Raw genomic sequence first — 57,671 nt, 5'->3', positions numbered from 1 at the left:
CGCGCAGAGCTGCGCAAGCTGGCAAAGAAACACCCCTCGATCGGGGATATTCGCGGCAAGGGCATGTTCAACGGCATCGAACTGGTCAAGAACCGCGACACTCGCGAACCGCTGGTGCCATTTGCCGCCAAAGGCGAAGACGCCAGACCCATGAGCGAGATGATGAGCTTTGCGATGAACGAAGGCCTCTACCTGTCATTCTTCTCGAACGTGATCCGCCTGACCCCACCGCTCAACATCAGTGAAGACGACCTGATTACAGGGCTGGCGATTCTGGACCGCACCCTCGACATCGCCGACCGGGAGTGTCTCTGAGAACTAGTCGGCGCGAACGCTCGCATCTCGGAAATCCAAAGCCATCACATAGCCCTACGCCGCAGCCTCCGCTCGTTGCGAGTGCAATCACAAAATGAACGCTCTGGTCAGACCCTTCTACGCGTTGCTAACCAAGAAGGCCTGTGCGGCCTTCTAGAAGGAAGGCCAGGCAATCACGGCAGCATATCGGATATTCTGCTAAATCCCGCCAGATCGAAACCAAAGGAAATCGGATCGCCGACCCGGTTTACGCTTTCAATACTCAACAGATTGCCAGCGCGCATCTTTGACATCCAGTCCTGAGAAACAGGAGAACGGGCAAAACAACCCTGTGCTTCGCAGGTTAGAAAATCCAGCCGCGCGATCTCGGCATCATCCACTTTAGCAATCAGCCCTTCAGAGAACAGCAGGCCAAATGGCAGTGTCAGCACCGCTTCGATCTCGTCTCTGCCGGCAGGTTTGACGAACGCAATCGAGGCAAGCCTTTGATTGTTCTCGGTTAAGATAATGGTCTGGGTCATTTCACAAATCAATTCAGTTCCGTTGACCTGATTGCTGCAGTTGACCGACCACAATGGCGCTTCGTTTTCCTGTGCGCCAAGTTGAGTTGTCAAACCGAACGACGCCACCAAAGCGTAGATCCAAGTTTTCATACTGCTGTTCCTCATAAACTAGAATTGTATCCCAAGGCCAATGCCAACCTGCAGGGCTTCGGTTGAGTCTCCAAACATATGGTCCAGGCTCAGGTTGATAAAGCTGCTGTCATCCAAAGCAAACAATCCCAACCGCGCGGACACGACGCCGTGGGCGTCACCGATATAGCTGGTATTCACGAACCCTCCGTCGGCGGCGCTGGCCCCACTGAAGCCAGCGGTTACCGACACCGTGTCGTCAGACGAGAGGATGGCACCGGCGCGCAGGCTCGCACGCAGTTTCTGCGAGGCGCTCAGGATCTGCTCGGTCCCGATCTCAATCGACGGCGTCAGCGAATAGATCATCTCGTTGTCGTCCTGCAAGACGATACCTGACAAAGTGGCATCGCCATTGCTTTCCGTCGCCAACCGCGTCGCATCGATGGCCAGTTCGGGGCGCAGGTACGCTCCACCAGCGCCAAGTCTTTGATCATACGCCAGGCTGAGCCGCAGGTTCTGGTGGTTCATCTTGTGCTTGATCTCGCTGACACCAACGGTGTCCACAATTGTGCCATTGGGCAAAACGCCCCGGATCCCACCTGCACGGCTTGTATCGTAGTTTGACCAACCTGCCGACAGCATGGCCGCAAACTCCCACGCGCCTGTGTATTTGGTCAGCGATGCACCCAGATTGAACCGATCGCCAGATGCATTGTATTGCGATCCGTTCTGCAGGCTGATCTGGTCGTAGCCCAGGGCAAACCCTGCATACAACTCATCCCCCACCGGCAGACGGACACCCGCCGACCAATTGGTGTTATTAACGTTCAGATCGTTGTAAATCCCGGTCTGCTCGCGGTCGAAGAAATAGCGGCCGCCGGTAAACCAGATACAGTTACGCGGATCATCCCCGGCTTGATAATTGGTGTAGCGTTCGCAGTTTTGCAGCGTATCCGCGAATACCCGCGTGCCAAAATACGCATCCACCGCATCTGCGGCGTAGTCCGCTGTCGACAAGCTCTCAATGGCCGCGATCACATCGGCCTCGGACTGCATGTTCCCGATCAGCGCCAAAAGCTCGCCCTGGTCGGACGTTCCCCGCCCGTTCAGGACATCATTGATATAGTCACCGATCGCGGTCTGGTTGGAGTTCATCCTAGGCGTCGAATAGTCTGGTGTGATCACCAGATCGATCGAACTGCCGTCCGACGTCGCCCCGCTCAAACCAATGGAGTAATCAAGAACCACAGTGTCCTGGATGGTCGTGCCAGCATCTGCGGCCGTTCCATCGGGATTGATGATGACAAGCGGCAATGCGCGTTCGAGCGTGTTCAACCGCGGCACCAATGTACCACCAATGGTGGCATCCCCGGTGACATTGATCAGATCGCTGTCTCCACCCGATATGCCAGTGGTTCGGAAATACACGTCGAACGTTGAAGTCGCAGTGCCGCCAAAGGCCAGACTTCCGGTCACGTTCGTGGTCTGGCTGACATTTTCGGTGAAGGAAAAATCATCCGCTTGAACAGCAGCCGTCAGGCCTCCGTCGACGCCCCAATTTGCGCCCAGAACCAAGTTGCCATCCACCTGCATGAGCCCGGCGTCGCCCAGATTCACGGTATCCAATGCATAGAAGGTTGCACCATCTTCCACGGTCAGGCCATTCGTCCCGTAACCAAGGTTCAGGTTCCCAAGCGCGCGTCCGGACAGCGTGATTTGTTCATTGCCATCGCCGCCGTTCACCAGTTGGTTATTGCCCGCGATCAGCACCGCGTCTTCTGATAGGGTCAGCGTGTTGTCGGTACCTCCTTCGACAATGATCGAGGCAACCGAGTTCGCTTGCCCGGTGCCGCCCATGACAACACCATCGAACCCAAGCATAATGGCGTCTGCACCGTCACGGCCTTCGGATTGTGCAAAGACGCCAATGCCACCGTCGCCGACCGACAAGACATTGCCGGTCAGGGTCATGTCGATAGCACCGCCCGACCCGGCGCCACCTGCGGCACCCCGGAATATGGAATCGACGATGCCGCCACCACCACCCAACGACTGCGCGGCGACACCGATCGCGTTCTCTCCGCTGGTGACCGTGTTACCAGTTTGCGAGAACAGAATGTCCCCGCCGTCCCCGCCATTTGCAGCTGACAGATTTACGGTCACCTGGCTGGGGTCCAGGTCTGTCGTGACAAGACCACCGCCGCCACCGATGCTCTGGATCACGAACGCATGCGATCCGGTACCACTTGTGTTTACGTCACCGGTATTGGTGAAATCGACGTTGCCGCCATCTCCAGTTGAATCGTCCTGCGCCCCGAGGGTCACATCGACGCCTCCAAGACCAGCAACGACAGCTTCACCACCGCCCGCGCCGATGCTTTGAACGCTTTGGCCAAAGGACCGGTCACCGCTAGTGAAGACATCTCCATTCAGATCAAGATCGATATCACCGCCGTTGTTGCGGAAGCTTGGATCGGACCCCAGGATTACCGAAGCAAACCTATTGGTATCAGCCGTGCCCGTGCTGTTGAGCACCAGCTTACCGCCGCCGCCGCCAATAGATTGCGCCGTACCTGCCGAGGAAAACGCACCATCTGTGCCGACATCGCCCGTCCGGCTGCCGAACACATCGCCACCTGCTGCATCATTCGTATCAATCGCGCCCAGACGCGCATCAATCTCGATACCGTCGCCATCCTGAAGGCTGATGTTGTTGGCCGATGTGCCACCACCGCCGCCAACACTCTGCAGCATCAGACCTGTCGAGCGGTCGCTGGTGGTCGCTATGTTACCGACGTGCGACTGGGCAACCTGGCTGCCCGCCGTGCCCGAAACATCATCACCGCCCAGCGAGATGTCACTGATATAAACAGTGCCGGTTCCACCCGCGCTTGCCGTCGCAGTCGTAAAGTCGACCGATGTTTCGGAGTTGCCGCCGCCGCCGTTAACGGATTGTGCGAAGATGGCCTCGCTACCAGCACCATTCACCAGAATGTCACCGGTTGAATTGACAGTCGCGGTTCCCACCGATCCGGTAGTCCCTTCTCGCGCGCCCAACACATGAGAGATCGTGTAATCCAGCGCCGAGACCAAGGGCGACGATACCGAATATCCCGCATTACCGCCGCCGCCACCAACGGATTGGGCATAGATACCGAACCCGTTTTCAGCGTTCACGACAATCGTACCGGTATGGTTGACCGTGACATCTCCACCATCCGCCCCGTCGCCACCAGAACCGCCAATGGCGATCTTCGAGTATGACTTGCCGGTCATTGTGTTTTTGAGGTCATTCACATCCATCGCAACGGCCAATCCACCATTGCCACCACCGCCACCAACGGATTGTGCGAAGATACCGTAGGCACCTTCGCCATCAACGCGGATGTCGCCGGTATTGGTGACAACCGAGTTTCCGGCAGCATTGCCACTGCCACCCGAACCACCGATGTTCAACTGCGCGGTCGGAGAGCTGTTGTCCCCCGTCTTCAGCCGCAGCGTCCCAGTAATCGAACTCCCACCATTGCCGCCGCCGCCACCAACGGATTGAGCAAAGATGCCATGCGCACCTGCACCAATGGTGATGATCGTACCCGCATTTGTGACGGCCACGTTGCCTCCGGTTCCACCGGAACCACCCGAGCCACCCAGGCCAAACTGCAACGCCCGCCGAGTGCTCGCCTCGGCCCCGCCATAGCGACCATCAACCGAGATTGTCGATCCGCCATTGCCGCCGCCACCGCCGACAGACTGCGCGAAGATACCGTGGCTTTCGGCTCCGCTGGTCACGATCGTACCATCGGCTTCGTTCACAACAGTGGTTGTACTGCCAGAACCACCGGTGCCGCCGGTGCCACCAATAAGGATCGCGTTTGTCGTAGACCCGTCCGAGGACCGGCCCAGAATAATGTTTCGAACCTGCTGTGCATCACCGCCGCCACCGCCGACCGATTGCGCGTAGATACCAACCGACTTGTCGCCCGTGGTCAGGATCACGTCCCGGTTGGTCACAGATACCGCCGCCGACATCGCACCCGAGCCGCCGTTGCCGCCGATGGACAAGGTCGCGGTGTTTCCAATCTCTTTACGCAGGCTGATGATGCGGTTTTCCACGATACCACCCATGCCGCCGCCGCCTCCGACGGACTGCGCAAAGATACCATGGGCCATGGTGCCTGCTGTGCTGATTATTCCGTCGCTCACTACGGTCACGATGTCCGAGGTCATACCGTCCCCACCGGTACCGCCTATGTTGATCGATGCTGTGGTGCCGACTGTGGACGGGTTGACCACAGCTTTGATGGTATCGAGGTTCGATTGTCCGGCCTGTACCATGCCGCCAGTTCCGCCTGCGCCACCGATGGATTGCGCCATCAGCCCAATCGAGCGATCTCCTAACGTTGCGATCTGGGCAGTGTTGGTCACGTCCACCGTGCCACCAACGCCTCCGGTGCCGCCGGTACCACCGATGGACAAGGCAATTGAAGTGCCCTTGCCAGCCGAGTTGCTGGCCTTGCCACCATTGCCGCCGCCGCCGCCAACGGACTGGGCAAATACGCCATGTGCGTCATCGCCCTGCGTGACAACAGTGCCCGCCACCACAGATGTCACATCGCCTGCTGCACCACCCGTACCGCCTTCAAGCCCGACTGACAGGTTGGCTTTGTTGCCTTTGCTGTCGCCGGATTTCGGGGTGCCGATGCTGACCGAAGTTGATGACGAGTTACCCCCGCCATTGCCGATGGACTGTGCAAAGAAGCCATAAGACCGGTTGCCCGTCGTGCTGATCGCGCCGTTCGAGCTGGCATAGACGTCCCCGCCGCTGCCCCCGGTTCCACCCGTGCGGCCGATCTGGATGTTTACATTGCCGCCATCAACCGACGTCGATGCCGAATTGTAGCCAGCATTGCCGCCGCCGCCGCCAACTGACTGCGCAAACAGACCATGGGAATCTGCGCCCGAGGTCGCGATGTCGCCTGTATTGCGCACATCCACCGAACCACCGATGCCGCCCTCACCCGTGCCGCCGCCAATAGCCAAGCCAAAGCCTTTGTTGGTCGCGTCGGAGGCAAGCTCATAGGTCATGCCGAGGTTCAAGGCGGCGTTGCCGCCGCCACCGCCGATGGATTGCCCAAACACACCGTGGCTGCCATCTTGCAAGGTGACGATATCACCATAGTGATCAACATCGACCTCGCCACCGTCCCCTGCCGTACCTGCATCGCCACCGATGGCAACCACCGCCGACACTCCGGTTTTGTTGCCCGAGGAATCTGCAGGGTTCACCTTGCCTTCAAGCTCATCCAAAACCGCGTTGTAGTTGGCGATGACCGAGTCATCGACGCCGGTATTGGTCGGTGTCTTGCGATCCGTGGAATCGCCGGTGCCGCCGTTACTTTGATTGCCGGTGGTCTTGCTGATACCCACAACTGCGTTGATCCCGGCATCGCCGCCGCCGCCGCCAATGCTCGACGCCTCGATACCGTGCGATCCAACGCCATCGGTCGTGATTGTCCCCGCAGCAAGGGCCGCTGTGCCACGCGCGACGGTCACGTCACCCGCATCGCCGCCACCGCCGCCAAAGCCGCCGATCCCCATCGCGATCGGTGAGCTGTCCTTAGTACCAACAAAGGTTGCATTGATGCCGCCAGTGCCACCGCCGCCGCCGATGCTCTGGGCAAAGATTCCGCGCGCGTGATAGCCATTTGTTGCGATGTTGCCGGTCTGAGTGACCGACACGTCACCCGCATCCGCACCAGTACCTCCGTGGCCGCCAAGGCCGCCCACAATGCTCAGATCCGTTTTGCCGTCCGAGTTGTTGGAGTCGCCATAGTTCAGCTGCCCGGTCACGTTCAAAGCACCGTTGCCACCGCCGCCTGCGATCGACTGGGCCAAAACTCCATGTTTCCAGTTGCCGGCGACTGACACAGTTCCCGCGTGATTGACGCCCACATTGCCCGAGACATTGCCGTCACCGCCAAAGCCTCCGACGCCAAACGTAACCGAAGGGATCTTGCCATCTTTGCTGAGCGCGATTCCACCCGAGACATTCAGACCGCCATTGCCGCCGCCGCCGCCGATGGACTGCGCCAGTAGACCCGCCGAACCGTCAGTATCCGGCTTTTCTTCGTTGAAGACACCCATGTCGATGAACAGGCGTTCCAACCCGAAGTTCGACGCCAATTCCTCGGTCTCATCTACGATCGAGTCGCCCAGGAAATCACGCAGTTTGTCTTCGAACGTCGTTGTGTTGGGGATCGATATATCGTCCGGGTTCGTTGTAACCGTAATATCCGCTTGCGAGGTAACCGTGACGTCTCCGGCCTGGCCGCCATCGCCTGCGAAACCACCGACGCCCACGATCAGAGAGCTGTCGGATACGATCCCGCCTGACACGTTCAGACCACCGTTGCCACCGCCGCCGCCGACGGATTGGGCCAGCAGGCCGGATTGGCCAGTGCCGTGAGCTGTGATCGTACTGCCTGCGCCAATGTTCACATCGACATTTCCGGCGTCTCCACCGCCGCCACCAAAGCCCCCGACGCCCACGACAACCGCGTAGGATTTGCTGCTATCTGTCTGGCCTGCGCCGGGTTTGCCGCTGATCGCGAGGCCACCCGAGACGTTCGTGCCGCCGTCACCGCCGCCGCCGCCAAGCGACTGAGCAATGATGCCACTGGCTCCTTTGCTTTCATCAACAGCGAATGTTCCATCCGGTTGCTCGACCATCGGAACGGCCTGCACATTGCCGGTATAGTCCAGATCGACGTCACTTGCGTCACCGCCAGCCCCGCCAAAGCCGCCAACACCCGCTGAAACCGAAAAGATCGTGTCCGACCCCGATGGTTTAGTCAGCGCCAGAGTGCCCGAAATATTCACGCCCCCGGTGCCGCCACCGCCACCAAGGCTTTGCGCAAACAGACCATGCGATCCGTCGCCCGCCGTCACTACATCGCTTTGAACATCCAACGTGACCGCATCGGCATTGCCACCACCGCCACCAAAGCCACCAAGTCCCAGGGCAACCGCTGCACCGGATTTGCCGGTGAGATTGACAGCGCCAGAAACGTTCAGACCGCCGTTACCGCCGCCGCCGCCGACCGACTGGGCCATGACACCAATACTGTCTACGCCAGTGGTTACCACCGAAGTTGTGCCACTGCTGTCCGTTCTTGAGCGCAATGTGCTGTTCACTTCACCAGCGTTACCCGCCCCGCCACCGAAGCCGCCAACGCCCAGACTGACCGAGCCGCCATTTTCCTGGCTGATACCCAACGAGGCCGAGATATTAGTGCCGCCGTTGCCACCACCGCCGCCAAGGCTCTGTGTCAGGATCCCGGTGCTGCGATCACCTGTTGTGGTTACTCCCCCGGTGATTGTCGATTGCACCAAAGCTCCGGCATCAGCGCCGCCGCCGCCAAAACCGCCCACACCGATGCCGACCGCCGCATTGGCTGATCGGGACAGAGACAACGCTGCCGAGATGTTGGTGCCGCCGTTGCCACCACCGCCGCCGAGGCTTTGCGTCAGAATGCCGACCGAGTCATCACCGGTTGTCATGACATCTCCGGTGACCCGCTGCGTGACGTTATCTGCCGCACCACCGTCCCCGCCAAAGCCGCCGACGCCGATCCCCAAACCGCCGGAATAGTTGCTGGCTACAGAAATGGCCCCGGAAATGTTTGTGGCGCCATTGCCGCCACCTCCGCCAAGGCTTTGTGCGATAATACCTGCCGACCGCGGACCCGAGGTGCTCACATTGCCCGAGAACGTGTTGTCAACTACCCCGCTGGTCCCGCCACTGCCGCCGAAGCCGCCCACGCCGATACCTGCCGCACCCGATCCAGTGCGTGCGATGCTCAGAGCGCCCGAGATGTTGACGCCGCCATTACCACCGCCGCCGCCAACGGATTGGACCAGAACGCCCGCCGCGTTCTCACCACTTGTAGTGACATCGCCGGTGACCGACCCCGTCGCCGCGCTCGCAGCACCGCCATCGCCACCCGAGCCACCGATGCCAACCCCAACGGCGCCGCCTCCGGTGCCCGAGATGTTCACGGCGGCTGATACATTCAGCCCACCATTGCCACCGCCGCCTGCAGCAGATTGCACCAAAACGCCGCCTGAATTGTCTCCTGAAGTGGTGACATTGCCCACGACCGTGCCTTCGGCCGTATCCGCATCGCCACCGTCGCCACCGCTGCCGCCAAGACCGACAGACGCACCGCCGCTGCCGGTTCCGGCAACAGTGACTGTGGCGGAAACATTCATGCCTCCATTGCCACCACCGCCGCCAAGGCTCTGCACGATCACCCCGCCGGATTCATCGCCTTGTGTCGAAACGTTGCCGTTCAATGTGGCTTCAACTGTGCCTCCGTTGCCACCGGTGCCGGACGCGCCGCCAAGGCCTACTGACGCGCCACCTGATCCGGTGCCCGCCGCGGCCACTGCGACCGAGACGTTCATGCCACCATTACCGCCGCCACCGCCGACAGATTGTGCCAAGAGACCGCTGGAGGTTTCACCTTGCGTGATCAGATTCCCGGTTACATTCGCCGTGACCGCCGAGGCGTCACCGCCGCCAGTTCCACGACCGCCCAAGCCAACTGCCGCAGCGCCAGAACCCGTACCTGCGCCACCGATGGAAGCAGAAACGTTGAACCCGCCATTGCCGCCGCCGCCGCCGATTGATTGCGCCACAACTGCGCTGGATTGCGCACCTTCGGTTTGAACACTATTGGCAACCGTCAGGCCAACAACACCCCCCGTGCCGCCACTGCCACCGGACCCACCCAGGCCAACGCTGATCGCGCCCGATCCGGTGCCGGCCCCAGCCAAAGCCGGTGAGACATTGAAGCCACCATTACCACCGCCGCCACCAACGGACTGCGCGAGTATACCCACCGAAGCATCCCCTCGGGTCACCACGTTAGCTGTTGTGCTGGCCGTCACCAAACTGCCGTCACCCCCGGCGGACCCTGAGCCGCCCAGACCAACCGAAACCGATCCCGCACCCGTTCCAGCCCCGGACACGGTGGGCGAGACATTGAACCCGCCGTTACCACCGCCACCGCCAAGCGACTGCGCAACAAACCCGCTTGAGGCGGAGCCATCCGTCAGGATGGTGCCATTCGAGGTCAGCGTGACAATGCCGCCATTGCCGCCGGTATCACCTGAACCACCCAGTCCTACACTCACCGCACCACTGGCTGTACCTGCACCCGACAGAACCGGGGCTACGTTGAACCCACCATTGCCGCCTCCGCCACCGATGGATTGCGCTACGACGCCCGAGGACTGATCCCCCTGCGTTTCAACCGCATTGTTCGATGTGGCATCGACCGTGCTGCCATCGCCTCCACCGCCGCCGTTGCCACCCAATCCGACCGAGACGCCAGCCCCTGCAGTGCCCGATCCCTGAACCGATGCGCTGACGTTAAACCCGCCGTTACCTCCGCCACCGCCGATGGACTGCGCGAGGAATGCTGTCGCCGAGTCGCCTTGCGTCAGAATTGTCCCACTGGATCTTAGCGTAACCGACCCGCCATTACCGCCACCTGCGCCCGTTCCACCAAGCCCGACGCTGACCGCACCGCTTGCAGTACCTGCACCGGCCCCGGTCCCCGAGATATTAAACCCACCATTGCCGCCACCACCGCCGATGGATTGGGCGACGACGCCTGAAGAACGGTCCCCGACAGTTACAATCGTATTTGTAGTCGTCAGATTGACTGTGCCACCCGTCGAGCCCGTACCTCCGTCGCCGCCAAGACCAACTGAAACTGCACCGCTCGCAACCCCAGCCCCTGCAAGTGACGCGCTAACATTAAAAGCACCATTGCCACCGCCGCCGCCAACGGACTGTGCCAGAACGGCAGCTGAGTCCGCGCCACCGGTGCTTACGGTGCCTGTGACTCGACCGGTCACCGATTGACCGATTCCACCTCCTGAGCCGTCGCCACCAAGGCCTACGGTGACGGCACCGCCACCTGCCCCCGCACCAGCAACACCGGCCGTCACGTTGAAGCCACCATTGCCACCACCGCCGCCGATGGATTGGAAAACTACGCCGCCTGAACCTTCGGACACTGTTGTGACGTTTCCTGCAACCTGGCCTTCAACCACGCCGCCATTGCCGCCTGTATCGCCGTTGCCGCCGAGCCCGACGCCAATTGACCCAGCACCGGCTCCTGCCGCTGCCACTCCGGCGGTGACATTGAAACCACCATTACCACCGCCACCGCCGATGGATTGAATAACGACAGCCGTCGAGCGTGCACCTTCGGTCCGAACGTCGCCGTTGACGCGCACGCCGGTTACCGTACCGCCTATGCCGCCGCTGCCTCCGTCGCCGCCAAGTCCGACTCCAATCGTTCCGGCACCGCCACCGCCGGCCGCCAAGCCAGCAGCGACGCTGAAGCCGCCATTGCCACCGCCACCGCCGATGGATTGCACCACGACCGCACCGGCATCATCCCCACGGGTGATGACATCCGCATCAACTTGGGCCGTCACTGTACCGCCCGCACCTCCACCGCCAGCTTTACCGCCGAGGCCTACACTGATGGACCCGGCAGCGCCGCCCGCAATATCGGCACTGGCACCGATGGCATAACCACCATTACCACCGCCGCCGCCAACGGATTGCGCAACGACACCGCTGGAGAATGCGCCACTGGTTTCGATTGAGGTCCCACCGGCACGCAAAGTGACGTTGCCACCGATACCGGCACCACCACCATCTCCGCCGACACCGACGTTGATCCCGACCGCAGCGCCTCCGCTTGCGCTGATACCGGCCGCGATGCTTCCACCACCATTACCGCCACCGCCACCCACGGATTGCGCGATGATCGCGCTGGAGCTTGTGCCAGTCGTGGTCACGTCAGCATTGGTATAGACCTGAACAAGTCCACCATTGCCCGCACTGCCGGCCTTGCCGCCAATTCCAACTGATACGTTGCCCGAAAATAGTGCCGAGGCGCCACCGGTCGCGGCGACCGCCAATCCACCATTGCCACCACCACCGCCGACGGACTGAAACAGCATACCTGTCGACCGGTTTCCGGTCGTGACGACAGTGCCTTCAAACCCAGCTGCTGTTGCGACGCCACTACCATCGAACTGGCCAACCGTGACCGGACCACCCGTGCCGCCCGTACCACCGTCACCGCCAACCCCAACAGCCAGCGAACCCGATACCGGACCTCCAGAGGCTGCGACAGATACGGCATAGCCACCATTGCCCCCGCCACCGCCAACAGATTGCAGCATCACCCCAACCGAGTCGTCGCCACCGGTTTGTACAGAAGCTGAACCGCTGCCGCTAAGCGTGACCGTCCCACCGTTGCCACCATTGCCAGCGGACCCACCAACCGAGACCGATGCCGCGCCAAATGCGCCAACCGCAACCGAGACCGCTCCGCCACCGTTGCCGCCACCGCCGCCGACGGATTGTGCAAATACACCTGCCGAGCGCGCGCCCGAAGTCCGGATAGCCGACGGCTGGCTGCCATCGGTGTTGGATAAGGTTACGTTGACATTGCCACCGGTCCCTCCGGCCCCGCCATCACCACCGATGGCTACCCCGACAAACGCACCTACCGAACCGGACGAACCACCATTGCCGCCACCGCCACCAATCGACTGGGCCAGAATACCCATCGCATCATCACCCGAAGTGGTGATGATCCCGTCATTCACGATCGTCACAGTGGACCCGCTGCCACCGCCGCTGCCATTGCCACCGACCGAGACCATTCCGCCGGACGAGCCGCCGTCACCGCCACCGCCGCCGATGGATTGCGCGATAATCCCGCGGGCGTTGTCGTCTTCGGTTACAATACGCCCGTAGTTGCTGACGCTCACCGCAGCGCCCGTTCCACCCCGAGACCCTGTGCCACCAATCGCAACAAGCCCATATGAATTTGCACCGGTTCCGCCGCTGCCGCCGATGGATTGCGCCATGACACCGTCAGCCCCAATGCCCGAAGTCAGGATGCTTCCCGAACCTTGCACAGTGACATTCACCGCGTCCCCGCTACCGCCGTTCGAGCCCACACCACCAAGAGAAAGTGATACCAGGCCGCCTGCAGTTCCGCCCGAACCACCGCCGCCGCCGATGGACTGGGCAACAATACCGCGCGCGAAATCACCTTGTGTTTCAATCGCGCCACCATGCGAGACGTTAACCCTGCCTCCATTTCCGCCATTATCGGCCCCGCCAATGAGCGAAACCAACAAGTTGCCACTTGTCCCCGCTGACCCCCCCGAACCGCCGATGGATTGGGCGTAAATACCGTTCGCATAGTCGCCGGTCGTCAAGATGCTACCGCTTGAGGTCGTGTTTACCGTTACGGTGCCACCGCTACCGCCATAGCCTCCGTTACCGGACGAGCCAACCAGCCCCCATTGTGACCCACCATTACCGCCGTTGTTCGAAACGCTCAGCGCATAGATGCCATCAGCCGAGTCGCCGGACGTAGAAATGTCACCCCGCTGCGTAACGGTTACATCGCCACCATCTGCCGAGTGGCCACCGGTGCCCCCACCCGGAGCCGCGAAGCCGCTGCCACCATCACCAGCCTCGCCGCTGCGGCTGAACGCAAATATACCGTCATAGCCGTCGCCCGATGTCTGGATCGTGCTGCTGGAGGATTGTGTTGCGTTTACCGTGCCGCCCTCCCCGCCGTCGCCGCCATCGCGCCCGTCCCAAAAGCTCAGATACGAGTCGCCGCCCTGACCACCGTCACCGCCAACGCTACCCACTTGCCAACCGACATTGCTGGTTGCGTTGACATTCCCGCTCAGGGTTTGAGTCTGGGTTGGGCCATCGGCACCGTTTCCACCTGAACTTGGTGGCACAACAAGCGCACCATCGCGCCCATTGCTGCCATCTCGCCCGTAAACGACCTGGCTCACACCGTTAGGTCCGGAGACGTTCACCGGCGGGGTGACAGAGCCAGGAGTACCCGAACTGTTGAAGTTGCTGTTGTACTGAGACAGGGTCAGCTGAGTGGACAAGCTGGCCGTTCCGGTCGCACCAGAATTACTGATCTGAGCCGTTGTTCCCGTTATCGATACAATCTCAAATGCCAGCGGGGGATTGTCGGAGTTGTAAATTGTATCGCCGGCATCTTTGACGAGAAACACATAGCCATCCGCCGTCTCAACAAAAGCCGTCGTCCCGGCTGTAGGTGTTGAAGCGGGATCCACAATCAGTGCAGTGACTGTCGTATCCAGACCAGTCACAGGGTTGTTAACAGTGTCTCCAACAATTGAATCTGCAGTCGGCGCGGCAAGCAAAGGTGTTGAATTAAATAGAAAAATAGAAAGCGCAAACAGCAGGTTTGAAAACTTTGACACCTTGAGACCCTACAACCCAATTCACCAGCACAGAAGGCAAAGAAGAGCTGCACCCAAAAGCAACACATTGCTTTTGGGAATTTCCCCATCACCACCTAAAGAAAGATATGCGCAAGTTTAAGGAGAGTGGATTTCTTAAATTTGTCTAAAACTGGATTTGGTTAAAATAGTGCTAAAATGCCACAACCTGGGTTCATCCCTAAGGCTGGATCAGTTCGGCTGAGTTGGTTTAGGTTCACACAACTTTTCGAAAAAATGAAAGAGCACACTATGAAGGCTGTCCTGTTCGAGAAGTTCCGACAAACCCCCAAGGTTGTCACAGTCGACGACCCTGCACCCGATACTCATGGCGTTGTTCTGAAGGTCGAAGCCACTGGCGTTTGTCGCAGCGATTGGCACGGGTGGATGGGGCATGACAGTGATATCGAGCTGCCTCACATACCCGGTCATGAGTTGGCTGGCGTGGTCGAAGCCGTCGGACGGGATGTAAAGAACTGGAAAGTTGGCGACAAGGTATCCGTGCCTTTCATCTGCGGCTGCGGAACGTGCAGCGAATGTCACGCAGGGCATCAGCAAGTCTGTCTGTATCAAGAGCAACCCGGCTTTACCCATTGGGGCAGTTTCGCGGAATATGTGCCAATTCATCAGGCTGACCTTAATTTGGTCGCGCTGCCTGAAACCATGGAATTTGCAACCGCCGCCAGCCTTGGCTGCAGGTTTGCCACTTCATTCCGCGCGATCGTCGATCAAGGAAGGGTCTCGGCCGGTCAATGGGTTGCCGTACATGGCTGCGGTGGGGTCGGTCTGTCAGCCGTTATGATTGCTGCCGCCGTCGGGGCCAATGTCATCGGGGTTGATCTAGACGAAGCCAGACTCGAACTTGCGCAAGAACTGGGTGCAGTTGCGACCATTAACGGTACAGATGCTGATGTTCCCGAAGCGATCCGCGAAATCACCAAAGGCGGCTCCCATGTGTCAATCGACGCTTTGGGTCATCCCGTCACTATGACCAACTCAATCCTCTGCCTGCGTCCGCGCGGCAAGCACATTCAGGTCGGTCTGATGCTGGGTGATCACGCTTCGCCAGCAGTACCCATGCCAAAGATCGTAGGACAAGAGATCGAACTGCTTGGTTCGCACGGGATGCAGGCGCATCGCTATGGCGCGATGCTCGACATGATTGAAAATGGCAAGTTGGATCCGGCCCGGTTGGTGGGGGAAAAAATCAGCCTGGAAGACGCGCCCAAGGCCTTGATAGGGATGGATAAGTTTACCTCAATCGGTGCGACGGTCATCACAAGGTTCTGAGTCACAAACAGGATCCGCCCCGTGCGAAAATGGCGCCACTAAACGGCGATTTCAAAATGCATCACTCAATTGGCAAGTTCTGTTGGTATCGCAGAAAAATGGGCATCGCCTGATCCCAAAAGGTACTTTCGGACCGCCAGGTCGATTGATTTACTCTGTTCTGAATAGACACCGCAGGCAGTGAGCGCTTCACGGGCGGTAATGCGCTCATCAAGCCGTTTCCAGATTGTTTTCGCCGCATAAGGGTGTGGAAACGGCCGCCAAGCCACACCCATTGTCATGCCACGCAAGTATTTTAGCTGTTGGCGATGCGCGGAATAAAGGATGGTCTGCGCAATGCTTCCTTCCTTGCCGCATTCATGTTCCGTGGCGAAGATCCTGTTACCGCGCAGGGCAACCAGCCCTTCGTAGCGCGAAATCTGCCGAACGCTTTTGTCCGGGGACGTGGCGTTTTCGTGCGAGCGGATCGTCACCACGCCATCCACCTCCTTAAGTCGGATCAGAGAACAAAAAATGCGCCCCTGCCAAGACGGGGTGCAAAAGAAAGAATGATAGAAGCCCACATAGCGTCTGAGATTCTTCACCTGATCACTGTACGGCTTAACAAACAAGCTGGCAGGAGTTTCTTTCCGACGGACGATCGAGTCTTTCAATGTTTCTTCGAAATCCGCCCGAGGCGCAAAAAGCTGCGCCTCAGGCAGATCGAAATACCGAGCGATACGGCGTAGGTTGTGGGCTGATGGCAAGCTTTCGCCGTTGAGGTAGCGATTAAACTGCTGCCTGTTCAGGCCGATTTCTCGACAGACTTGCGAGATATTGCCTCGCTCGGCGCACAAAGACCGTAAATTTGCGGAAAAACTTTCGGACATAAGTGTCATTTCTTTCGCGTTTTGACGCTATAATGCTAAAGATTGAATAAAAGCGCGTAAAGTAGCTCAGTTCAATAATTTTCGGAATGCGGGTTGGCTGTACCAAACGCAACAACGGGACCTCGCTCCGAATGTCCACAAAAATCATCGAAAACACCTGGATCCCCCTGCCGGATGGTCGGAAACTGGCTGCACGAATTTGGTTGCCCGAAACCGGGCCGTCACCCGCCATTCTGGAATACCTCCCCTATCGCAAGCGGGATGGAACTGCGCCGCGAGATGCAACCACTCATCCAGTATTTGCCGAGGCAGGATACGCCTGCATCCGCGTCGACATTGCCGGAACCGGTGATAGCGAGGGGCAGTTCGACGACGAGTATTCGGAACAGGAACTCTGCGATGGTGAAGCCGTTCTGAGTTGGATCGCCGCACAAAACTGGTGCGACGGAAACATTGGGATGATCGGTATCTCCTGGGGAGGGTTCAATGGGCTGCAGCTGGCCTTTCGCCATCCGCCCGAGCTCAAGGCGGTGGTCAGTGTTGCCTCGACCGTGGATCGGTACGCCGATGACATACACTTCATGGGCGGCTGCCTGTTAAGCGACAATATCAACTGGGGCAGTCAGATGTTCGCCTATTTGACACGGCCCGCAGACCCCGAGCTGCGATCTGATTGGCGAGAAGACTGGCTTGCCCGACTTGAGAATGTACCATTCTCAGCAGCCGATTGGCTGCGTCATCCAACGCGCAGCGCGTTCTGGAAACATGGCTCGGTTTGCGAGGATTGGTCGGCGATTCAAGCTCCGGTTCTTGCGATAACGGGTTGGTCGGATGCATATGTCAACGCTCCGCCAGCGCTGGCAGCAAATCTGGCCGTGCCGTCAAAAGCGCTGATCGGACCGTGGGAGCACCGCTATCCGCATATCTCGAAACTAGAGGCTGGGGATTTCCACTCCGAGGTGATCGGCTGGTTTGATCGCTGGCTGAAGGGGCAGCAGAATGGCGCCGAAGACCTGCCCGCCTACCGAACCTATATGCAGGATCATTTTGGCCCGAGCAAAAAGAACAAACCCAGGCAGGGCCGCTGGATCGCCGAGACAGAATGGCCGTCGCCCAATGTCAGCGATGAAGTCTGGCATTTGGGATTGGGTGGGTTTTCCGACGTCGCCATTACGGCCGAGACAACCGTATCGAATCCTGCCCATATCGGACAGGCTGGCGGGTATTTCTGCCCGGGCATGCGGATCGACAATGAGTTGGCCGAAGATCAGGCAGCCGACGACGCACTGTCGCTTTGTTTCGATACGGCACCGCTGGACAAGCCGCTTGAACTGCTTGGACGGGCGCGACTGAAACTGTCCTTCACCGTGGACAGACCGGTAGTCCAACTGATAGCGCGGTTGTGTGATGTCGCCCCGGATGGGGTTTCTCAGCGGATCACCTATCGGGCGCTGAACCTGACGCACTACAAGAGCCACGAGACCCCTGAAGCGTTGGTTCCCGGTCAGGTCTACAGTGCGGAAATCGCACTAAATGAGTGCGCGCATCGCGTGAAACCCGGTCATATCCTGCGTCTTGCGCTGTCTACCGCTTACTGGCCTATCGTTTGGCCCGCGCCAGAAGCGGCAGAGGTGACGTTACAACTGCAAGGTTCGGCGCTGTATTTGCCGGTTCGGACGATGTCTGAGGAAGCTGATCCTGCACATCCCGGACCAGCGCAGGATTATCCGACGTTGCAAAGCACCGAGCTGCGCGCGCCGTCGGGCCGATCCGAACGGCGCATCGAAGCGGACGGAACCGTCGTACTTGAGACATTCGACGACTACGGCAAAGCACAGGACCCCGGCCACGGCCTGATCGTCGGAAGCCACGTCGCCATGCGCTATGCGATCCATCCCGATGACCCAGCGACCGCGCAATTCAAGGCGGGCTGGCGTTTCACGTTCGAGAGGGACGAATGGCAGGTCGAGATCAGCACCGAAAACGCGATGACCTGTGACGTCGAGAATTTCTATCTGCATCGAAAACTGCGCGCCACCGAAGGCGCGGACAAAACAGAAGTTCTGACAAAGGAATGGAACAAAACCATCCCGCGCAGGCTTCTGTAAACGATCTGACCCAAGGGAGAACATCATGAAAATCGAATGGACAAAAGCAAATGTCGGGCGCAGGGGCTTCTTGAAAGGGGCAACTGCGCTTGGGGCGGCATCCGCGCTGCCTGCAAGCTGGGCCAATCGCGCCTTCGCCGCTGATGACGGGGTGTTGCGGGTGCGCGCCTACGGTGATGCCCAGAACATGGACCCCGCACATTCCGTCGGTGTTGTCGAAGAAGAAGTGCATGCCTCGATTTACAACAAGTTGATCCAATACAAGCCCGGCGAGGAATGGGGTTGGCAGCTGGATGCGGCGGCGATGATCGAGCAGGTTGACCCGACCCATATCAAGTTCGCCCTACGCGATGATATCGGTTTCACCAATGGCTTCGGTGCGATGACCGCTGAAGACGTGAAATTCAGCATGGAGCGCATCGTGGACGATGCGACCGAAAGCCCGAACAAGCCCGATTTGGGTCCGTTCAGCCATGTCGAAGTGAGCAGCGAACGCGAAGGTACCATCGTTCTGAACGAGCCGTTTGCTCCGATTTGGTCGATCGCCCTGCCCTACATAACCGGCAACATCGTCTCGAAAGCTGCGGTCGAGGCCGCAGGGGGCCGCATCGGGGCTGATCCGGTCGCTGAATCCGGCCCTTATCTGCGGGACAGCTGGTCACCCAAAGAAAAAACCGTGCTTAAGCGCAACCCGGATTGGAAGGGTGACGCACCAACATGGGACACAATCGAAATCCTGCCGATCGACGACGAAAACACCGCCGAGATCGCCTTTGAGGCGGGCGAACTGGACATGACTCGGGTTTCGCTGGGATCGGTCGAACGCTATCGGGCCGGTGTTCCGAACGGCGGATCTTTGGTCGAGAAACCCTCACTGTTCTATGTCTGGTTGGGCATGAATCTGGATCACCCCAAGCTTCAGAACCCAAAACTGCGTCAGGCGATTCAACATGCAGTCGACGTACCAAGCATCCTAGAGGCGGCCTATTTTGGAGCCGCTGAACCCTCGACAGGCATCATCGCACCTGGCCTTGCGGGCCACCGCCCGCAATCTCTGGTCCCTCCGGCGGCAAACTTCGAGAAAGCGGCGCAATTGCTGGCGGAATCTGGCGAGACCAATGTGACGCTTACGCTGGACACGCTGAACAAGACCACTTTCACAACGACGGCTCAGATCATTCAGGCAACTCTGGCGCAGATCGGGATCACGGTCGAAGTCAACGTACTGGAATCCGGTGCATTCTGGGCAAGCGGAGACAACGAGAACCTGCAACTGGTTCTGAACCGCTTCTCGATGACCCCCGATCCATATTATGCGACGGCCTGGTTCACCACCGAACAGGTCGGCATCTGGAACTGGGAGCGGTTCAGCAACGCTGAATTTGACGAAATTCACAACTCGGCATTCAAGGAAGCGGATGTGGCCAAACGCGCTGAGATGTATCAGCGGGCGCAGGATCTGATGGAAGAAAGTGGTGCCTACCGCTTTATCACCCACGAGGCGACACCGGTGATTCATTCGGCGCGTGTCACCCCCGCGCTAAGACCCGACGGTCTGGCACTGCTGCGGTACTTCGGCAAGGCGACCTGACCTCCCCAAGGTCGGTTATGTCCGGCGGGGTTTGACGCCCGCCGGACAAAACAGCTCGCCACCCATCCAAAAGGAGCCAGCTTTTCATGTTGAAGTTTGCAACCCGCCGCTTCGGGCTAGCGCTGCTTATCCTGTTCGTGGCGGTTACCGTCATGTTCCTGATGATCCGCGCCGTCCCCGGGGACCCGGTCCAGATCATGTTGGGGCCACGCGCAACACCTGAGCTTCAGGCCCAGCTCACCGCTGCGTTGGCGCTGGATCAACCAATCTGGAAACAGCTGGTCATATTCTATGGAAACCTGGCCCGTGGCGATCTGGGAATCGACGTATTCTCGGGCCGGTCAGTGACAGATATCGTGTTCCAGCAGCTACCCTACACTCTGGAACTGATCTTTGCGTCGATCCTGTGGTCCGCCACTTTGGGAATTGCACTTGGGGCATATGCCGCTGCCCATCCAAACACTCTGATCGATCGCATTGCGGCGGCGATTTCGGTCAGTTTTGTTGCAGCACCCGCCTTTGTCGTAGCACTTCTGTCGCTATTGGTCTTTGCCGTGCATCTTCAGTGGTTTCCAGCCATCGGCGCGGGCGAAGGCTTCTGGGGTCGCATTGATCACCTCGTTTTGCCCGCCTTTGCCATCGGGCTAAGCTGGGTGGGCTACATCGCGCGGTTGGTGCGCGCCTCGATGTTGGAAGTCTTAGGCGAAAACCACGTTCGGACCGCACGTGCCTTCGGTATCGCAGAGCGCCGCGTGGTGATGGTTTATGCCTTGCGTATCGCCATTCTTCCGGTTGTCACGGTGATCGGCGTCGGCATGGGTTTCCTGCTGAGCTCGGCCGTATTCGCCGAAATAGTGTTCGCGCGCCCGGGTCTGGGGAAGCTGGTGATCGACAGCATAACCACCCGCAATTACCCGATTGTCATGGGCTCGGTTCTGATCTCAACCGGTTTGTTCGTCGTGTCGACCGCACTGGCGGATCTGATCAATGCGTGGCTCGACCCACGCGCTAGACAAGCGCATTGAGGAAAGCCGAAATGGAAAAATCTCGTTCTGAACTTGGTCAGATCATTGTCGGCGTCGCCCGCGACCCTCTGGGTCTGATTGGTTTGGTCATTGTCGGCACCATCGTCTTCTGTGCGATTTTCGCCTATTGGATTGTGCCCTATGATCCTGTGGCCATGGATATCAAAGCCCGGTTGCAAGGCCCGTCTGCCGAGCACCTTCTGGGTACGGACCAACTTGGCCGCGATACGTTTTCCCGCGTGATTGCCGGCGGTCAGGTTGCGTTGAAAGTCGCCTTGCCTGCGGTCTTTGGTGCGATGGTAATTGGCCTAACCTTGGGAATGATTGCGGGGTATGGGCCAAAATGGCTCGACAACCTGTTGATGTTGTTCTTTGACACCATCCGATCCTTCCCAACCGTGATGTTCGCGCTGGCCGTTGTGGCCCTGGTCGGTCCCAGTTTGCAAACGGTTGTGTTCGTGGTGATGGCGACTTCGATCCCAACCTATGGCCGTGTGGCGCGAACGCAAACCCTGACGTTGCGCAACTCCGAGTTCATTCTGGCCGAGCGGTCGATGGGGGCCAGCATGGCCCGCATCTTGGGTGTGCACATGCTACCAAATATCGTGGGGGTTTTGGCCGTCCTGGCTGCTATGGACATCCCGACGGTAATCGCGCTTGAGGCGGGGCTGTCCTTTCTCGGGCTTGGCGTGAAGCCCCCAACCCCCAGTTGGGGCGCACTTCTGAAGGACGGGTATTCCCTGATCCGACAGACACCTTGGCTGGTGGTGGGCGGCGGTCTGCCGATCATTCTGGCAACCCTGGGCTTTACGTTTTTAGGGGAATCGCTGCGCGACGTGGTTGATCCCAAACTGAGGAAACAGCGATGACCGAAACTCTTCTGGAAATCGAGAACCTCAGCGTCGATTATGAAACGGCACGCGGAGATCTCAAGGCATTGCGGGATCTCACCTTTGACATCCGCAAAGGTGAGATCGTGGGTATTGTCGGTGAGTCTGGTTGCGGAAAGTCAACCTTGATCTCGTCGATCCTGCGGCTGACCGCACCGAACACGCGGTTCCGGCAAGGCGAAATACGCTTTAAGGGGCAGGATCTGTTGCAAGTGCCTGAACGCAGGATGCGTGATCTGCGCGGGGCCGATATCTCAATCATCTTTCAGGACCCGATGCAGACCCACAATCCGGTTCTAACCATTGGCCAGCAGATGGTCGATATTCAGCATCGATCAAAGACAAGCAGGCAGGTAAAACTGGCCAATGCGGCAAAGATGCTGGGGGCTGTTGGAATTCCGGACCCTGAAGCGCGCTTAAAGCAGTTTCCGCACGAGTTTTCTGGCGGAATGCGACAGCGGATCGCCATTGCCATGGCGTTGATTTCAGAACCCGACCTGCTGATCGCGGATGAGCCGACCACCGCGCTGGACGCCACGCTTGAGGTGCAAATCATTGAGCGCTTGCAAGAGCTGCAGCGCGAGTTCGATTGCGCCATCCTGTTCATCTCGCACCATCTGGGTGTGATCGCGGAACTCTGTGATCGCGTAGTGGTAATGTACGCAGGCGCCGTGGTCGAAAGCGGCGAGGTGCGCGAGATTTTTCACAATCCCAAGCACCCTTACACACGCCGTCTGATTGATTGCGATCCCGGCCATATCAAGGAACGCGCGCGGGTTCTGCCAACTATTCCGGGCGAAGTGCCCGATCTGGCCAACCTGCCCGGCGGCTGTATTTTCCGCGACCGCTGCGATCAGGCGATGCCACGCTGCGCAACGGACGTTCCGCCCTTGGATCGTCTGAAAGAAGGGCATCACGCCGCCTGCTGGCTGAACCATGAGGAGGCCGTGACATGAGCCTGCTGAATGTCCAAGACCTGCAAACCAGCTATGGCCCGGTCAACGTGCTGGCGGGCGTCAGCTTTGAGGTCGAAGCTGGCGAAACCTATGCGCTTGTCGGCGAAAGCGGTTCGGGCAAGACAACTGTCATCCGTGCGATTGCGGGCCTGGCCCCGGCGCAGGCCGGTTCGGTCGTGTTTGACACGCAAGAGATACGAGGCGCGCCGGAACGGGTAATGCGTCCGCTGCGCAAGGACATGGCGATGATGTTTCAGGACCCTGTGGGCAGCTTGTCACCACGCCTGACAATTCGAAGCCTGATCACGGAACCCTATCGCATTCAGGGCATGAAAGATCGCGATCTGGATGCCGAAGCCAAGCGTCTGCTGGAAATGGTGAACCTGCCGGTGCATTTCGCGGACCGCTACCCCTATCAATTGTCCGGTGGCCAGGCACGACGGGTTGGTGTTGCCCGCGCTTTGGCGCTGGAGCCGAAACTGATCCTGGCGGATGAACCAACGGCGGGGCTGGATGTCTCGGTACAGGGTGAGCTACTGAACCTGCTCAATGACCTGCGGGAACGCCTGGGCCTGGCGATGGTGATCATCACCCACAACCTGAACGTGGTGCGCCACGTGGCAGACCGCATGGGCATTATGTATCTGGGTCGACTGGTCGAGGAAGGCACGACAGAGGCGATCTTCGACGATCCGCGCCACCCCTATACCCGCTGCCTGCTCAGCGCCAACCCCGAGCCGGACCCCGATGCGCGCCTTGAACGGATCGCGCTCAAAGGTGAGCCGCCCAGCCTCTTGCAACGCCCGTCGGGCTGTGAGTTCCGCGAAAGATGCCCGTTTGCCAAAGACATCTGCACACAGACACCGCAATGGGAGGTTGCGGCGGGCCACGGGCTGCGCTGTCTCGCACCCTTGTCGGGTGCGCCTGCTCCGGGTCACTAAAGGATGAGGGAAACACTCTATTTCGGCGGTCCCATCCTGACGATGGACGCCGACAATTCCCGACCCGAGGCGGTGTTGGTGCGGGACGATGTCATCAATGCGGTGGGGGACGAAGCAACGCTGCGGCGGCAGATGTCATCCGATGCGGGTGTATATGACCTAGCTGGCCAGACCCTGATCCCAGCCTTCTTCGACTCGCACGGCCACTTCCCAGATCCCGGCTTCATCCAGCTGTTTCGGGTTGATCTTGCATCACCTCCGCGCGGCGCGTGTATGGATATGGCGCAAGCTTTGGAAAAGCTGCGCTGCCGGGCCGAAGAGACGCCTGAGGGCGATTGGGTGATGGGCGTTTTGTTCGACAACACCGCCATTTCAGAAGGCCGCATGCCTACCCGGGCCGAACTGGATGATGTCTCAACGGCGCATCCAATCTGGGTTCTGCATGCTTCGGGTCACAATGGCGTGGCCAATTCGATGGCGCTGAAGCTGCATGGCGTCAATCGCGACACCCCGGACCCGACCGGAGGGCGTTATGGCCGCGACCCCGATACCGGCGCCCTGACGGGGCTGGTCGAAGGGCTGTTGGCCATGGGCGAAATGGGCGACACTGATTTTCTGATCGACCGGGACAGGTTCTGGCAAGGGTTCAACGCCTGCCGTGATGAGTATTTGTCCCACGGAGTAACTTATGCACAGAACGCTTGGGCATCGCAGGTTATGCTCGACCACTTTGCCAGCCTTCCTGCCGATCAGGATCCCGGCATTGATTTGGAATTGTTGCCAATTGCCGATCTGGAACCGGCTCTGAGCCAGGGCTGGATCGACAATAACTGGCCCGGCAACCCACATTTTACGCTGGGTGCGCGCAAGCTGTTTACCGATGGTGCATTCCAGTTACAGACTGCCTATCTGTCTGCGCCCTACCACAAGTCGCTGGACCCCGATCACCCCTGTGGCATGATCTATGCCACGCAGGTCGACATGGATTCCGAGGTTCTCCGCCTACACGCTATGGGGTTTCAGATCCATTGCCATTGCAACGGGGATGCCGGGGCCGAGATGTTCATCGATGCGGTGGACAAGGCCTTGCTAGCGCATCCGCGAGACGATCACCGCCATACAATCATTCACGGCCAGGTTCTGCGCGACGATCAACTGGACCGCATGGCGCGGCTTGGAATAACTGTCAGCTTCTTTTCAGCACATGTGCATTTCTGGGGGGACCGACATTACGATACCTTCCTCGGCCCGGAACGCGCTGAACGGATTTCGCCAGCCGCAACTGCGGAACGATACGGTGTACGCTATACTATCCACAATGACGCGTCGGTTACGCCAACGCGGCCAATCCATCTGGCGCATTGCGCGGTGAATCGACTGACTGCATCCGGCCGGCAACTGGGTGAAAAGGAAAAGGTCAGCGTACTGTCTGCGCTACGGGCACAAACCATCGATGCGGCGTGGCAAGTGTTCAAAGAAGATCAGCGCGGTTCGATTGAGCCCGGAAAACTGGCAGATTTCGCCATCCTTTCTCGCAATCCCCTAGATGATCCTGAACGGCTACTCGACACATCGATTGTTGCAACCATCCGGCGAGGTCAGATTGTGTTTGGCACCACCAAATCCAGAAAAGAACTGGAATTTTAGAATGACAGCCAAACGCATTGCCATTGCCGGATTTCAACACGAAACCAACTGCTTCGGAGCGACCAAAGCGGGTCTGCCCGAGTTCGAGATGGCAGATTCCTGGCCCGAAATGTTGCATGGCGCGCGTGTCATCGCAGACACCAAAGGCATGAACCTACCCATCGCCGGGTTTTCTTCCGCCGCGAACCAGGCAGGTTTAGAGCTTTTCCCAATCCTGTGGTGTGCGGCAGAACCTAGCGCTCATGTCACGGATCACGCGTTCGAGAAGATATGTACTATGATCTTGGATGGCCTTCGCGGCGCGGGACCGCTGGACGGAGTGTATCTCGACCTGCACGGTGCCATGGTGACTGAAAGCCTTGCCGATGGTGAGGGAGAGCTGTTGCGCCGAGTACGTGATCTGGTAGGGCAGGACGTTCCGGTCGTGGCGAGCCTGGACCTGCATGCCAATATCTCTGACCAGATGATCTCGCAGGCGGACTATCTGGCAATTTTCCGCACGTACCCGCACCTCGATATGGGCGAAACCGGTGCACGATGCGTACCGGTTCTGCAAAGGCTACTGGCCGGAGAGAAACTGCACAAAGCCTTCCGGCAGGTGCCCTATCTGATCCCATTGCATGCGCAATACACCTGGGCCGCACCGTTTGATGAGATTTATCAGTTGCCCACCCGGTTCGAACAGGCCCATGTCTATGCAGAAATCGCGCTGGGTTTTACAGCGGCCGACTATCCCGACACTGGTCCGTCCTGCGTTGCCTACGCGACCAGTGCCGCGCAAGCGACCGCCGCAGTAGATCAAATTGTCGACCTTTTTCTGGCCCGAGAACCTGATGTGGACTGCTCTATGTTGTCGTTGGACGAAGCCGTTCTGGCCTGTCGTTGGCATCGCGACAAACCGCTCGTGTTAGCGGATGTACAGGACAACGCAGGCGCAGGCGGCACATCCGATACCACCGGACTTCTGGCCGCTTTGATAGAGGGGGACGCGCAGAAGGTGTTGATGGGTCTCTTCCACGACGCCGAAAGCGCAGAGAAAGCGCATCGTGCAGGCCAAGGCGCAAAATTGAACCTGGCCATCGGCGGAAAATCAGGTCTGCCCGGACACCACCCCGTTGTGGCAAAGTTCGAAGTTCTGGCGATCGGAGATGGCATCTGCCGATACTCAGGTGAGATGTACGGAGGCGGCATCGCGACGCTTGGCAAAACGGCCGCTCTGAGGATGATAGAGTCTGGCGCGAAGATAGACTTGGTCGTCACCAGTGTGCGGAACCAATGCCTAGACCGCGCTCATTTCACCCATATCGGCCTGAATCCCACATCCTATTCAGTGATCTGTGTCAAAAGCACCACACATTTCCGGGCGGATTTCCAACCCATCGCAAGCGACGTGAAAGCCGTTGCCGCTCCAGGCACATTTCTCTGCGATCTGGACCAGATCCCCTATTACAACATCGGAGGCAAACGCCGCATCGAAACAAGTGGACCCAAAACCAGAAACCATTGATTTCCAACCCGCATCGCAGCTCGCAATCGACATAGCAGGCGCAGAAACTGCATCGAGATCCCGCTCGTAAACTAAGAGATTGGAAACTTCTCGCTTCACGTTTTGACAATGCTGCGTCATCATTCGCTTCAAACCTACAGAAGATTGGGCTTAAACCGCTTCTGTTCGGCAGAAACCCAAACCCGTCATGACCAAGCTTTGATGGAGCAACCTTGTGGGGCATCCCGACCCAGCGAACGGACCCTGCTAGCGACACACCATTATGGAAGCGGTTGCGCGCGTTGATCGTATAAGCCATCGTTTGGACGAGTTCGAAGTCTCAACCTTGCGCCTCTGGCAATCAGAAAAAATGTTTGGATCAGAAAAAATGCAGCGATTAGTTATTCTTGGCGCGGGGGGAAATGGGCGCGTTGCCGCTGAAATTGCGGAGCTGTCAGGATGGAAACAAGTTGTGTTTCTTGACCCCAATTGGGAAAGCCAACGCCAAAGTGGTATTTGGCCAGTAGTCGATGATGATCGCACGGATGTGCTGATGAGTCAGCCTCATGACAGCTTTTTCTTTGTTGGAGTAGGTGACAATAAGAAACGTGCATTTTTACAAGAACGACTAGAAGATCTTAATCTGCCTATCGCCACTTTGGTGCACCCCAAAGCAATCGTGTCTCGTTATGCAGACGTTGCACCAGGCTGTTTGATTTCAGCCGGTGCCGTTGTGAATATCGGCTGCAAGATTGAACGCGGGACAATCGTAAACACAAATGCCAGTATCGACCATGACAGCAGCGTCGGCGCATTTTGCCATGTAGCGCCCGGTTCTCAGATCGCAGCAGATGTTACTTTGGGTGAGCGGGTATTCATAGGCGTCGGGGCAAGCGTGCGAAATGGAATTACAATCCTGGCCGGAGCGGTTGTTGGCGCAGGCGCTACGGTGATCAAAACGGTCGCGGCGGAGCAGTTAGTCGCTGGCACTCCGGCCCGCCCACTAAACCGCACTGATCGCTAACACTCTCATAAAAAGGATTATTTAAACCGGAAATGGTAAATGCGTAAATTATCTTGCACAATATGGTTTCAATCTTCATCGCGGGCAACATTGTCTCGGACGAAACTAAGAAAGTTTGCCTTTCGATTGCGTGCACGGCGTAGGATATTGGTGTTCTTTCAAACCCAGATACCGAAGGAGCATGCAAAACAGATCAAACGGTACAAGCGTTTGGGATTGATCGAAGTTTTCCAGGTTGACGGTCTGGCGGGTTTCTACTCCGAAACGGACTTTCAGATCGCCATCCAGACTCAATTTTTGGCAAAGTACATCGTGTCAAAAATTGCCCCGTCAATGCTATCGAAATCCGGGTTCAGTTTTGACAGAATAGACATATCCAATATGTCTGCAGGTTTAGAGTTACAGCTGGCCGATAACCTCTATTCGAGAATCAGACAGTTTCTTGCGATATTTGATGAGTGCAAGGTCGATAAGAACGATCTTTGGGAAGACTTTGGGAATTCACTTTTGACAAATCTCAATGCCCAGAGCCTTTGTCATCCAGGGCGTTATCAGGAATGGCCGGCCCACGTTAATCTAGTAGCAAAGGAACCAAACTTCTTTAGACCTGACATTGAAACTTCAGGGTTTGGGCATTTCCCAGATTCACGGCCTCAGACACTCCTTTTAGGGAACCCAGGGCAGCCGACATATCTTCGATCCGCTGAAGCGATCGGCTACGCCGAACTAAAGATGGGAAAGCGTTTTGACGCGATTTTCGAAGTTCGACACCCTAATAAGATAGCTCCTTTGCATTGGGGTGATGAGTTTGTCTGTCACTCTTCGGAGTTCTATCTGAATTCACCGGAACCGGCCCTTGGTGACGCAAAACTAAGACTGGCACTACCCGAACAGAATACCTGCAAAACGGTACATGCGCAGTTGTCCAAATCCGACCCGCTTTTGGTACAAAGATTTGGGTTTAACCCAGAGAATTGGTTTGCTCTGTTGTTAAATGAAACACTCGCAGCAACGAATAGCAGACTGCCCAGGATAGCAGGGTTCTATTACTGCCTCATGAACCATCCGCAGTTTCAGAATATCGAAACGCTCGTTTGCTCACCCAGCCGTTCCGCAGTTTTTGTCCCCGTCGCCTTGGGCCTGAAGCTAAAAGGCGTCAAGACCATAGAATATCAGGCTTTTTTCTGGAGCGCCCATCCCAGGTATCAAGTCCTTGATATGGATCTCTTTGTCTGCTCGGATGCAGCAACAATGAAGGTTATCGAAGAGAAAATCGACCGCGTTAGCCACGAGACTAAAGTTGTGCTTGGACCATCTTTTGGCATGGCAAATTTCATGAAAGACTACGCGGTTTCTTTGTCAAAAGAACCCGAGGAAGAATCACCTAAACCAATAGGTATTGCCCTGCAACCGATCAATGATAAGGAATTCGAAGCCGCGTGCCGTCTAATTAGGGACGCCGGGTACGATATTCTGTGTCGACCACATCCAAGGTTAGACCGGGCTCGGGTCAAAGCCCAGTTTGGGAGGTACGGCCAAATCGATGACGGCACACTTGTGGACTTCATCCGAAACACTTCTCTGGTTGTAACCGGGTTTTCAAACGTTGCATTGCAAACTGCTTTGGTGGGTAAAACCGCTGTCTGCCTACCCGTGCCAAATCTTTTGGGATTGAACCTGTCAGATGCTTCGCAACACATTCACCTGTGTAATGACTTGGAAGATCTTCACAGATTTCTGGGTACAAGTGAACATATCAACGAAACCCCAGGTTTTCACGATCCTATCAGCCATTGGTGCGAGATCAGGCGGGCAGATACGCCTGACCAGATATCGACATTTCAGGCTAATGGATAAACGCTTGCGCGATCAACGTCACTTAACGGCAACGCAATGACTGAAGTCGTCTCGATTGCCTTGCGAGCTGCAATCATAACTTCCAGAGCTAATGTCGCGTCGATCAACGAAGCGCCGCCTTCGCTGCGGTCATTTAACAGATCAAGAAACACGTCACGCGTATGATTGACTACATCGCCGGGAACAAAATCCTTCCACGGAATCTCCTGTAAGGCAGCACCATAGAAATGCTTCGGGAGGTCTTGTGTTTCTGGTTTACGTACAAAGACTTGAGGAGGTTCCGAAGTGAATGGCATCAGCACGCGCCCGCGTTCAAATCGGAACTCATATCCGCCGATGACACCGATATCATCACCGATCTCCAACAGCAAACGTCGTTGTTTGGGATAGCTTACAAGAACGGCACCTCCCACGTCTTTGAATTGCGGGCCACGTGGGTTTGTTGACTCTGGCTGAGTACCAACTGCTGAAACGTAAAGGGGAGTATCGGAGAACATCCAATTTGCGAGATCAAAATAATGTGTGCCTAGGTTTCCCAATCCACCAGCACCTTGTGTGATTACAAAGGATTGCAATTTCCCGAATTGAGGATCCCCATCAAACTGGCGTATTGTTCGAAGCACATTCCAGCACCGGTGATTGTGATTGACCAACGCATTGATACTATTGTCCTTAGCGATCCGCACCATCTCCAAGCCGTCTGCAACTGAACAAGCGACCGGTTTTTCTACCAGAACCATTTTCACGCCTGCGTCGACCAAAGCGCGGAACAAATCAGCGTGGCTATCGGCAGTCGTCGAAATTGCTACAATGTCTGGAACGTTAGCGAGAAAGGCATCCATCGAATTAACTAGAACCGACACGAGCGTCGCGTCTTGTGTCACGCCCCACGGCTCATCAGAACTGTCCAGAATCTTAGCAAGTTCAAGGCCAGCTGCGCGCCCAGCAAGCACAGTGCGATAGCCCATGCGCCCCAGGCCAATTACTCCAAAGCTCTTTGTCATCTTTATCCTTCGCTATCTGTCACGATCTTGCGCGCGCGCTGCAAATCCTCGGGCCTACCGATATCGATCCAATCTCCGCTTGTCGGAAAAATGCGCGTATTGATTTTTTGCTCGCGCAAAACATCGAACAATGAGGGCAGATCGAAGAATGCTCCGCTTGGAACGTGATCAATGGCAGTGCGATCTAGCACATAATACCCGGCATTTATGAAGTACTTATAGGTGGGTTTCTCGCTCAGAGACTTTATTTCGAAACCTTCGGTCTCCACGACTCCGAAGGGAATTTCGATTTCATGTTCTCGCACTGCCATCGTCGCACAGGATTTCTGATCCAAGTGGAATTCAAGCATCTCGCGGTAGTTTGTCGAACACAAGATATCCGCGTTGGTGACAAAGAACTGATCAAAGACACCGGCATCGACCAAGGAAAGTGCACCACCGGTCCCAAGGCGTTCTTGCTCTTCTACGTATTCGATGCGTACACCCAGTTTGTCGCCGGATCCGAAGTGATTACGGATCATCTCAGCCTTGTAGTTGACGCAGAAGATGAAGTTTTCCAAACCGTTGTTTCTGAACCGCTTGATAATTTTCTCAAGGATGGGTTCGCCATCAACTTCCAGCAGCGGCTTCGGTTTGTCTTTGGTCAATTCCCCAAGGCGCGAGCCAAGGCCACCAGCCATGACTACAACAGCTACATTGTCCAGTGTACTACCTGGCAAATGTGGGGAAACAGCAACCGACACGACCGATCCTGTCTGATCAACGATCGGAGCAAAAGTGATTTTGTTGCGCATTAAGAACTTTTGCTGATCCGAGCGAGTTACCCCAGCGTCAATTGTTCGCGGCGATTTATTCATCAAATCTTCTGCAGTCTTGTCGACCAATGGACCTTGAATCATCGCCCGTCGAAGATCTCCGTCGGTCACGGTACCCAGCAGTTTGTTTTCGGGCCCGACTACGAGGGCAAACCCCACGGCTGAGTTATCTATGATCTTAAGAACTTGGCGAAAATCATCCGTCGGAGAGACAAGAATTGAAGCAATTTCTTTCAATGCTCATTTACCTCTTTATTCTCAGGATTTTGCAAATCTTGCTTTGCCAGAAGATCGAATGCCAACTCGGCAAAGCTCCAATCGTCTTCCGTGTCAATATCCAGCGAGTATAAGCTGTCCATCTCGTATATGTCTGTTTTATGGCAAATTGCCCTTTGTTGAATAGTCAATGCCTCCCTTGACCACGCATAGATAGACCCATTCAACTGAAAGACTTCTGGTGCATCTTGCCGTCTCTTGACATCGCCGCTAAGAGGCTTGGACAGCGAGTAAGTTCCTTGGTCGGCGTCAAATTCAAGAAGATTGAAATACGGAGAATTCTTGGCGCGCGCTACACTGAGCACACTATCGAGCTTATCGTCTTCGAGCCTGGATACAGCCTCCTGAATATGTCGGCTTTGCCGTAATGGAGATGTTGCCTGTAAAAGCACGACGGTAGTGTATTTCTTGGCAGACAGGGCTTCGCATTCGGAAAGTGCGTGCAATACAACATCCATCGATCCAGCCAAATCTGATGCCAGCTCATCTGGTCGTTTGATACATCTGGTTGCGCCTGTCTCCTTTGCGATCGCTAGATAGGTGTCGCTATCACTGGAAACCGCGACTTCCGTAAATATGCCAGCGGCGACCGCATGTTGGACGCTATGGGCCAACAAGGGTTGGCCACGAAAATCCCGGATGTTCTTGTGTGGAACACCTTTGGACCCCGCCCTAACCGGGATGATGCACAACCTCTCAGTCATTAATCGGGTCACCTTCACGATAGTCTTTTGAAGCTGATGTACCAAGCATCTCCCAAAACAATAGCGGGTCCTTGCCAGACGCCGCACGCTTTGTTGATAGATTTTCCAGCGTGAAAGGATTTCCTTTGGAAATGTCCGCCTTTGCTACCAGACGTTTTCGTGCCGCATTCATCGTGCTGCGCTCTTCCGGCGTACAGCATTTGACAGAAGAGCCAAGCATTGCTTCGACTTCTCTGACGCTAGTAAAAATAGCGGCAATTTCATCTGGCTCAGCTGAAGCCGCGTGATCAGGACCCTCTAGCGAATTGTCGAGTGTAAGGTGTTTTTCTATGCAGCACGCACCAAGCGCGGCAGCCGCAATTGAAGCGGTTCCACCCAGCGTATGGTCAGAATAGCCGACACGCAAACCAAACGCTGAGCGGATGGTGCCGATTGTATGCAAATTTGTAGCTTCTGGGCTGGATGGATAATTTGAAACGCAGTGCAGGATGGTCACTTTGTCTTGCAGACCTGCGCGCAGTTCCGGATCCGCCCACGCCATACTCATATCGTGCCTACTGGGGGCAGCAGGTGGTGCCGGACTATATCCTAACGCTAGAAGACCCAGAGCGCGCTCAATTTCCCCCAAGTCGGACATTCCGGTCGATAGAATAATATCGCATCCGGTCTGTGCCGCAGCATAAAGCAATGGCCCGTTATTAAGGTCACCCGAACCAATTTTTAACAGGCGTTGCCCAAGCCCATTGGTCAATAATTCGAGGCTCACAATATCAAACGGTGTCGATAGGAAACCAATTCCGCGTTCCGAACACTTCTGAATGAGGGTGTGATGCGCAGCTTCGTTCAATTCCAGATCGATGAGCATTTCAAGCTGCGTTTTACTGGAACCGATCTGTTGCTCTTGATAGTCGGCCAACGCAGCAGACTTTGATACCATCGCTTTGGCAGAGAAGGTTTGAAACTTGATCAGGTCAGCCCCGGCATCGGCGGCTGCATCGACCAACGCAAGGGCTTTGTCCAGTTCCCCGTTATGGTTTACACCGGCTTCGGCAATGAGGGTTATTTTGCTATTCAGCATGATTACGACTTTCTATCGCAGACTGTGGAAGCGCTTCGCCAGTATTTCGTGGCGCGAGCGATTGCGGGATACTGATCGCAAAGCGTCAACGATTTTCGCCGCACTGTGTCCATCCCCATACGGATTGACCACGTCTTTGTCCGAATACTCCGTTGTTGCGTGAATAGATGCCAGGATCTCATCTTTTGTACCGGCGCAATCGAAGACACTTGTTGCGCGCAATCGGCCTTTTTGTCGGTCCCCAATATTGATTGTTGGGACCGACAAGCTAGGGATTTCGTAGAGGCCGCTGGACGAATTGCCGATGACGGCCTGCACTTGACGAACAGTGTTGAAGTAGAGGGTCTGACCCAAGCTTTTTTTGAAAATGGAACTTGGTCGCTGAGCAACATAGGCTTGTAAAGCGGCATTGAATTCTGCCCCGCCTGTATCGGCATTGGCACCAGTGAAAATTAGCTGCGCGTCTGGAAGCTCATCCAATGCCGCCAATAATGCCTGCAATTCTGAGCGACCGAAATCTTCTTTCAAAGTAGTGGGATGCAACGTGATCAGGTAAGTAGAGACACCATCAGATAAGCCCAATGCTGCAAAAACATCGGCTCGCGACATCTGTGGTATGTTGTGCAACGCATCAAGCCCCGGGCTGCCCACATTTACTACGCGCCAGAGTTCTTCTCCCATCTGAAGCACATTCTGCGCCGCATCATCGGTCGACGTACAATGCAGATGGCTTAGTTTTGTAATCGCATGCCTGAAGGCGTCGTCATAGGCTTCTTCGGTGACATCACCACCGCACAAATGGCAAACGGGAATTCGATGAAGGGCCGCGGCTGTGGCAGCCCCTAGAACCTCGAACCGATCGCCCAGAAGCACGACCCAATCGGGCGCCAACCGCCCGAGAGCCTGAGCTACGCCCATGGTTGCAAGCCCTGCACTGACTGCCGGGCCAGTTGCAGTGCTGCTATCAAGGTACATCTCAACTGTCTGATCGACTTGAAATCCGTCTTGTTCAATTTCTGAAATCGTGGCGCCTTGTGACGTTGCGAGGTGCCCTCCCCCTGCGATAATACTCAACCTCAGCCCATCACAGTCAGCAATTTTGTACATAGGCCAACGTAGTAGTGAATAATCCGCACGACCTGTCGTGATGCAGGTCACATGGAGGTCTGAATCTTGCACCTGTCGCTCCTGAAAATGTCTTGTTTCTGCTCGGTTTCTATTTCATTCGCTCGTGCCATGCCACCTGTTTGCAGACTTTTTTGCTGCTTGACCAGAGGCCAAAATTACCGGAAAAGCCGCATCATTAGAAATGGAGTGTCCTATGGAGCAGAAGGATTTATCACCCCTTGCAACGGGGCGAGTTGAAAGCCTTTTCCAAAGTGATCTCTGGGCTAAACGCGACGAGATTCATCGTGTTATGAATGGCGCGCGCGTTCTAGTAATCGGCGGTGCTGGCTCAATCGGCAGTTCCACAGTCAACGAGATTTTGCCGTTTCGGCCGGCCGCACTGCATGTCATCGATCAGAATGAAAACGAATTGGCAGAATTGGTGCGCAATCTACGGTCGGCGGAATCGCCAATAGACGTAAATGACTTCCGCACGCTGCCACTTGACTATGGTTCGCCCGCATTTCGAGCGTTTGTGAGAAATGAAGGACCCTATAACTTTGTTCTGAATTTTGCTGCCATTAAACATGTAAGATCCGAGAAGGACGGCTACTCAACGCTTCAGATGTTTGAAACAAACATCCTGAAGCAGGCGCGCCTCGTAGAGCTGTTAAAACATGTCGGATTTGACGGAAGATATTTCAGTGTCTCCACGGATAAAGCTGCAAATCCAACATCTTTGATGGGCGCCTCAAAGCGAGTCATGGAACATGTGATGTTCGATGACGGATTGATCGACGGTCTTAACTGCACGATCACTTCTGCCCGTTTCGCAAATGTCGCCTTCTCCAATGGATCTCTACTTCAGAGCTTTGAGAAGCGCCTACAAAAAGACCAACCTTTGGCCGCACCTAAAGGCACGCGGCGTTACTTTGTGTCGCTGAAGGAAAGCGGCCAGCTATGCCTATTGGCCGCGACAACCGCCCCGCACAAGCATATTATGGTACCAGATCTCGACCCAGAAACTGCGCTTGTAGAAATGCAATCCGTTGCCGAAAATGTTCTGATGGCGAACGGTTATCAGCCAAAGCACTACACTGATGAGGCGCAGGCCTGCGTTACGGTATTAGCCGACAAAGCAACAGGGCATTGGCCTTTACTTCTAACTCCATTGTCGACTTCGGGCGAGAAGCCTTACGAGGAATTCGTCGCCAACGGCGAGACCTGCGTTGAGCTAGGATACGATGCTCTTTTAGGCGTTCAATACCTACCGCTCGAAGACGCGGGCGTCATGAGGCAACTTCTTGCTGAAATGCAAGAAATATTCAAGAGGGCTGAATCCGAGGCGATCTCTAAGGAATCCCTGAAAGCTCTGATCGCCCTTGCGGAGCCAGCATTCCTCGACAGCCACAAGGAAACTGGCATGAACCTTGATCAAAGGGTATAGCTATGATCCCCCTGTGCATTCCGAATATTTCTGGCAACGAAGGCAAATATCTCGCCGAGTGCGTGTCCTCGACTTTCGTGTCATCCGTAGGCCCATTTGTGGACCAGTTCGAAGCGAGAACCAAAGAGGTAACCGGCGCAGCCTGGGCAGTCGCAACCTCGGCAGGCACGACGGCTTTGCACACCGCCTTGCATTCGTTGGGTGTAGGCCCCGGAGATCATGTGATCATTCCTTCACTGACATTTATTGCTACGGCAAACGCAGTCTCGCACTGCCATGCGGCGCCGATCATCATTGATGTCGACGAAGAACGTTGGGGTATGGATGCAAGCCTCTTGTCTGAGTTGTTGGCACGCGAATGTACCCGCGATGCGAGTGGAGTTTTGCGTTATTCTAAGACAGGTGGGGCAGTCAAAGCAGTCATGCCTGTTTTCGCAATGGGGCTGCCCGCAGATATGGATGCGATTGTTACTGTAGCTAAGTCTCATAAACTGCCCATCGTCGCCGATGCTGCCGCTGCTATTGGCGCCACTTACAAAGACCGACCTCTTGCGCAGATGGGTGCGGATCTGACGGCATTGTCCTTCAACGGAAACAAGCTGGTGACATCAGGAGGAGGAGGTGCGATCGTCTCGGGAAAAGACGTCGGTGGAGCGGAGATCAAACACCTGACGTCGACTGCGCGTGTCGGTGCCGCATATGATCACGACATCATCGGCTTCAATTACCGAATGACAAATGTACAAGCCGCAGTGGGTGTCGCCCAGCTTGAACGTCTTGATGAGTTTCTTCGAAACAAGGCCAAGATCGCCGCAACTTATGCCAGCCAATTTGAGGACTTGAATGGAGTTCTTTCGTTTCCCTCGCCCGATGACAGCAACGGTTCAAATTGGCTGTCGGGTATTTATCTTCCGGATGCGTCGCTTGCGTTAATGTCTCAGTTGCGAGAAGCGCTTTCGCACAATGGGATCGAAGGCAGGGCCTTCTGGAAGCCCATTCACATGCAAGCCCCATATAAGAGCTGTCCGCATATGTTGAGCGGAAGATCAGAAGCCATCTGGGAACGTGTTCAACCATTGCCCTGCTCCACCCATCTCGAGGATCTTGAACAAGAACGCGTGATTGAAGCCGTGCGGTCTGTTCTGGGGCGGATCTAGTCTAAGTGCCACCAATATCTGATAAAAACCTTGAGCTTTTCATCAGCGCGATAGAGAAGATAGAAGACTTCGAAAAGCAAGGTGTAGTAACGCGCTGGCGCTATCGTGGCTTTCATGTCTGGCCAATCGTCAAGTATGTAATTGTGAAACAGATGGTTTTTGCGATGAACCGCAACTACTCATCTTCCGACCGGTACAAGCGATATCCGAATTTCGCCAAGCGCAACCGGCTTCGACCCGCTTATTCGAGGCTATTAAGTAGAAAGCCAGCCGATAGTCTTCGGTCCGTTGACACTCTGCCGATCGAACAGTTGAAGAACCACAAATACTGGTGTCTTGGTTCGGGATCAGGTTTTTATGATTTGGATGGTGAAAAGGCAAGCCAGCATCACCACGCGCTTCGCGTCGCGTTGATGGAAAATGGGCACCGGAGCATCGGGCTGTACTCAGGGTTCGATCCCGATGCTATGCCAGCTCGCTCGGAATATGGACCTCATGCTTCGCTAGACCCGTTTATTAAAAATGTAGCGCTAACAGCACGAGTACCGAAACTTTCGCACGCGTTTTTGTATAAGCACTTCAAATCACTAGAGTCGGTTGTCAGTCTGACCGGCCATGGTGACACCGAACTGTGTGCTTTCGTCGACACAGTAATTGGGAGAGTTGATCACGCGGCAAACTGCTTTACTTACCTTTTCCGTTCCATGCGGCCGGATGCAATAATTACCAGCAATTATGCGTCGTTTTATGGTTGGGCACTGGCACACGTTTGTCGGCTATACGATATTCCGTACATTGACATCCAGCACGGCATCGAGGGACGTTTCAACGGGTCCTACTATTTCAAAAAAACGCCAAAAATGGATTGGTCGACTTGTCCTACAGCGCATATGTGCTGGACTGAGTCAGACGCCGAAAGCTTCATGAGGCAGAACGCCAAACGCCGTGCTGCGGTCGTTGGTCCGACATGGGAACAGTTTGCCAAGTTTTTGCCTGATCAATCTGACCGCAACCGCAGAACCCTTTCCGACTTTCAATCGCGTAACGGGCCATTAGTGCTATTTGCAGCGCAACAATCTGATGACATTCTGTTGGCCCAAAAATTGCACCAATCCGGCCTCAACATATTATTTCGTTGTCATCCTCTACGAAAAGACGAAACCGAAAAACTTGTGGATGCGACGCAACTAGCGGCGCTGGGATGCTCCTTGGCATTTGAGACACCGCTTCCGTCACTTCTTGATGCAGTTGACGGTGTTATAACGGGATACTCTGCCGTAATCCTCGAAGCATGCCTCAAAGGCGTGGCGGTGTTGGCAACCGGCAGTTATGCTAGCCTTCTGGAGGCAGACTACGCGCGTGAACTCGACGGACTCCTCACCATCAAATCCGGCATAGCGGGTGATGAAAAGATTTACACAGTACTAGAATGGGCACGACGAATAGAGCGTGAGAGATCTAGAAAAGTGCAGTCAAGGAAATCGTACTCGGACGCATTGGAAGCTCTGGGAATCACCCAATAGGAAAACGACCCTTCAAAAGTGTGGAGACACTAGTGGTCACGCGACAGTATTTTGGCAAATACCTTCATGCGCGATACCTGATTGCGCATGCTGGGAAGTCGGTGACCATCATGGTAGATAAAGTTGGAAACCATATCAGGCAACCCGGGTTTTAGTCCTTCTGGATCCGCCGCAATCTCGATTGGATTCACTTGGAATGATTCCCGACATTGCTCTGTAAGCGTTTCAAGTGGCTTTAATCGCAGCCGCCTGTTGGCAGTAGCTATTTCGACATTCCAGTTTCCACCAGACCGCCAATCTGCAAAACAACTAAAGAGCGATTGATCTCCGACTAACCCGCAGCTAGCGAACCGTGATCCGTCCGGATGCCAGGGGATTTCACCTTGCCTTACTGCCCCGGAAATTAAGACCTCACCTAAATTCTCGGAGGCCTGACCGAGATAGAAGGCCATGTCAAAAACATGTGACGAATTTGCGTAAGGAAGATTCGCCAAAACCTCAGGTGGGTGCACACCCAAAGATTCGAGCCTGTCTGGTAGTTCTGTGAACTCGAAGTGGATCAATTGCGCACCGCCATCTTCATTGATGAGATCTAATGCATGCTGGGTTGATTTGAAGAATCTTCGGTTGTACGCAACGCGAATGCAGTCTTGCCTATCAAGCTCTGCCAAGGCTTGCATATCCTCAAGGTCTATGCCTCCGGGTTTCTCGACAAGGATTGACTTTATGCCCGCGTCAAGAAGTGAGGCGCAAACCGCAGACAATTGGTTCAAATTTACCGCCACAATTGCTGACGCGCCGCGCACATCCGTTTTCTTGAGCTGCTCTGTAAGCAGGCCTGTTCCGGCTATTATACCGGTTTCCGCTTCAAACCGTTTTGCAGAGTCAACACCTCGCCCCAAACAACGAAAGGAGATGCCCAGATATCTTAGAGTCTTGGCGTAGGCGATTGCCATGTTGCCTGCGCCAACTAGTACGATGTCCACAATACACCTCCGATTACTGAGTGTTCGTTTCACATCAGTCTCTTCAGATGAGGTCAACTACAATCTGAAGGCAAAGAGTGATAATGGTCTTACGGTCGGATTCGAATACCAATGATCAAGCTACAATTTGATGCATAGCGTCAGGTTTCCCAACTATTGGATTACGGTTTCCGCGAGAGCGATGGCTGCGAGGCAGACCTTTGGACAGCAGTCAAAGCGCGTCGCAACGCGCCTCCGGCCCTAGAGCGTGCCGAACATGATCTCGATGCGGTTTCGCCGCTTGAATCGGCGCTTGTCATATTTGAACGGGGTCTTGCGCTACTTTCGGACCAGATTGCAAGCACGTATCCCTTTGTCTCGCAGTGCTTCCCGGAACCTGTCGGCATCGTAGCCGCGTTCCCCAAGCAATCTTTTGACATTTGGAAGGCTGCCAGGCAGCGTGTGTGCGCCAATTTCGTCGCTCACCTGTCCAGCGGTGACAAGCAGGTTGAACGGGCGCCCTTAGCTATCGCAGATGGTGTGCGATTTGGAGTTCATGTCGCCCTTGGCTCGACCATTCAGACGATCACGCCACCTTTTTGGCAACCACTCTGGTCGCGGTACAGTGTGCTTTTAGATAGGCCGCGTCGATCATAACAACCTTTTGCGCGCCGTATTCGGCACCAAGCTCAGCCATTATCCGCGCAAGAACCTTTCCTGCTCCAGCACTTCCATCGGCTGTACAAGGTCTTGCGCGGGCCATATGCGACAGGAGCCTCACGCCAGCGCAAACCATGCGGATGAATAAGATTATTTCGCTCAACACGCACATGTTGTCGACTCCGGGCCTGCGGAGTTGCGGACTCAGATCGTGATGATTTGCCCACATTAGATTTTAATCAGAATAGTGAAGGAAACCGCAACGATCGGAAACACCATCACACCGGATACCTCCGCTCAAACAAACTGGTCTAAGAGCCGACCGGTTCGGCGTTGGATGTAGACGGCAAGTGTAGCTATCGATAGACAACTTCCACAGGGTCAAACCGAAAACGAGGGCCCGAGGCAACCCAGGCAACAGGAAGAAACTATGAAGCGCTGTGCAATTGTACAATTTGAACCGCGCCATGAAGAAGTCATCCCCAGCTTGGTGGCCGCCTGTAATGCCAACGGGTACCGACCACGAATCTTTCTGCATCGCCGGATCTTAAAGCTGCGCGGAGATATCATGGCCTTGGTCCCGGGATTGGAATTTGATGTTGAGTATGTGCCTTTAAGCACGCCGGATTACCGGGCTGCGGATGCACCAAAACATATCAAGTCTACTATGGCTGCAATTGAAGCGGCCGAACATGACTTCGTCCTCATGGCCTCTTTGAGTCGTCCAAAAGCGGCAAGCTGGGCGCATGGAGTGAAGAAGCCATTGATCATGGTCCTGCATAATCTGGATCAGTTCAGCCAGATGGCACCCCTGCGCGAGACGCTTCAGATGCCAAATGCGCGCTACATCAGCCTGAGTGCACATGTCACGGCTGAATGGATCAGCCGGGTGGGCAAAGCCCATATGGACAGGATCGCGACGTTGGAGCCGTTTTATTGGATCGATGATCCGGAACCAAAGTTGGGCCAGCCGCGTCAGGTCGTGATCCCCGGCAACGTTAACATGCGGACACGTGATTACCCTGGCCTGCTGGATCTTCTTGGCAATCGACCGGACGCCTTTCAGAATCTGCATTTCATCCTGCCGTCAGGAGGCGGAGATCGCGCCAAGGTTGAAAGTGAGATCCAGGACCGAAAGCTTGACGCGCGTTTTACGTGCGTGCCTTTGGACAACAGCGGGCAGGTCGGGCATGCCGCGTATTTTGACGCACTGGCGGGCGCTCAGGTGATACATCCGCTCATGCCATTTGACTATGAACAATATCAACGGATCAAGATCACATCTGCCCTGTCCTCTTCGGGTGGATTCTGTGTGCCGATCGTCATGGACCGCTGGTCAGAGGCCTGTTACCGACCACCAATGCTGATTGCTGACAATGGGTTGGAGGCAAGCCTGACCCGCATTTCAGAGGCGAGTGATGCAGAACTCAGCGATCTGCAGGCAGCGCTGAAATCTTACCGCCGAACTGCACTTGCAAACGGAGCTGTCGGGCTACGACGGCTAATTGAACAATAAGTGCATCTATCCGGTTCACTCTTAGCCTTTTAGATCCACCTACCACCGAGTTGGAAATCACCCAAGTTGGCAACATGATGCCGCGCCGTACTTTTTTCGTTCCTACGCGAAATTCGCAGTTCAGAACATCTGCAAAACCGTTATTCTCAATGAGCACCACATGACATGCGGTCTGGCGGATCACCAGACTGAAGCGTCGGATCAAAGGAATAGAATGACACGAAAGCTAGCGATCCTGACGGTCAAAGATGAAGGCGCGTTCCTGTTGGAATGGCTCGCCCATCATCAGATGGTTGGTTTCACTGATTTTCTGATCTTCTCGAATGATTGCGCGGATGGCACCGATCTGATGTTGCACCGACTCGAAGAGATGGGGCAAATCACTCATGTCAGCCATGAAGCCAAGCCCGATAAGAGCGTACAGTGGCAGGCTATGAAACAAGCCGCCAAACATCCTCTATTGAAAGAAGCAGACTGGATACTGGCGCTCGATATTGATGAGTTTGTAAATATCCATATTGGCGACGGCTCATTAGACGCGCTCATCCATAGCCTCCCCGAGGCGGATGCGATCACGCTCACCTGGCGGCTATTCGGAAATGCAGGGATCGTTTATTTTGAAGATGCGCCGGTGACCGAACAGTTCACTTCCTGCGCCCCCAAACCCATCCTTTGGCCGTGGCGCGCCTCAATGTTCAAAACGCTTTATCGCAACAACGGGATTTACCGTAAACCAGGCATTCATCGGCCAATTTCGCCTGATCAGACCCGCGTGGATGAGGCGCGCTGGTATGATGGATCAGGCCGTTTGCTTGGTGGCGATCATCGCCGCCAGCGGGTATTTTCCAACTATACGCAAGATACGACCATGAGGGTTCAGCTTAACCATTATGCTTTGGGCGCGATGGACTCCTTTCTGCTCAAACGTGCGCGTGGACGTGGGGTGCATTTCAAAGAGAAAATCGGCATGGATTATTGGGTCGATTACAACTTTAACAGCGATCAGGACGTCTCTATTTCCCGCTACCAATCGGCACGGGCTGCTCGGGTTACCGAGCTAAAATCAGATGCCACACTGAAGAAGCTACATGACAAGGCCTGCGAATGGCGGCACAAGCGATTTAAGGAACTTTTGGAGTCAGAACCTGAACGCGTGTTTTTTGCTCGCCTGATGATGGCTGGCCAAACCACACCTCTGACGGAGCATACGGCCCGTCAGCTTATTTCAGTTGCCATGCGCGCGAACCAGAAAGCCGCCGCAGAGTCCGAGTAGGAGCCTTCCTTCGTGCCGCAATCATCAAAAACTCATCCTGAATATCTGTCTACTCGTGCAGGCCGTACGCGGCGGATATTTCAGGTCGGTTTCAACAAGTGCGGCACAAGGTCGATTTCCGCCTTTCTAGATAACAACGGCATTCCGACGGTTCACTTCAAGCGTGGCAATCTGGCCCGCGCGCTCGCTAACAATCTTAAGTATGGCTATGCGCCGCTCAATGGCATTGACCGTTGGGTCGGCTACACCGACATGCAGATGGTAAGCGGCTCGCGCGTGATTGAAGGTTGCCGTTATTTTCGTCAACTCGCGGCATATTATCCCAATTCCTATTTCATATTGAACACTCGAGACAAAGACAGGTGGATCGCAAGTCGCCGAAACCATGGCAATGGGTTTTATGCCGAGCGTTATCGTAAGGGTATGAATTTCGAGTCGGTTGATCAGGTAATTGATCATTGGTCAGAAGAATGGGACCGGCATCATCAGGAGGTGCCCGAATTTTTTAAGGACCAACCGGATAAATTATTGATATATAATATAGAAACAGACAGCCCTGACCAGATGTCCGAGTTCCTTGCGCCTGATTTTGAGACTGATCCGACTTTCTTCGGCCATGAGGGTAAAACGTCCGGAGGCAATGACGCCGACGATGCGGTTTCTCCGAATTGAGATGTCATGGCCTGCTTATTTAAGCAGCATAAGAAATCGAGTGTGGGCGAGAACGAAAGGTTCGGTCGCCAACTCTCTGACGAATGAATGCGACTTAAAACTTGCCCAGCTTAGCTGGCTAACGGAGTGACAAGACTGAACAGGCAGGCTGCGCCGCCGCGCACCTTTTGATTGCCTTGATTCCTAAGGTGCGCGCGATGCTCTTGCCGTTGGCAATCTTTTGGAAAGGCCGTTGATTTCGACAATTTGGGCAATGAGCGTCGTAACTGTTGGTTTACTCTTGGTGCTGTTAGAGCACAAAATCCAGACCAATATCGAGGCAGTGTGCACTGTGGGTGATCCAGCCCATAGAAATCAAATCAACACCGGTGTTCGCCACAGCCCGCACATTATCTGGGGTTATCCCGCCTGAAGCTTCGGCAATGGCTTGACCATCAATCATGCCTATAGCTTCGCTTAAGGTTCTTGGATCCATGTTATCTAGAAGCACCGCATCAACACCGATTTTCAGTGCTTCGGCCAACTGCTCCAGCGTGTCGACCTCGATCTCGATCTTGACCATATGACCGACTGTCTCTTTGGCCCGCGTCAAGGCTGGGCGGACACCCCCGGCTATGGCGATGTGGTTGTCCTTGATCAGCACCGCGTCACTTAGGGAGTAGCGATGGTTCATGCCGCCGCCTGATCGCACAGCGTATTTCTCTAACGCCCGCAAACCGGGCGTTGTTTTTCGGGTACAGACGATGGCAGCACGCGTGCCTTCGACGCGGCGAACCATATCGGCAGTCACACTTGCAATACCCGATAGATGACCCAAGAAGTTGAGCGCCGTACGTTCGGCAAACAGCAGACTGCGCGACGGCCCTTTGAAAGTGGCGATCACTGCGCCGGGCGCAACTGTCCCACCATCCTCGACATGGCGGATTACTTTGATCGCCGGATCTATCAGCTCACAAGCCAATTCAGCACAATCCAGACCGGAAATACATCCGGATTGACGCGCGCAAGCCACAACTTCGGAAACATGATCCGAAGGAATAACAGCCGAAGAGGTGACATCTCCGGCGAGGCCCAAATCTTCATCAAGTGCGCGGCGGATCACCGGCTCCAGCATCGTTCGGGGCAACGGGGCTAGGGGCATGATAGTCATTTCTCAAGCAGTCCTCAAAAAGGGTTCCTGACTGGTCAAACTCGCATGAGCAAGTACTTCGGTCAGAGTCATCAAAAGAGATTGCGCGTTCGCCTCAGGATTGGGGAAGTCACTTCGGTAATGTCCGCCCCGCGATTCACGGCGCAGATCGGCAAAGACCGCGATCGAAAGCGCGACTAGTGCCGGGTCAGAAGCGCAGGCAGCGGTTTCGACCAACGGAGACAACTTTGAAATGACTTGACGCAATCCCACCTCGTCGCGGATCAAACCCAGATATTTTGTAGCCAAAGGCCGGACAGAGCTAGGGTTAGAACGAGGCAGAGCGGTAACTGTAGGAACAAATGACAGGTTTCTCACTTCTGCATTGGCAACATCATTTGCGGCGCGGCGTCCCATCACCACCGCCTCCAGCAGTGAATTGCTAGCAAGGCGATTGGCACCATGCAGGCCAGTGGCCGCGCATTCACCTACGCCCCATAGGCCTGGCAGGGTGCTTCTTCCATGCTCATCAACAGCGATACCGCCCATGTGGTAATGCGCAGCCGGAAGTATCGGTATGGGATCGAACGCCGGATCAATTCCGCTTGCTGCGCACAATGCATGGATGCCAGGGAACCGCTGGACAAATTCGGCACCAAGCGCGGCACGAGCATCAAGAAACGCTCTCCCACCTTCTAATATGACCTGATGCACGGCACGAGCCACCACGTCGCGCGGGGCCAGTTCAGCCCCCGGAATATGCGACATGAAGCGCTTTCCGGTTTGGTCGATCAGAATTGCGCCCTCGCCCCGGACGGCTTCACTGACCAATGCCAGAGGTGTCTGCTTGATATCCAGCGCTGTGGGATGAAACTGGACAAATTCCATATCGCGCAACGCTGCCCCGGCGCGGGCGGCCATCATGACACCCTGGCCGAAATTACCTGGAGGGTTGGTGCTGACACCAAACAGACCGCCGCAACCGCCTGTCGCAATAACGACCTGAGATGTGCGCAATACCTCTGCTTGGGCATCTTTTTGCAGATGAACGCCTGTGACGTGTCCATCTAGCGTCAACACCCGTCGGGCTTCAACTCCGGTCAAGCAAGTGATCGACTGGCATTGCAACACGGCACTCGCAAGGGCCGATGTGATTTCGGCTCCGGTGCGGTCGCCGCCTGCATGCAGTATGCGGCGGCGGGAATGCGCGGCCTCGCGCCCCAAGGCATATGTGCCGTCGGCGGTTCTATCGAAACGAACGCCATGTTTCTCTAAACCAGTGATCGCCTTTTGCGCTTCGCAGAGAATGGCCGACGCCAGGGTTTCGTCGCACAGCCCGTCGCCCGCCCGCAAAGTATCGGCCAAGTGTTGCGCAGGATCACCATCCGTGCCTAGTTCGGCGGCAATCCCTCCTTGAGCCCAAGCGCTGGAACATTCCTGGCCCAGCCCTGCACGGGTGATTAGTACTACGGGTTGTGGAGCTAGTTCCAGCGCAGCCGTCAGCCCGGCGATGCCGCCACCGATGATGGCAGTTCGACCATGAAGCCCTTCGAGCCAGATCATTTCACTGCCAGCATCCGTTCTACCGCGCGGCGCGCATCTTCGGCGATGGCCGGATCGACGGTGACTTCGTGATGGCCCAGTTCCAATGCGTTGCGAATGTTGCGCAGACTAATGCGCTTCATATGTGGACACAGGTTACAGGGGCGCACGAATTCCACCTCAGGATGGTTCAGCGCCACGTTGTCGCTCATCGAGCATTCGGTCAGCAGGCAAACCCGCGTCGGTTTTTTATCGCCGACGAAATCCGACATGACTGCGGTAGAGCCAGAAAAATCAGCTTCGGCAACCACTTCGGGCGGGCATTCAGGATGGGCCAGGACCGTAACACCCGGCCACGCTTCGCGCATTTCACGTATATCGGCTGGAGTAAACAGTTCGTGCACCTCGCAGTGTCCATGCCATGCGATCAATTCGACATCGGTCTCTTTGGCGACGTTCTTGGCGAGATACTCGTCCGGGATCATCAACACGCGCGGCACTCCGAGGGATTCCACCACCTTTACTGCGTTGCCCGACGTGCAGCAGATATCCGATGCCGCCTTCACCGCTGCCGAAGTGTTTACATATGTGATCACCGGAACGCCGGGATGGGCTTCGCGCAGAAGCGCAATATCCTCGGGTGTGATGGAATCCGCCAGTGAACACCCCGCCCCCAAATCTGGGATCAGCACTGTCTTATCAGGATTCAACAGCTTGGCAGTTTCCGCCATAAAATGCACACCAGCCAACACAATGACATCGGCATCAACCTTCACAGCTTCGCGCGCAAGCGCAAGGCTGTCGCCCACGATATCGGCAACTCCGTGGAAGATCTCCGGCGTTTGGTAATTGTGGGCGAGGATGACCGCATTCCTCTCACGCTTGAGATCAAGGATGGCTTCCAGATCATCTTCAAACAGCATCCATTCGGGTTGCGGGATGATCTGCTTTACCCGGTCGTAGAGGTCTGGAAGGCGAAAATCTTTCATTGGCTTCTCCATTTATACTCGAATCGAGTATATTGAGGCCATGCTTATTCTCGATTCGAGATTATGTCAAGCGAGGTTCAGGACCGGGAGAGAGGTAGTCTGACGCCCGACAGCATGCGAGCCTCTAGAATGGCCGGCCTATATCGGAACAGGCGCGCCGGGCGACCACCGGTGCCGCTGGACATTTCGCCGGTATCTTCAATCAATTCCTGCTGATCAATCTGGCGGCGAAAATTGGGTTTGTGCAGGTGTAGACCAGACAGCGCTTCGACTGTGCGCTGTAACTGCAGCAAGGTGAAGCTTTCGGGCATGAGCTCGAACACCACCGGAGAGTATTTTATCTTGGCCCGCAAGCGAGATATGCCGGTGGCGAGAATGCGACGGTTGTCCGCTTCCATGTGACGACCGAATTCAGGAGTGTCAACAAGCCCTGCTTCGTACATCAGCTCATAACGTTGCAAAACCAGTTCTTCGTTCCAAGTCTTCCCATTCAAACCAAACAGATAGTCCACACGCTGCAGTTTTAGCGGATCACTTCCTGCCCAAGCTGAGATACGTTTGATAATTTGCGGTAGATCTTCTGGGCTGCGATCACGATGATCCTCCCATGGGAAGTACTGATACCAGCTACGCCATGCCGGACGTCCAGCACCGGTAGTATCCTGCTCCCGCACCAGACCGAGATAGCTGATCGAGATACGCTGAGAGTTGTCGGCATAACCCGAGCGTGGATCGCGATCCTTGTCTGCAAAGGTATAAAGCTGTTCAAGATATCCCACCGGATGGCCAGTCTGCGCCTCAATCCAGGCCCGCAAGCCGCTTTGCAAGCTGCGGTGTGAAGATTCGAACGGTCCCGAAGGTAGCGCGTTACCGCCACGCAAGGTCATGACACGCGGCTGATCATCAGTCACGGCGATTAGGATTGCGATCAGTTCGGCAGGGGCTAGTCCACTTGGCAAGGAATTTCCTGTTTGTAGAATGTCGCGAAGCGTTGGTTAGAATGTGCGTTCTAACCCAAATCTAATACCTTGGCTTGAAGAAAAATACCGTGTGACGGGTGCTTCTTAAGAGTACAAGCTTTTCTGGCCCAGTTTATCGCCCCTCTGATCAACCATCAGGCTACTACTTTCGGTCCAACGAACTCGAAATACAGTTTGGTCTCACGACTTGAGCAGTATCGCAAGATATGGGTTCGGGCTGACCAAACAGCCCGTTGAGGTATTCGTTTCGCTAAAGTAGTTCTCGGACCGGTCTTACGTATGATCTTTTTAAAGGCTGCCGTTTCAGCAAAGACATTATTGATTACACTAAATACTTCGATTTGCGACACACAGTGTCTTATCGAAATTTGGAAGCGATCATAGCATATCGCAGCTAAGGTCTGACCACTTCACATTCGACAGTTGGGTTGTGAAGCTTCCTCCAGTTCGAAGATACCCATCCGACCCGCGGCGCTAAGCGGCCAGTTCTTTGAATCGTTGTACGGGACGGGGTCTACGAGTGAATTGAAATCCACGGATCAGGACCTCTAGGTAGTTTGATATCTTGGCTGATGTTCACAAATTGCAAGTTTCAGCACATCTCAGTTTGATTTTTGCGTCATGCGCTTTGGCTTTCTTAGGCTGAAGATTCTGATCCCGCATTGACACCACGGATGAAAGAGTCCGCGCACGGCGGTAACAATCCAGCAGTCGTTCGGGCGGGGCATTCTGCTGCTCCGATACCAGCACTACTGGTCGAAAACTTCTCCCGGTCCAATAGTCAGAAAGAGAGAGGCCCAGGGCAGCAAAACCCTGAGCCAGCTTTCAATCGGACGGTCCCGTCTCAGCCGCCACTCGAGTTTGCTAACCCGGGCTGGGCAAAATCATTGGCGGGTGGCGTCAAATCCTGCGCACCGGTGCCGGGCATCAACTCGAAACCCAAATCAAATTGATCCAGGGTCGAAGCCAGTTGCGCTACGATCTCGGCGTTGCCCTCAGACTGCGCGGTGCCATCAGCGAGCATCTCGGTCAATCTGCGCTCACCGGTCATGACCATTTCTAGGTCCGTGCGGCTCAGACTGATCGAAAGATCGGCGTCTTCCGCCACCTGATCGACGATATGAGTCAGGGTGGCATTGCTCATCTCGACAACGATGTTCTCGTCCCGGTCGGGGATCGACAGGTTGATGGTGAACTCCATATCGGCGGCTTTGGCGCTATTGACGCGAATGGCCAGAAAGTCGAGCCACATCGTGGTCTGCATAGCCTTTATCGTATCGGGACCGGTAGTCTCGATGGTAGCGCCCTGCGGAATACCGTTGCGCAGTTCGAACGCCGCGCCAAGGAACGAGTTGCGGACCGAAGGGCTTTCCTTCTGATACCCGATCTGCTCGAACGCGTCGGCCAACAGGTCCTTGGAGGCCTGGTTCTGTGGTTCGGCGTAGACCAGTTTGTTCAGAATCTCGGTTGCTTCAAGGTATTTGCCGGTGTCGACTAATTCCTGCCCTTTCGACAGGATCGGTTGGGCGCCGCCCATCATCTCGACAAACAGCGGAGCGCTGTCTTCGGGCGACAGAGGTGTCAGCGTGGTGGGATTGGCATCCCAGTAGCCCAGATAACGGTTTATCACCGCCCGGCTGTTATGCTCGACCGAGCCATGATAGCTGCGCGCGGCCCATTGCTGCTGCAGGCTTTCCGGCACGTCATAGACGTTGTGAATCTGATTAATGGTCACGCCTTTGTTGGCCAGATTCAGTACCCCGTTGTTAAGATTTGCGTAAGTGTCACGCTGCGCACGCATCACTTCTTGAATGCGCTCATTTCCGTAACGGGGCCAAGAGTGAGAGGCGAACATCAACTCGACATCCTGCCCGAACTTGTACAGCGCGTCATTGACATGCTTGGACCAGCTCAGCGCATCGCGCACCAGTGCGCCACGCAAGGTATAGATGTTGTGAATTGTGCCAGTGATGTTTTCCGCCGCCCAGAATGCCTTGAGGTCGGGGAAATAGGTATTCATCTCAGCAGGTGCTTCAGTACCCGGTGTATTCTGGAAGATCATACGCACGCCGTCTACGATGATCTCTTCATACGCGTCCGAGACATGGCGGGTCGGTTCGATCAGGCCCGTGGTGCCAGCCGAGATGTTCTTGCCGATGGACTGATCCACATGACCGAACGGGCTGCGTGGCAGCAATACGCCGTATTGGAAAAACAGACGGCGGTTCATCACGTTGCCCGCATAGATGTTTTCGGAAACCGCATGTTCCATGAAACCTTCGGGCGCGATCACCTCCACGCCGTTTGCCACGTCCTCATCGGTGATCACTCCGCGCACACCGCCATAATGGTCGGCGTGGGAATGCGAATAGACAACCGCCTTGACCGGCAGTTCGCCCACGGTGTCGTTCAGCAGCTTCAGCGCTGCGGCGGCAGTTTCCTTGGAGGCCAGCGGGTCAAAGATGATCCAGCCGGTATCGCCACGAATAAAAGTGATGTTGGACAGATCGAAGCCACGCACCTGATAGATGCTGTCGTCGAGAAGCTCGTACAGGCCGAAATTCATGTTCAGGATCGCCTGACGCTGCAACGACGGGTGGATCGAGTCGAACTCTTTGCCCTCGAGCAGATAGTCATAGCTGCCGATGTCCCAGGCGACGGTGCCATCCTCGGTTTTGATCTGGCGGTATTCTGGAACCGCAATTAGCCCCTTGCGGCTTTCTTCAAAGTCACGCTCGTCATCGAACGGCAGGTTATTGCGTTGGGTTTGCTGGAATTCGATCGTGTAATCCGAGGGCAACTTGCCCTTCGGGTCAAAGTGCTGAGGACTATCATCCTGCGCGACGGCAAGACCTGAGGTCAGCGTCAAAAGGGTGACGGTCAAGAGTAAGGTGGTTCGGCGTGGCATATATAATCGGTTCCTATCATGAACGCTTCAAAAGAGATCGCAGCGCAGGAGGTCTGACGGGACGAACCACGAGGTTGAAATTCGTCCCGCCGGTGCATTGACCTCCAGAAGTGCCGAGATGCGCGATCTTTTGGAAGCCGGGTGCCTGCCTTTACGACCAGCAGTGCGGCCCTCTTATCCGCAGAATTTTTCCCGAGAAGTGCAAACATGTTGCCACATGTCGAAAAACACATGTATCAACGAGGCCAACATAATGGTTTTCCTTGGTTTTCCCGAGGCAGAGGGATATTGTAGTGGATACTACCGAGCGCGAAATTCGGGTACAGATGCAACGTATCCTGGATCATCCGGATTTCACCGCCAGCCCCAAACGCCGCGCATTTCTGAACTATATCATCGAGGAATATCTGGCTGGTCGTTCAGATCAGATCAAAGGCGTGTCGATTGCCATGTCCGTCTTTGACCGCGACGAAAGCTTCGACCAGCAGGTCGATCCGATTGTCCGATTTGAGGCGCGGCGACTACGGCAGGAGATTGACACCTACTATGCCGGGCCCGGTCGGGGCGATCCGATACGTCTCACCATACCCAAAGGAGGATACGCGCCGCGGTTCGCAAAATCTTCACTGCCGAGCCCTGATCAGGCACCTGCTGACGCCCGGCCAAATGCCGGGTTCAGCGGACGACGACGCGCTGGGATTGGACTGGCTGTCGCCTTTGGCCTGGCATTGTTTGGGCTAATCTGGGGATTGACCCGTTCAGGGACGCCAGAGGAACAGGCAAATCACAGCTTGCCCAAAGGGCCCGTCGTGGCTGTACTGCCCTTTGAAACTCTGGGAGATGGCCCCGAGTACCTCGCCGATGGTCTTACCCGGCAGTTGACGACCGAGTTGATCCGGTTCCGGGACATCTGGGTCTTGCCCCTTGGCAGCACACTGCATTCTGGTGAAACCGAGATTGATACGGCGAGCTTGCGTACAGAATTCAACGCTGAATTCGCGCTGGAAGGCAATGTGATGGACAGGGGCGACACCTTGCGCCTGTCCGCACGCCTCATTGATCTGAAAGACCGAAGATATATCTGGTCGCAAAGCTATGAGGTCAGCAATACCTCCGAGGAAATTTATGCGGTACAGGACAGCATTATCCGAGATGTAATGGGTAAACTGGCCGGGAAATACGGGCTACTGACGCTTGGCGCGATGCGAGATGCCGATAGAATTCCACCCAACAATCGCGATGCTTATGACTGTGTGCTTGGTTATTACAGCTATCAGGTAACCATCAATCTGGATCGCCATGCCGAAATCAAATCCTGCATCCTGAACGCGCTTGAGAAGGCTCCGGATTATGCCGAGGCCTGGGCGGTGCTGTCGAACCTGTATCTGCAACAGATACGTTTTGGGCTGGGCGGAAATCGCGAACAGATTCTGGCCGCAGCCGATGCTGCAGCACGCCGGGCGGTCGAGATCGACCCAAATCTGGCGGCGGGACATCTGATGATGGCCAATATGCGGTTCGTGCTCGGTGATTTTGCCGGGTTCCGCGAGGCCGGGCAACGGGCGATTGACCTGAATCCGAATGACACCGACATTCTGGCCCATTACGGGATGCGTCTGGCGTTCAGTGGCGAATGGGAAAAAGGACTTGCTATTGTAGACCGGGCAATCGCTCTGAACCCTGTGCATCCTCAGTGGTATCTGTTTCCGCGGGTTTTTTACGAGTTCGACCGGGGCGACTATGAAGCGGCGCTGGCACAATTGGAACAAATCGATATGCCAAGTTTCTTCTGGACCCATCTATGGCAGGCCGCGCTACACAGCAAACTGGGAAATGGGGAACAGGCCCAGGCGGCTCTACGCAGCTTGTTGGTTCTACGCCCAGATTTTTCATCTGTTGCATCGGATATACTTGCCATTTGGCAACTTGACGCCACTTTTAAGGAGAACCTGTTGGCCAGCCTCCAGAAGGCTGGTTTGTCAGATTCTTGACCGGCTTATCCAGTTTCCGCACACCTATTCATCGGTGGGTTTCACAGTTATCTGGAATCGCATCACCCTTGTACGCAGCAATAAGTAAACCACGTCAGATGGCTGACTTTATATCATCAGATCGTCGTTCGATTTTCTAGCTTTCACGCAAGCGGGCCAACGGTCGCTGCCGGTCCATATCTGGGATGGTTTGTCAGAGTTGGCGTTTTTTTGGGACGGCCTTTTACATAGTTTCGGCATTGCAAAACACTTTGCTCATCGGTGCTCAACAAGCGGAAGTTGATCACCTGTAGCCTGAAAGAAGCGCGCTTCTGGGTGGAATATGTCAATTCGATGCGCCAACATGCAAGGCAATCGAGACGCATCTTTGTAAGATCTGCGCGACACTGTTCACCCACCCAATCAGGCAGGTTTCTTTAACTGTTACAACTGAAACGTTTATTCGGCATCAGAGCACTCCTTCTCTGGTCAGAATTTAGCCCAAATTACGAACTCTGTTCGGACCCTTTTCTGAGTCACGGCCAAGGCCCCTTTCGATAAACCACTGAGTAATCTGCAGCCATTACTAGCCCACCACTCCGTGACCACGCACCTGCATGCAGTTCACAAGCACATGACGCCGCGCCATTTCGTCATTGTACTGGCCGCGCACAGATCCGACTATGCCACCTGCGATCGCACCTCCGATGACATCTTCCTTCTCGCCAACAACCCAACCAGTGACCGCGCCATCAATAGCGCCGAACGTAGCATCCATTTTACGCTGCCCGGGATTGAAACTCGCGGCCATCAATCGGCATTCAGCCTCATCTGTGTAGAAGGTCGCATTCCTGGTTCCGTCAACCATCAGTGGCTTCTGCATCGGGTACTGAGTGCATGCGGTAAGACCGATGAGAGCAACAAAAATGAACTTTTTCATCGCAGCTTTCCTTTCGGGAATCGAAGTAATTGCTTGGCGTACACGCTAAACTTGCCTGCCTAGGCAAATCTCATTTAGGAAGTTTACGATTGTCGAAAAATAGCCCCGCCATTTTACGCAGCGTAAAATTGCATTTGTTTCGCTGGCTCGGACGCAAACTTCTCTGGCGCATGAATGCAGCGCCTTTCTTGCGCAGCTAAGTTGGCTAAATAGGCAACTAGATTAACGCGAAAAAACCGTCGGCCGAGCATGCCGAAGGCGTGACGGCACGCAGTCGCGTAGGGCTGCGGCACAAGAAAGTCGGCGGCCCGAAAGTCCTTTTTCAATTTTCATAGGGTCTTCTATTCAGCCGCGTAACGCTCCATATCGGCAAGGCGCGTGTATCCGTCCCGCGTCTGTGGTGTTTTAATGCCTAGAATATTTCCGGCGATTTGGGTCCGGAGAATCTGTGCGGTCCCGCCGCCGATAGTGAACATGCGCACATCGCGATACATCCGCTCCAGAGGTTCACGATCGCTGTAGCCGCGCGCGCCGAACATCTGCAGCGCATCGCTGACCACCTTAATAGCCATCTCGGACGCAAAAAGCTTGGCGCGGGCGGCCATGGTCATATCGGGATACTGACTGCCGTTTGGGCCACGCGATCGTGCCGCTTCATGGAGCAGCAGCCTAGCTGCATGAACTTGCGTGTCCATATCGGCCAGCATCCATTGAAGCCCCTGGAATTCTGCAAGCGGGCGCCCGAACTGTTCACGTTGAACGAGGTAGCGTTTTGCATGTTCAAGTGCCCCTGCCGCAACACCCATAGCAACTGCTCCCGCACCGACGCGTTGCGAATTGTAAGCGTTCATCAGGTCGGCAAAGCCACGCTTCAATCCTGAAGGCGGTTTGACCAGCCATTTCTCGTTGATCTCGACATTTTCGAACCGCAATTCTGCTTCGGGCATACCGCAAAGGCCCATCGTGTATTCGCGACCCACCACGGTGAACCCCTTGGGCGTATCTCCTGACATCGGGTCGGCAAACAGAATGAAACCGCCAATCCCCTGATCGACGCCTGCCTCATCGAGCACGCGGGCAAAGATCAGGTACAGCTTCGAGACCCCTCCACCAGTGATCCAATGCTTGGACCCGTTGAGGATGTATGTGCGACCCTGTTTCCGCGCGGTAGTCTGAATTTCGGTCGCGGCACTTCCCGAGTCAGGTTCGGTTATGCAGATCGCAGGCTTATCTCCTGCCAGGACATGCTGAGCACAAAAAGCCTTCTGCTCATCATTGCCGTACCCCATGACCGCACTGATGCCGCCCATGTTGCCCTCGACAACGATGCGGGCGGTCAGGGTGCAGGCTTTTGCGATCTCTTCCACCACCATGGTGACATCCAGAAAACTCGCGCCCCGCCCACCATATTTCTTGGGAATGGTCATACCCATGATGCCAGCATCGGCCAATTCGCCAACATTCTGCCAGCAATACCTGCGCGATCTGTCCCAATCTGCGGCACGTTTCTCAAATTCTGGGGCCAGTTCTTTCGCAACGTTCACAAGCGGATGCGGCATGCGTGTCCCTCGTCTCTGTTTTTTAACAGAATACGCTTGCAGTAATACAACACAATCGAATAAAATTGGATATCTAATCCAGTATACTTTAACTTATGCAGACACGTTCTCTCAGAACCCTCATACGGGTCTCGAATGTCGGCTCCTTTGCGAAAGCGGCCGAGCAGCAAAACATGACATTGTCTGCACTTTCAATGCAGATGAAGGCGCTTGAGGCGGAGCTTGGCGTCGACCTCTTTGACCGCACCGTACGACCACCGCGACTTACGCCAATCGGCCGGAGCATCGTCGAGGCATCGATCCCGCTCCTGCAGCACGAAGACAGCCTTCTCAAAATCTGTCGCCCGACGGACACGCTTGTTGGGCATTTCCGAATAGGATTTGTCACAACTGCTGCCGTTCGCTTGCTGCCGAACTTCCTGAACAACGCAAAACGTCAAGCACCGCAAGCGACCTTCTCATTCGAAACCGGCCTGTCCAAGGTTCTACAAGAAAAGGTTGTAAGCGGTCAGCTTGATGCCGCCCTTCTTACAGATGCAGAAGGTGTTCCTGACACGCTTGCGGAAGAGGTGCTTCGAGAGGAACCCTTTGCCTTTGCAGCCCATAAGAAATTGCTGAAAGACGGCCTCGCGGGTTTATTGAATGCGCAGCCCTTCTTTCACTTTATGCCCGACACCGGGATCGGAAAACTCATTGCTGGAGAGATGCTTAAGCACAAAAGACCGAAGGGTTCCGAAACCATTGTCCTTGATAACCTTGAAGCGATTATGGAATGTGTTTCGGCAGGCCTGGGATTTACGCTTCTGCCTGTCCCCGATGTTTTGCGGTACCGGTCTGACGACGTCAAAAGTATTTGTCTCCCACGATCGTCGGCTCGGAAACTTGTCCTTGCGACCGTACGCAAGGGCGCGCTGGCTGGAAGTGAGGCGATGCTTGCCTCGCTATTCTCGACGGGCGAGGCCGCCGCTGCGAGCGAACAAGACACACCTCTCCCGCACTCGCGGCTTCGGCTTGATCGACTAAGGTCTTGAAACCCTCTTTTGGGTTCACGCAAGAACGACCGGAACCGGCCTTGGATAAACCGTTTAGATGCTGCGATGCAGCCTGTCGAACTAGCCACTCGCTACGGGAGCGATGGCCGCGTTCACGGGAACTCATAAATCGCGGAACAGATCAGGCTATTGCAATTGCAAAAGGCGTGTCCGCCTCGTGCATTTCTCCAAACTGGCGCCGTGATGTCTTAAGGCGCTCTTGACCAATATTGGGATCATGTTTCCCAAGGTGGATTTGAGCCAATCTCTGCGATCAGAAAATCCATGAATACCCGAACTTTGGGGGATAATACGTTGGACTTGGGATAGATAAGCCATAGTACATTGTCTTCCGTAGCCTCAAAATCTGGCAGAATTTGCATCAACCGGCCCGATTTCAGGTGATCATACA

The 57,671-nt window shown here is 55.6% G+C and carries 37 protein-coding genes and 3 pseudogenes (2 of these 40 running past the window's edge); 20 read left to right on the top strand and 20 right to left on the bottom strand.

What is annotated here, in order from left to right; all coding sequences use genetic code 11:
* Positions 1–315: the 3' portion of an aminotransferase class III-fold pyridoxal phosphate-dependent enzyme gene (locus tag AC1DFB_RS20710; RefSeq protein WP_480760872.1), read on the top strand. 1,047 nt of this gene lie to the left of the window's left edge; 315 of the gene's 1,362 nt are visible here — the last part of the coding sequence; its start codon lies off the left edge, out of view; the stop codon is at positions 313–315.
* A gap of 173 nt (positions 316–488) precedes the next feature.
* Here AC1DFB_RS20710 and AC1DFB_RS20705 read toward each other — a convergent pair whose 3' ends face one another.
* Positions 489–968 (bottom strand): invasion associated locus B family protein, encoded by a 480-nt coding sequence (locus AC1DFB_RS20705; protein WP_170407630.1) that lies wholly within the window; start codon positions 966–968, stop codon positions 489–491.
* A gap of 18 nt (positions 969–986) precedes the next feature.
* A complete protein-coding gene (locus AC1DFB_RS20700) occupies positions 987–14,312 on the bottom strand; it encodes a hypothetical protein (protein WP_480922729.1) in 13,326 nt (4,441 codons plus the stop codon).
* 270 nt (positions 14,313–14,582) lie between these two features.
* Between AC1DFB_RS20700 and AC1DFB_RS20695 the strand changes: the two genes are divergently transcribed.
* Positions 14,583–15,620, top strand: a complete 1,038-nt coding sequence (locus AC1DFB_RS20695) for a zinc-dependent alcohol dehydrogenase family protein (protein ID WP_480922728.1) — start codon at positions 14,583–14,585, stop codon at positions 15,618–15,620.
* A gap of 65 nt (positions 15,621–15,685) precedes the next feature.
* On the opposite strand, the gene AC1DFB_RS20690 is transcribed toward AC1DFB_RS20695, so the two are convergent.
* Entirely contained in the window at positions 15,686–16,273 is a 588-nt protein-coding gene (locus tag AC1DFB_RS20690) for a hypothetical protein (protein WP_480537159.1), read from the bottom strand.
* Between the two features lie 84 nt (positions 16,274–16,357).
* A pseudogene (locus AC1DFB_RS20685) lies at positions 16,358–16,489 on the bottom strand (helix-turn-helix domain-containing protein); the annotation flags it as partial.
* 131 nt (positions 16,490–16,620) lie between these two features.
* Between AC1DFB_RS20685 and AC1DFB_RS20680 the strand changes: the two are divergent.
* The 10 genes from AC1DFB_RS20680 (at position 16,621) to AC1DFB_RS20635 (ending at position 30,014) form a co-directional block, all read left to right on the top strand.
* A complete protein-coding gene (locus tag AC1DFB_RS20680; protein ID WP_480922727.1) occupies positions 16,621–18,597 on the top strand; it encodes a CocE/NonD family hydrolase in 1,977 nt (658 codons plus the stop codon).
* A gap of 25 nt (positions 18,598–18,622) precedes the next feature.
* Positions 18,623–20,188 carry an ABC transporter substrate-binding protein gene (locus AC1DFB_RS20675; protein ID WP_170509482.1) on the top strand — a complete coding sequence of 522 codons (1,566 nt, stop codon included), beginning with the start codon at positions 18,623–18,625 and terminating at the stop codon, positions 20,186–20,188.
* A gap of 86 nt (positions 20,189–20,274) precedes the next feature.
* Complete coding sequence (locus tag AC1DFB_RS20670) at positions 20,275–21,213, top strand: ABC transporter permease (RefSeq protein WP_170394255.1); 939 nt, start codon at positions 20,275–20,277, stop codon at positions 21,211–21,213.
* Positions 21,214–21,224: 11 nt separating this feature from the next.
* Positions 21,225–22,082, top strand: a complete 858-nt coding sequence (locus AC1DFB_RS20665; RefSeq protein ID WP_170394253.1) for an ABC transporter permease — start codon at positions 21,225–21,227, stop codon at positions 22,080–22,082.
* Complete coding sequence (locus tag AC1DFB_RS20660) at positions 22,079–23,059, top strand: ABC transporter ATP-binding protein (protein ID WP_170561648.1); 981 nt, start codon at positions 22,079–22,081, stop codon at positions 23,057–23,059. The genes AC1DFB_RS20665 and AC1DFB_RS20660 overlap by 4 nt, the downstream gene beginning before the upstream one ends.
* Entirely contained in the window at positions 23,056–24,000 is a 945-nt protein-coding gene (locus AC1DFB_RS20655) for an oligopeptide/dipeptide ABC transporter ATP-binding protein (RefSeq protein ID WP_480706300.1), read from the top strand. The genes AC1DFB_RS20660 and AC1DFB_RS20655 overlap by 4 nt, the downstream gene beginning before the upstream one ends.
* 3 nt (positions 24,001–24,003) lie before the next feature.
* Positions 24,004–25,647, top strand: a complete 1,644-nt coding sequence (locus AC1DFB_RS20650) for an amidohydrolase (protein ID WP_480922726.1) — start codon at positions 24,004–24,006, stop codon at positions 25,645–25,647.
* A 1-nt stretch (position 25,648) separates the two neighbouring features.
* The gene (locus AC1DFB_RS20645; RefSeq protein ID WP_480922725.1) at positions 25,649–27,154 is read left to right on the top strand and encodes a M81 family metallopeptidase; all 1,506 of its coding nucleotides are present in this window, start codon (positions 25,649–25,651) and stop codon (positions 27,152–27,154) included.
* 301 nt (positions 27,155–27,455) lie between these two features.
* Positions 27,456–28,157 (top strand): acetyltransferase, encoded by a 702-nt coding sequence (locus AC1DFB_RS20640; protein WP_170735976.1) that lies wholly within the window; start codon positions 27,456–27,458, stop codon positions 28,155–28,157.
* Positions 28,158–28,307: 150 nt separating this feature from the next.
* Positions 28,308–30,014 carry a hypothetical protein gene (locus AC1DFB_RS20635; RefSeq protein WP_480922724.1) on the top strand — a complete coding sequence of 569 codons (1,707 nt, stop codon included), beginning with the start codon at positions 28,308–28,310 and terminating at the stop codon, positions 30,012–30,014.
* Here the strand turns inward: AC1DFB_RS20635 and AC1DFB_RS20630 are convergent.
* The 6 genes and pseudogenes from AC1DFB_RS20630 to neuC all read right to left on the bottom strand — a co-directional run bounded on the left by AC1DFB_RS20630 (position 29,999) and on the right by neuC (position 35,070).
* On the bottom strand, positions 29,999–31,018 hold the full coding sequence (locus AC1DFB_RS20630) for a Gfo/Idh/MocA family protein (RefSeq protein WP_480895624.1): 1,020 nt from the start codon (positions 31,016–31,018) through the stop codon (positions 29,999–30,001). The genes AC1DFB_RS20635 and AC1DFB_RS20630 overlap by 16 nt on opposite strands.
* Positions 31,019–31,020: 2 nt before the next feature.
* Complete coding sequence (locus AC1DFB_RS20625) at positions 31,021–31,812, bottom strand: nucleotidyltransferase family protein (RefSeq protein ID WP_480922844.1); 792 nt, start codon at positions 31,810–31,812, stop codon at positions 31,021–31,023.
* A gap of 114 nt (positions 31,813–31,926) precedes the next feature.
* A pseudogene (locus AC1DFB_RS20620) lies at positions 31,927–32,070 on the bottom strand (CBS domain-containing protein); the annotation flags it as partial.
* The gene (locus AC1DFB_RS20615) at positions 32,067–32,813 is read right to left on the bottom strand and encodes an acylneuraminate cytidylyltransferase family protein (RefSeq protein ID WP_170422970.1); all 747 of its coding nucleotides are present in this window, start codon (positions 32,811–32,813) and stop codon (positions 32,067–32,069) included. The pseudogene AC1DFB_RS20620 and the gene AC1DFB_RS20615, both read right to left, overlap by 4 nt.
* Positions 32,806–33,891 carry an N-acetylneuraminate synthase gene (gene neuB / locus AC1DFB_RS20610; RefSeq protein ID WP_480922723.1) on the bottom strand — a complete coding sequence of 362 codons (1,086 nt, stop codon included), beginning with the start codon at positions 33,889–33,891 and terminating at the stop codon, positions 32,806–32,808. The genes AC1DFB_RS20615 and neuB overlap by 8 nt, the downstream gene beginning before the upstream one ends.
* 12 nt (positions 33,892–33,903) lie before the next feature.
* Complete coding sequence (gene neuC / locus AC1DFB_RS20605; protein ID WP_480922722.1) at positions 33,904–35,070, bottom strand: UDP-N-acetylglucosamine 2-epimerase; 1,167 nt, start codon at positions 35,068–35,070, stop codon at positions 33,904–33,906.
* A 142-nt stretch (positions 35,071–35,212) separates the two neighbouring features.
* Here neuC and AC1DFB_RS20600 point away from each other — a divergent pair, with 142 nt between their 5' ends.
* From AC1DFB_RS20600 to AC1DFB_RS20590, 3 genes are read left to right on the top strand one after another with little or no spacing between them, the layout of a single operon-like run.
* Positions 35,213–36,445 carry a polysaccharide biosynthesis protein gene (locus AC1DFB_RS20600; RefSeq protein WP_170407579.1) on the top strand — a complete coding sequence of 411 codons (1,233 nt, stop codon included), beginning with the start codon at positions 35,213–35,215 and terminating at the stop codon, positions 36,443–36,445.
* 2 nt (positions 36,446–36,447) lie between these two features.
* Positions 36,448–37,602, top strand: coding sequence for an aminotransferase class I/II-fold pyridoxal phosphate-dependent enzyme (locus tag AC1DFB_RS20595; protein WP_170407576.1), 1,155 nt, complete (start codon positions 36,448–36,450; stop codon positions 37,600–37,602).
* A 5-nt stretch (positions 37,603–37,607) separates the two neighbouring features.
* Complete coding sequence (locus AC1DFB_RS20590) at positions 37,608–39,125, top strand: hypothetical protein (protein WP_480922721.1); 1,518 nt, start codon at positions 37,608–37,610, stop codon at positions 39,123–39,125.
* 29 nt (positions 39,126–39,154) lie between these two features.
* Here the strand turns inward: AC1DFB_RS20590 and AC1DFB_RS20585 are convergent, their stop codons facing one another.
* Together AC1DFB_RS20585 and AC1DFB_RS20580 are read right to left on the bottom strand one after the other, a co-directional pair.
* Positions 39,155–40,111, bottom strand: coding sequence for a Gfo/Idh/MocA family oxidoreductase (locus AC1DFB_RS20585; protein WP_170407569.1), 957 nt, complete (start codon positions 40,109–40,111; stop codon positions 39,155–39,157).
* 153 nt (positions 40,112–40,264) lie between these two features.
* Positions 40,265–40,979 (bottom strand): annotated as a pseudogene (locus AC1DFB_RS20580) (IS5 family transposase).
* Between the two features lie 339 nt (positions 40,980–41,318).
* Here AC1DFB_RS20580 and AC1DFB_RS20575 point away from each other — a divergent pair.
* From AC1DFB_RS20575 to AC1DFB_RS20565, 3 genes are all read left to right on the top strand, one after another.
* The gene (locus AC1DFB_RS20575) at positions 41,319–42,266 is read left to right on the top strand and encodes a hypothetical protein (RefSeq protein ID WP_480922720.1); all 948 of its coding nucleotides are present in this window, start codon (positions 41,319–41,321) and stop codon (positions 42,264–42,266) included.
* 265 nt (positions 42,267–42,531) lie between these two features.
* A complete protein-coding gene (locus AC1DFB_RS20570; protein ID WP_480922719.1) occupies positions 42,532–43,539 on the top strand; it encodes a glycosyltransferase family 2 protein in 1,008 nt (335 codons plus the stop codon).
* Positions 43,540–43,551: 12 nt separating this feature from the next.
* Positions 43,552–44,211: a sulfotransferase gene (locus tag AC1DFB_RS20565; protein WP_170407560.1), complete on the top strand. Its 660-nt coding sequence runs from the start codon at positions 43,552–43,554 to the stop codon at positions 44,209–44,211.
* Between the two features lie 289 nt (positions 44,212–44,500).
* Here the strand turns inward: AC1DFB_RS20565 and nadC are convergent, their stop codons facing one another.
* From nadC to AC1DFB_RS20540, 5 genes are all read right to left on the bottom strand, one after another.
* A complete protein-coding gene (nadC, locus tag AC1DFB_RS20560) occupies positions 44,501–45,352 on the bottom strand; it encodes a carboxylating nicotinate-nucleotide diphosphorylase (protein WP_480922718.1) in 852 nt (283 codons plus the stop codon).
* A gap of 12 nt (positions 45,353–45,364) precedes the next feature.
* Complete coding sequence (locus AC1DFB_RS20555) at positions 45,365–46,903, bottom strand: L-aspartate oxidase (RefSeq protein ID WP_480922717.1); 1,539 nt, start codon at positions 46,901–46,903, stop codon at positions 45,365–45,367.
* Positions 46,900–47,871 (bottom strand): quinolinate synthase NadA, encoded by a 972-nt coding sequence (gene nadA / locus AC1DFB_RS20550; protein WP_170423007.1) that lies wholly within the window; start codon positions 47,869–47,871, stop codon positions 46,900–46,902. The genes AC1DFB_RS20555 and nadA overlap by 4 nt, the downstream gene beginning before the upstream one ends.
* 77 nt (positions 47,872–47,948) lie before the next feature.
* The gene (locus tag AC1DFB_RS20545; protein WP_170423009.1) at positions 47,949–48,830 is read right to left on the bottom strand and encodes an NrtR DNA-binding winged helix domain-containing protein; all 882 of its coding nucleotides are present in this window, start codon (positions 48,828–48,830) and stop codon (positions 47,949–47,951) included.
* 865 nt (positions 48,831–49,695) lie between these two features.
* The gene (locus AC1DFB_RS20540) at positions 49,696–51,759 is read right to left on the bottom strand and encodes an alkyl/aryl-sulfatase (protein WP_480893767.1); all 2,064 of its coding nucleotides are present in this window, start codon (positions 51,757–51,759) and stop codon (positions 49,696–49,698) included.
* A gap of 293 nt (positions 51,760–52,052) precedes the next feature.
* Between AC1DFB_RS20540 and AC1DFB_RS20535 the strand changes: the two genes are divergently transcribed.
* The gene (locus tag AC1DFB_RS20535; RefSeq protein WP_480922716.1) at positions 52,053–53,750 is read left to right on the top strand and encodes a hypothetical protein; all 1,698 of its coding nucleotides are present in this window, start codon (positions 52,053–52,055) and stop codon (positions 53,748–53,750) included.
* A gap of 565 nt (positions 53,751–54,315) precedes the next feature.
* On the opposite strand, the gene AC1DFB_RS20530 is transcribed toward AC1DFB_RS20535, so the two are convergent.
* Together AC1DFB_RS20530 and acdA are read right to left on the bottom strand one after the other, a co-directional pair.
* Complete coding sequence (locus AC1DFB_RS20530) at positions 54,316–54,669, bottom strand: hypothetical protein (RefSeq protein ID WP_170509429.1); 354 nt, start codon at positions 54,667–54,669, stop codon at positions 54,316–54,318.
* A gap of 341 nt (positions 54,670–55,010) precedes the next feature.
* Positions 55,011–56,228, bottom strand: a complete 1,218-nt coding sequence (acdA, locus tag AC1DFB_RS20525) for a 3-sulfinopropanoyl-CoA desulfinase (protein ID WP_480922715.1) — start codon at positions 56,226–56,228, stop codon at positions 55,011–55,013.
* A 95-nt stretch (positions 56,229–56,323) separates the two neighbouring features.
* On the opposite strand from acdA, the gene AC1DFB_RS20520 reads away from it, so the two are divergent.
* The gene (locus tag AC1DFB_RS20520; RefSeq protein WP_480922714.1) at positions 56,324–57,259 is read left to right on the top strand and encodes a LysR family transcriptional regulator; all 936 of its coding nucleotides are present in this window, start codon (positions 56,324–56,326) and stop codon (positions 57,257–57,259) included.
* 236 nt (positions 57,260–57,495) lie between these two features.
* Here the strand turns inward: AC1DFB_RS20520 and AC1DFB_RS20515 are convergent, their stop codons facing one another.
* Positions 57,496–57,671 carry the final stretch of a LysR family transcriptional regulator gene (locus tag AC1DFB_RS20515; RefSeq protein WP_480760851.1) on the bottom strand. It continues 736 nt past the right edge of the window, so the window shows 176 of its 912 coding nt (coding positions 737–912); its start codon lies off the right edge, out of view; its stop codon occupies positions 57,496–57,498.

This window comes from Ruegeria sp. S84 (genome assembly GCF_056583445.1).
This window is presented reverse-complemented; position numbering and strand designations above follow the sequence as displayed.

Bases quoted from the DNA above. Each gene is read 5' to 3' on its own strand.
- AC1DFB_RS20675 (WP_170509482.1), top strand. From the start codon at position 18,623: ATGAAAATCGAATGGACAAAAGCAAATGTCGGGCGCAGGGGCTTCTTG.
- AC1DFB_RS20705 (WP_170407630.1), bottom strand. From the start codon at position 968: ATGAAAACTTGGATCTACGCTTTGGTGGCGTCGTTCGGTTTGACAACT.
- AC1DFB_RS20600 (WP_170407579.1), top strand. From the start codon at position 35,213: ATGGAGCAGAAGGATTTATCACCCCTTGCAACGGGGCGAGTTGAAAGC.
- AC1DFB_RS20695 (WP_480922728.1), top strand. From the start codon at position 14,583: ATGAAGGCTGTCCTGTTCGAGAAGTTCCGACAAACCCCCAAGGTTGTC.
- AC1DFB_RS20595 (WP_170407576.1), top strand. From the start codon at position 36,448: ATGATCCCCCTGTGCATTCCGAATATTTCTGGCAACGAAGGCAAATAT.
- AC1DFB_RS20540 (WP_480893767.1), bottom strand. From the start codon at position 51,759: ATGCCACGCCGAACCACCTTACTCTTGACCGTCACCCTTTTGACGCTG.
- AC1DFB_RS20615 (WP_170422970.1), bottom strand. From the start codon at position 32,813: ATGACTGAGAGGTTGTGCATCATCCCGGTTAGGGCGGGGTCCAAAGGT.
- AC1DFB_RS20655 (WP_480706300.1), top strand. From the start codon at position 23,056: ATGAGCCTGCTGAATGTCCAAGACCTGCAAACCAGCTATGGCCCGGTC.
- AC1DFB_RS20625 (WP_480922844.1), bottom strand. From the start codon at position 31,812: ATGCGCAACAAAATCACTTTTGCTCCGATCGTTGATCAGACAGGATCG.
- neuB (WP_480922723.1), bottom strand. From the start codon at position 33,891: ATGCTGAATAGCAAAATAACCCTCATTGCCGAAGCCGGTGTAAACCAT.
- AC1DFB_RS20665 (WP_170394253.1), top strand. From the start codon at position 21,225: ATGGAAAAATCTCGTTCTGAACTTGGTCAGATCATTGTCGGCGTCGCC.
- AC1DFB_RS20520 (WP_480922714.1), top strand. From the start codon at position 56,324: ATGCAGACACGTTCTCTCAGAACCCTCATACGGGTCTCGAATGTCGGC.
- nadA (WP_170423007.1), bottom strand. From the start codon at position 47,871: ATGAAAGATTTTCGCCTTCCAGACCTCTACGACCGGGTAAAGCAGATC.
- AC1DFB_RS20575 (WP_480922720.1), top strand. From the start codon at position 41,319: ATGGCCTTGGTCCCGGGATTGGAATTTGATGTTGAGTATGTGCCTTTA.
- AC1DFB_RS20670 (WP_170394255.1), top strand. From the start codon at position 20,275: ATGTTGAAGTTTGCAACCCGCCGCTTCGGGCTAGCGCTGCTTATCCTG.
- AC1DFB_RS20555 (WP_480922717.1), bottom strand. From the start codon at position 46,903: ATGATCTGGCTCGAAGGGCTTCATGGTCGAACTGCCATCATCGGTGGC.
- nadC (WP_480922718.1), bottom strand. From the start codon at position 45,352: ATGCCCCTAGCCCCGTTGCCCCGAACGATGCTGGAGCCGGTGATCCGC.
- AC1DFB_RS20680 (WP_480922727.1), top strand. From the start codon at position 16,621: ATGTCCACAAAAATCATCGAAAACACCTGGATCCCCCTGCCGGATGGT.
- acdA (WP_480922715.1), bottom strand. From the start codon at position 56,228: ATGCCGCATCCGCTTGTGAACGTTGCGAAAGAACTGGCCCCAGAATTT.
- AC1DFB_RS20650 (WP_480922726.1), top strand. From the start codon at position 24,004: ATGAGGGAAACACTCTATTTCGGCGGTCCCATCCTGACGATGGACGCC.
- AC1DFB_RS20630 (WP_480895624.1), bottom strand. From the start codon at position 31,018: ATGACAAAGAGCTTTGGAGTAATTGGCCTGGGGCGCATGGGCTATCGC.
- AC1DFB_RS20660 (WP_170561648.1), top strand. From the start codon at position 22,079: ATGACCGAAACTCTTCTGGAAATCGAGAACCTCAGCGTCGATTATGAA.
- AC1DFB_RS20645 (WP_480922725.1), top strand. From the start codon at position 25,649: ATGACAGCCAAACGCATTGCCATTGCCGGATTTCAACACGAAACCAAC.
- AC1DFB_RS20530 (WP_170509429.1), bottom strand. From the start codon at position 54,669: ATGAAAAAGTTCATTTTTGTTGCTCTCATCGGTCTTACCGCATGCACT.